This window comes from Arsenicitalea aurantiaca, assembly GCF_003994485.1.
Lineage (GTDB): Bacteria > Pseudomonadota > Alphaproteobacteria > Rhizobiales > Devosiaceae > Arsenicitalea > Arsenicitalea aurantiaca.
The window spans coordinates 623,712-677,477 of the sequence record NZ_RZNJ01000002.1 but is presented as its reverse complement, the minus strand read 5'-3'; the positions used below and the strand labels follow the sequence as shown (position 1 = coordinate 677,477).

Here is a 53,766-nt window from a genome sequence, read left to right as displayed (position 1 = left end):
CGAATTCTCCCGCAAGCGGATCGCCGGCCCCGTCCGGAAGACGCTCGAGAGCGCCATCGCCAATGCCGAGAACAATCATGGGCTCGACACCGATGCCCTCGTTGTTTCCGAGGCCTATGTCGGCAACTCGCTCGTCATGAAGCGTTTCATGGCCCGTGGCCGCGGCCGGTCCTCGCGGATCGAGAAGCCTTTTGCGCATCTGACGATCGTCGTGCGTCAAGTTGAGGAGACCGCATAATGGGTCAGAAGATCAATCCAATCGGGCTCCGCCTCGGCGTCAATCGCACCTGGGATTCCCGCTGGTTCGCCAACAAGGGCGAGTATGGCTCGCTCCTGCAGGAGGACCTGAAGATCCGCGAGCAGCTGCTCAAGGACCTGAAGCAGGCGGCGGTTTCCAAGATCGTCATCGAGCGTCCGCACCGCAAGTGCCGCGTGTCGATCCACACCGCCCGTCCGGGCATCGTGATCGGCAAGAAGGGCGCTGACATCGACAAGATCCGCGCCAAGGTGAAGAAGTTCACCGACAGCGAGGTCCACATCAACATCGTCGAGGTCCGCAAGCCCGAGACCGATGCGACACTGGTGGCCCAGGGCATCGCCCAGCAGCTCGAGCGCCGCGTGGCGTTCCGTCGTGCGATGAAGCGTGCCGTGCAGACCGCGATCCGCATGGGTGCCGGTGGCATCCGCGTTAACGTCGGCGGCCGTCTCGGCGGCGCGGACATCGCTCGGACCGAATGGTACCGCGAAGGTCGCGTTCCGCTGCACACGCTGCGTGCGGACATCGATTACGGCACCGCCGAAGCCGAGACCACTTACGGGATCATCGGCATCAAGGTCTGGATCTTCAAGGGCGAAGTGCTCGAGCACGATCCGTCGGCGCATGAGCGCCGTGCGACCGAGGGCGGCGAGGGCGGTGGCCATCGTCGTACCCAGGCTGCCGGCTAGGAAGGTTAGTTCACCATGCTGCAACCAAAACGTACAAAGTTCCGCAAGGCCCACAAGGGCCGCATCCATGGCGTTGCCAAGGGTGGCACGGACCTGAACTTCGGCCAGTTCGGCCTCAAGGCCCAGGAACCCGAGCGCGTCACTGCACGGCAGATCGAGGCGGCCCGCCGCGCGATCACCCGCGAGATGAAGCGCCAGGGCCGCGTCTGGATCCGTATCTTCCCGGACCTGCCGGTTTCCAAGAAGCCGACCGAAGTCCGCATGGGTAAGGGCAAGGGTTCGGTCGAGTACTGGACCGCGCGCGTCAAGCCGGGCCGCATCCTGTTCGAGATCGACGGTGTGCCCGAGGACGTCGCTAAGGAAGCACTGCGCCTGGGCGCGATGAAGCTTCCGATCACCACGCGGGTCATCACCCGCATTGCGGATTGAGGATCATGGCTACCAAGACTTCCGATGTGCGGGCCAAGACCCCCGACGAGCTGAAGGACCAGCTCCTCAGCCTCAAGAAGGAACAGTTCAACCTGCGCTTCCAGCGCGCCACCCAGCAGCTGGAATCTCCGGCACGGGTTCGTCAGGTCCGCCGCGAGATCGCGCGGATCAAGACGATCCTTGCCGAGAAGAGCGCTGCGAAGTAAGGAGCGACCCAGATGCCAAAGCGTATGTTGCTGGGGACCGTCGTCTCCGATGTGAATGAGAAGACGGTCGTGGTGCGCGTCGAGCGGCGCTTCACCCACCCCGTGATGAAGAAGACGGTTCGCCGTTCCAAGAAGTACCACGCCCATGACGAGGCCAACAGCGCCAAGGTCGGGGATACCGTGTGGATCGAGGAATGCGCGCCCATCTCCAAGAACAAGCGTTGGACGCTGGTCCAAAACGCATAAACCAGACTTAGTGCGGCAGGCCGGGCAGGGCGGGTCGCAGGATAACCAAGAAGGCATCCAGTCATGATTCAGATGCAGTCCAACCTCGACGTCGCCGACAATTCCGGCGCCCGTCGTGTCATGTGCATCAAGGTGCTGGGCGGCTCGCATCGCAAGTATGCGTCGGTGGGCGACATCATCGTGGTGTCGGTCAAGGACGCCATCCCGCGCGGCCGTGTCAAGAAGGGCCAGGTGATGAAGGCCGTCGTCGTGCGCACCGCCAACGACATCCGTCGTCCCGACGGCACCGTCATCCGGTTCGACCGGAACGCTGCGGTTCTGATCAACAACAACAAGGAGCCGATCGGCACCCGTATCTTCGGGCCGGTTCCGCGTGAGTTGCGGTCCAGGAACCACATGAAGATCATCTCGCTGGCGCCGGAGGTGCTGTAATGGCCGCCAAGATCAAGAAGGGCGACAAGGTCGTCGTGCTCGCAGGCAAGGACAAGGGCAAGACCGGCCAGGTCCTGCGCGTCATCCCGAGCGAAACGCGTGCTCTGGTGCAGGGGATCAACCTCGTGCGCCGTCACACCAAGCAGAGCGCGAGCCAGGATGCGGGCATCTACACCAAGGAAGCGCCGATCCACCTGTCCAACATCGCGCTGGCCGATGCCAATGGCAAGCCGAGCCGCGTCGGTTTCCAGATCAAAGACGGCGTGAAATCGCGCGTCGCCAAGACCACCGGAGATGTGATCGATGGCTGAGCTCTACATTCCGCGCCTTCGCACGCAGTATGACGATGCGATCCGCGCGAGCCTCGTGAAGGATTTCGGGTACAAGAACCCGATGGAAGTGCCCAAGCTCGACAAGATCGTGCTGAACATGGGCGTGGGCGAAGCCGTGGCCGACACCAAGAAGGTGAAGACCGCAGCTGCCGACCTCGAGCGCATCGCCGGCCAGAAGCCCGTGATCACGCATGCCCGCAAGTCGATCGCCGGCTTCAAGGTGCGTGAGCAGATGCCGCTCGGCGTGAAGGTGACGCTGCGCAAGACGCGCATGTACGAGTTTCTCGACCGGCTGGTGAACATCGCCCTGCCGCGCGTCCGCGACTTCCGCGGGCTCAACCCGAACTCGTTCGACGGCGCGGGCAACTATGCGATGGGGATCAAGGAACACATCATTTTCCCCGAGATCAACTATGACCAGGTCGACCAGATCTGGGGCATGGACATCGTGATCTGCACCACCGCGAAGTCGGACGACGAGGCGCGCGCGCTTCTGAAGGCTTTCAATTTCCCCTTCCGGCAGTAATCCGGAAGAGCGAGAGGAAGAGACATGGCAAAGACCAGCTCAATCGAAAAGAACAAGCGCCGCCGCAAGCTCGCCAAGCAGTATGCGCCCAAGCGCGCCGCACTCAAGGCGCTGACCAAGGATCAGTCGGCTTCGCTCGAAGAGCGCTTTGCCGCACAGCTCAAGCTCGCCGAGCTTCCGCGCAATTCGGCTCCCGTGCGGATCCGCAATCGCTGCGAAGTGTCGGGCCGTCCGCGCGGTTTCTACCGCAAGCTCCGCATGAGCCGCATTGCCCTGCGTGAGCTGGGCAATCTCGGGCAGGTGCCCGGCATGGTCAAGTCGAGCTGGTAGGAGAACAGAGAAGATGTCCTTTACCGATCCCATCGGAGACATGCTGACCCGCATCCGCAATGCGCAGATGCGTCGCCGCACTTCGGTCTCCACCCCTGCCTCGACGCTCCGTGGTCGTGTGCTCGACGTGCTGAAGTCGGAAGGCTTCATCCGCGGCTACACCGAGACGCGCAACGAGAACGGTTCGGGTGAGTTCGAGATCGAACTGAAGTATTCCGAGAACGTGCCGGTGATCCGCACGATCGAGCGCGTTTCGCGCCCGGGTCGTCGCGTTTACGCTTCGGCCAAGAACATTCCCTCTGTGGCCAATGGCCTCGGTGTTTCGGTGCTCTCGACCCCCAAGGGCGTGATGGCCGACCACGAGGCGCGCTCGCAGAACGTTGGTGGTGAGGTACTCTGCCGCGTGTTCTAAGGCGCGATCGCACGATCGCTCCGGGACATCGGCATGACGATGACTCAAAGGTAGATTAGATATGTCCCGTACTGGTAAGAAGCCGGTCGAACCGGTAAGCGGCGTGACCGTTTCGGTCGACGGCCGCACCGTGAAGGCCAAGGGCCCCAAGGGTGAACTGAGCGTCGCGCTCATGGATAACGTCAATGTCGAGCAGACCGAGCAGGGTCTCGTCGTCTCGCCGACCGACGACAGCGCAGAGGCCCGTGCGGCCTGGGGTACGACCCGCGCGCTGATCCAGAACATCGTCACCGGGGTGAGCACCGGCTTCGAAAAGAAGCTCCAGATCCAGGGCGTGGGTTACCGCGCCGCCATGCAGGGCAAGGATCTGAAGCTTTCGCTCGGTTTCAGCCACGAAGTGGTCTATGAGACCCCTGCGGGAATCACGCTTGCCACCACGACGCCGACCGAAATCACGGTGTCGGGTACCGACAAGCAGCTGGTCGGCCAGGTGGCCGCCAACATTCGCGACTACCGTCGCCCCGAGCCCTACAAGGGCAAAGGCGTTCGGTACCTGGGCGAGTTCGTCGCCCGCAAAGAAGGCAAGAAGAAGTAAGGAGCGCCGTCATGGCAACCAGCTTGAAGGGTACGGCACGCCGCAAGGCCCGCGTCAGGCGCGCTCTCAAGGCGCGTGCCTTTGGCCGCCCGCGTCTGAGCGTGTTCCGCTCGGACAAGAACATCTACGCGCAGATCATCGACGACAGCTCGGGCCGCACGCTCGCCGCCGCCTCGACCCTGGACAAGGACGTCCGCGACCAGGTCAAGAACGGCGCGACCGCAGAAGCGGCTGCCACGATCGGCAAGCTGATCGCGGAGCGCGGCACCAAGGCCGGTGTGGCCGAAGTCATCTTCGACCGTGGCGCCTACCTCTATCACGGCCGTGTAAAGGCCCTTGCAGACGCTGCCCGTGAGGGCGGTCTGCAGTTCTAACCACGGCGAGGAAGAAGAATTATGAGCAGAGACGTTCAAGAGCGCGACAGCGAATTCGTCGATCGCCTGGTCCACATCAACCGTGTGGCCAAGGTGGTGAAGGGCGGCCGTCGCTTCGGCTTCGCAGCACTCGTGGTTGTCGGCGACCAGAAGGGCCGCGTCGGCTTTGGTCACGGCAAGGCCCGTGAAGTGCCCGAAGCGATCCGCAAGGCGACCGAGCAGGCCAAGCGCCAGATGATCCGTGTGCCGCTGCGTGAGGCGCGTACGCTCCATCACGACGTGAACGGGCGTCACGGCGCCGGCAAGGTCGTGCTGCGCGCGGCTCCGGCCGGTACTGGCATCATCGCCGGCGGGCCGATGCGCGCCGTGTTCGAGACGCTTGGCATCAACGACATCGTTGCCAAGTCGACCGGCACAGCGAACCCCTACAACATGGTGCGCGCCACCTTTGATGCGCTCGCACGCGTCGACAGCCCCCGTTCGGTGGCGTCGCGTCGCGGCCTCAAGGTCTCGGAGCTGCAGGCTCGTCGCGGCGAAGCCGCCGTCGAAGCCTGATCGAGCGGACCAGGAGAAGATCAATGGCTGACAAGACCGTTACCGTCGAGCAGATCGGCAGCCCGATCCGCCGCGAGAAGAGCCAGCGCGCGACCCTGATCGGGCTCGGGCTGAACAAGATGCGCAAGCAGTCGACGCTGAAGGACACGCCCGAAGTTCGCGGCATGATCCGCAAGCTTCCGCACCTGGTGCGCGTCGTCGGCGAGAAGCAGGAATAGGGTAGTCAAATGACGCGTTTGAACGATTTGCGGGACAATCCCGGCGCCAACAAGACCCGTGTCCGCATCGGCCGCGGCATCGGTTCGGGCGTGGGCAAGACCGGCGGACGCGGCGGTAAGGGCCAGACGGCCCGTTCCGGCGTCGCGATCAACGGCTTCGAGGGCGGCCAGATGCCGCTCCACATGCGCATGCCGAAGCGCGGCTTCAACGTGCCCAACGTCAAGACGTACAACCAGGTGCGGCTCGACCGCATCCAGCAGTACATCGATGCGGGCAAGCTGGACGTCTCGGGTGTCGTGGACGGGGCTGCACTGGTCAAGGCCGGTGTCATCCGTCGCGAGCGTGATGGCGTGCGCCTGATCAATGGCAGCGGTGAATTCACCGCCAAGAACGTGACCTTCAATGTGGTGCACGCTTCGAAAGGTGCCGTAGCAGCCATTGAAGCTGCCGGCGGCAAGGTCGATATGCCTGAGGCAAAGTCGACGGCTGAAGAGTAGGCCCAACTGGCCGCGATCGCTTCGGTACGCCGAAGCGATCGTCGATGGGTCTTTCCCAAGGAGCGAATATGGCGTCCGCAGCCGAGCAACTGGCCAGGAACCTCAATTTCGGGACCTTCGCCAAGGCCAAGGCCCTACAGCAGCGTATCCTGTTCACCCTGGGTGTGCTGCTCGTCTACCGCCTCGGGACGTTCATTCCCGTACCCGGCATCGATCCAGACGCCTACCGCGCCACTTTCGAGCAGGCGCAGCAGGGCATCGTGGGCATGTTCAACATGTTCGCGGGCGGTGCCGTCGAGCGCATGGCGATTTTCGCGCTCAACCTCATTCCCTACATCACCGCTTCCATCGTCATTCAGGTCGTATCCTCGGCGTCTCCGCGCCTCGAGGCCCTGAAGAAGGAAGGCGAGGCGGGCCGCCGCAAGCTCAACCAGTATACGCGCTATCTTGCCGTCGTGTTCTGCGCCGTGCAGGCCTATGGCATTGCCGTCGGGCTTGAGGCGAGCCAGGGCGTCGTCATCAATCCGGGCTGGTTCTTCCGCATCTCGACGGTCATCACGCTCGTAGGCGGCACGATGTTCCTGATGTGGCTTGGCGAGCAGGTGACTGCGCGCGGCGTCGGCAACGGCATCTCGCTCATCATTTTCGCCGGCATCGTCGCGAACCTTCCTCCGACGATCGTCCAGACGCTCGAGCTCAGCCGTACCGGCGCGCTGCCGACGCTTGCCGTCGTCGGGCTGCTGATCCTCGCGATCGTCGTCATCGCCGTCATCGTCTTCTTCGAGCGTGCCCAGCGCCGGCTGCTGATCCAGTATCCAAAGCGCCAGGTCGGCAACAAGATGTTCCAGGGCGATACCTCGCACCTGCCGCTGAAGCTCAACACCGCAGGCGTGATCCCGGTGATCTTCGGGTCCTCGCTCCTGCTGCTTCCGGCGACGCTGGTCGGGTTCGGGGCGTCGGGCGATGCGCCGCAGTGGCTGCAGGTGACCTCGGCGCTGCTCGGTCGCGGACAGCCGCTCTATCTCGGACTCTTCGCCGCGCTGATCATCTTCTTCTCGTTCTTTTACACCTCGATCGTCTTCAACCCGACCGACACCGCCGATAATCTGAAGCGCTCCGGCGGCTTCATTCCGGGCATTCGTCCCGGCGAGCGGACCGCCCAGCACATCGATTACGTGCTGACGCGCATCACTGTGGTCGGTGCGGCCTATCTGACGGTCGTGGCGCTGATACCCGAAGTGCTGCTCAGCCAGCTGACGGTCAGCCAATTCATCGGCGGTACTTCGCTGCTGATCATGGTGACGGTGACCCTCGATACGGTCAGCCAGATCCAGAGCCACCTCATCGCTCAACAATATGAGGGGCTGGTCAAGAAATCGCGACTCGGAGGAAAGCGCCGATGAGACTGATTCTCCTGGGCCCCCCGGGGGCGGGCAAGGGGACGCAGGCCAATAAACTGGTCGAGACCTTCTCCATTCCACACCTGTCCACCGGCGACATCCTGCGCGCCGCAATTGCGGCCAAGACCCCGATGGGGCTCGAAGCGAAGTCGATCATGGATGCTGGGGGCCTCGTCTCGGACGATGTGGTGAACGGCATCGTGTCCGAGCGGCTCGATGCCGAGGACTGCCGCAGGGGCTTCGTGCTCGACGGCTTCCCGCGCACCATCGTGCAGGCGGACGCCCTCGGGCAGATGCTTGAGGAAAAGGACATGGCGCTCGATGCCGTCGTCCAGATCACTGCGGAGCCGGACGAACTGGTCAAGCGGATCGCGAACCGCGCTCGCGAGAGCGGCGTGGCGCGGGGGGACGACAATGAAGACGTGCTGCGCAAGCGGCTCGACGTCTACAACCAGCAGACTGCTCCGCTCGTGGACTATTATCGCGAGCGCGGTCTGTTGCGGACGGTCGACGGCATGAAGCCGGTCGGCGAAGTCACCGCCGACATCTCTGCGGCGATCGGGCAAAAGTAACAGCGTCAGCCCAAACAGGATGAAGACGGGGAGGGGCGTTGCTCCACCCCGGGGGATTTGGCGGGGGCAGTTGACTCCGGATCGCCGACCCCTTAAGAACCGCGCCAGTCTCATGGATTATTGGGCTGGATTCGGTTCCCCGATTGAGTGGGGGTCGGAGTCCGGTCCCTTATTGTTGTTGAACGGCGCGCCAAGGCGGTGCCGATTGAAGGAGAGCGGACGTGGCCCGTATTGCTGGCGTCAATATCCCGACGAACAAGCGCGTAGTCATCGCGCTTCAGTACATTCACGGGATCGGCGACAAGTTTGCCGTCGATATCTGCGAGAAGGTGGGGATCCCCGCCGAGCGTCGTGTCAATGAACTGACCGACGCCGAAGTCATCCAGATCCGTGAGACGATCGACCGCGACTACGTCGTGGAAGGCGATCTTCGTCGCAATGTCGCGATGAACATCAAGCGTCTTATGGATCTCGGCAATTATCGTGGGCTGCGCCATCGTCGCGGCCTGCCGGTTCGTGGCCAGCGCACGCATACCAATGCGCGCACCCGCAAGGGTCCGGCCAAGCCGATCGCCGGCAAGAAGAAATAAGGATCCTCGCGGATCCTCGGTGGAGCTGCCGGGGCATAGAGGCTGCCGGCAGCGACGATATCGACAAAGGGAAGTAAATGGCAAAGACTGATACGGCACGCGTTCGTCGTCGCGAGCGCAAGAACATCACCAATGGCGTTGCTCATGTGAACGCCTCCTTCAACAACACCATGGTGACCATCACCGACGTTCAGGGGAACACGATTTCCTGGTCGTCTTCGGGCGTGATGGGTTTCAAGGGCTCGCGCAAGTCGACCCCTTATGCGGCGCAGGTCGCTGCCGAAGATGCGGCCAAGAAGGCCCAGGAACACGGCATGAAGACCCTCGAGGTCGAGGTGCGCGGCCCCGGTTCGGGTCGTGAGTCTGCGCTGCGTGCGCTGCAGGCGGCCGGGTTCAACGTCACCAGCATCCGCGATGTCACCTCGATCCCCCATAACGGGTGCCGGCCGCGCAAGCGTCGTCGCGTCTGATCAGGACGGGCTCCCCACGCCGAGTGGGGAGCGACATTGTGTTTGCGGCTGAGCGGCCGACGGGCCGCGAAATTGAAAGGACGTTACCGTGACCATCCAGAGGAACTGGCAGGAACTTATCAAGCCGACCAAGCTGGACATCGTTTCGGGCAGCGACAACGCACGCCTCGCCTCGGTCGTCGCCGAGCCGCTTGAGCGTGGCTATGGTCTCACGCTTGGCAATGCGCTGCGCCGCGTATTGCTCTCTTCGCTCCAGGGCGCTGCCGTCACTGCGGTGCAGATCGAGGGCGTTCTGCACGAATTCTCGTCGGTCCCCGGCGTTCGCGAGGACATTACCGACCTCGTTCTGAACGTCAAGGAGATCGCGGTCAAAATGCAGGCCGAGGGCCCGAAGCGCCTGACGCTGTCCAAGCAGGGTCCTGGTGCGGTTACCGCGGGCGACATTCGCGTGACCGGCGACATCGAGATCCTCAACCCCGATCTCGTCATCTGCCATCTCGACGACGGGGCCGAGATCAACATCGAGTTCACCGTCAACACGGGCAAGGGCTATGTTCCGGCTGACCGGAACCGTCCCGACGATGCGCCGATCGGCTACATCCCGGTCGATGCGCTGTTCTCGCCGGTGCGGCGCGTGTCTTACAAGGTCGACCCGACCCGCGAGGGCCAGGTGCTGGACTACGACAAGCTCACGCTGCAGATCGAGACCAATGGCGCAATCTCGCCGGATGACGCGGTGGCTTTCGCCGCGCGCATCCTGCAGGATCAGCTGACGGTGTTCGTGAACTTCGAGGAGCCCAGCAAGGAGAAGGCGCAGGACGCCGTTCCCGAGCTGGCCTTCAACCCGGCGCTGCTCAAGAAGGTGGACGAACTCGAGCTCTCCGTGCGCTCGGCGAACTGCCTCAAGAACGACAACATCGTCTATATCGGCGACCTCATCCAGAAGACCGAAGCCGAGATGCTTCGCACTCCCAATTTCGGGCGCAAGTCGCTCAACGAGATCAAGGAAGTGCTCGCCCAGATGGGGCTGCATCTGGGTATGGATGTCGCCAATTGGCCGCCCGAAAACATTGACGACCTCGCCAAGCGCTACGAAGATCATTATTGATCGCGCGCGGTATTGAGTTTCAGGAGACAGAACAATGCGCCACGGTAACGCGAACCGTAAGCTCAACCGGACTTCGGCCCATCGCAAGGCCATGTTCGCCAACATGTCCGCCGCGCTGATCAAGCACGAGCAGATCGTCACCACCCTGCCCAAGGCCAAGGAGCTTCGTCCGATCGTGGAGAAGCTCATCACGCTGGGCAAGCGCGGTGATCTCCATGCGCGCCGTCAGGCCATCGCCCAGATGCGCGACGAGACGCAGGTCAAGAAGCTCTTCGACGTGCTCGGCCCGCGCTATCAGGACCGTCAGGGCGGCTATATCCGCATCCTGAAGGCCGGCTTCCGCTATGGCGACAATGCACCGGTCGCAGTGATCGAGTTCGTCGATCGCGACGTCAATGCCAAGGGTCTCGACAGCGGCCCGACCCAGGACCAGGCGAACCGCGACGAAGACGAGTCCGTCGCAGCCTGATTGAGGGCTTTCGAACTTCGAGGGCGGTGCCGACGCAGGTCGGCGCCGCCCTTTTCGTTTGGGCTCCGAAATGCTTGACTGGGTGGGTCAGCCGGGTGGAGGAGCGTGGGCTATGGATGGCAAAGGCTTGGTGCTGGTCACCGGCGCAACCGGGTTCGTCGGCAAGTGGACCGTGATTTCCCTGCTGAGGGCAGGGTATGCCGTTCGTGGCTCGGTGCGCGATGCCGGCAAGGCGGAGATGGTCCGCGCGGCGGTCCGGCAGGAGGTTGGCGCAGAAGCAGTCGACCGGCTCGATTTCGTGGTGCTCGACCTTCTCGATGACGCCGGTTGGGCAGAAGCCATGTCCGGCGTCTCGTCCGTCATGCACGTGGCAACGGTCATCAGGGGCGATGAGCCGAAGGATCCCCAGATCGTCGTGCGACCCGCGATGGAGGGTACGGCGCGGGTCATGCGTTTTGCTCATGAGGCGGGCGTCAACCGCGTGATCATCACCTCTTCGATCGCGACGGTCGGCTATGGGCACGGTCAGGTATCGGGTCGCCGAACCTATACCGAGGAGGATTTCACCAATCTTGCAGGGATGCGCTGGACCTGGGCCTATTGCATCGGCAAGACGCGGGCCGAGCAGGCTGCCTGGGCCTTTGCGCGAGAGCACGGCATGGCGCTGACGACGATCCATCCGGGGATGATCCTCGGACCCGCGCTCGATGCAGATGCGTCGATCTCGCTAGGCGCCGTGACGGGCCTGCTCGATGGGACGACGCCGGCCATGCCCAATATCGGGTTCTCGGTGAGCGATGTGCGGGACGTCGCCGATCTTCACGTCGCGGCTCTCGAAAGGCCCGAGGCGGCCGGGGAGCGATACCTCGCCACCGGGCGCTATCTGTGGTTTCGCGAGATTGCGGACATCCTGCGCGCCGCTTACCCAGATCGAACGATCACCCAGAAGATCGTGCCGGACTGGATCATGCGGGCGCTCGCCTATATGGGCGGTCCGGTGCGCCAGATCATCAACGACATCGGCAATGAGAAGCACTTCGACGGGGCGAAGGGCGAAGCGCTGCTGGGGCGCCCGTTCAGGAGTGCAGAGGACGCGGTGCTGGGGGCCGCCGAAAGCGCGATCCGGCTCGGGCTGCTGAAGGCGCCGCAGGGCAAGAAAGCGGCAGCATAGGGAGGCGGCAACGCCGCCCCCCGAAGGTCGTGGTTACTCCGGCCGCTGGTCGCGGCCGGTGTAGATGTCGTCGACCCAGTACTGCTCGCGCCGATCGAAGCCGTTGAACGGGGTGAGGGACGCCTGGGTATAGGCGCCCATCAGGCCGAACTCGATCCAATCGTCCTCGTCGATGTCCGCGGGAAGCTCGAACGTCTGGGGCAGGACGTCATAGCTGTCGCAGGTCGGGCCGAAGATGGTGAAGCCACTGGACTGGCCGTCATTGTCGTGGAGCCGCGCACCGCGCCAGACGCGGACGGGCGGGGTAAAGTCCATGAACTTCACTTCCATCAACGCACCATACGCCCCGTCGTTGAGATAGACCGAGAGACCGCCGCGCTGATGCTTGACGCGCAGGAGCAGCGAGGTCGAGGGCGTGACGAGCGCGCGGCCCGGCTCGATGATGAGTTCAGGAGCGGATCCGGCGAAGTTGTCTTCGACCGCCTGTCGGATAGTGTCGAAATAGACATCCATCGGGGGCGCCGAGCTCGTCGGGTAGGGAGCGGGGAAACCGCCGCCGATATTGAGGCGCTTGAGCTCGATGCCCGCTTCGGTGGCGATACGCGCTGCCGCCGCGATGTGGCGCTCGTAGGCGTAGGAATCCTCGCACTGCGAGCCAACGTGGAAGCAGAGGCTGGGCGAATAGCCCATCTGTTCCACCATGGCCGCGATCTCGACTGCGCCGGCTTCGAGAACGCCGAACTTGGTGCCGAAATCATAGGATTTCAGCGCCTTGCCGGCTTTGAAGCGCGTGGTGACCTCGACATCGCGGCTCGGCGAGATGATCGCGGCGAGCTGATCGAGCTGCGCGATATGGTCGATGGTGAAGGAGCGGACGCCGAACTCTTCATAAGCCCGCTCGATCTCGCGGCGGCTCTTGATCGGGTTGTTGTAGTGCATGGCTGCGCCGGGCGCATGCTTCTGGATGAGCGCCATCTCGCTGTTCGAGGCGACGTCGAACGCCTTCATCCCCTCGCGGTGCAGCACCTCGATGATGTGTGGGGAGGGGTTGGCCTTGACCGCATAGGTCAGGAGGCCGTCAAAGCCCTTCTTGAAGACCTTGCGCGCCTTGATCAGCTCGCGCTCGGAAAACAGGAAGCTGGGATAATCCGGAGCCTCGGCCGCGATCAGCGCCAGGGTGCTGGGATAGGTGGTGGCCGGCTCGGACGTCATTGGGGACCTGCCCTTCAAAAGGAGTGGAGTTGGCTGCATATAGGAAGCATTGCCCCTCTGGGCAATGCACAATCCGCGGCGTATCCAAGCGGCTTCCCGCGACACCTTAATGGCGACAGATTCGCGGCGGAAACGACAATTGGCCGGGGCGGCCCCGCGGTGCTGCCCCAAGCAACCGGAGCCTTGCCATGTCCATCCGACTTCCCGTCCTGATCGCCGGTGGCGTACTGGTCGTCGTGCTCGGCGGTATCGCGGCAATATCGGCGCAGCAGGACGCCGCTCCACCTCCCGCGCCGCAGGCCCAGGTGTCGGTGCCGGCCCCTGTAGAGCGCGTGGTGCCGCGGTCGGAAGGGGAGATGCAGCTGAGCTTTGCCCCTGTCGTCCGGATGGTGGCGCCCGCGGTGGTGAACGTTTATGCGACCCGCATCCAGCAGCGGGCCCGCTCGCCGTTTGAGAATGATCCCTTCTTTCAGCGCTTCTTCGGCGGGCGGTCACCATTTTCCGAGAGCCGCCCCCGCGAGTCGCGGTCGCTCGGTTCCGGCGTCATCGTCGACCCGAGCGGGCTCATCCTCACCAACAGCCATGTGGTGAGCGGCGCGACCGATATCCGGATCGCGCTGTCGGACCGGCGGGAGCTTCACGTCGACCTCGTGCTCGATGATCCCCAGACCGATCTTGCGGTGTTGCAGGTGCGAGAGCTGGGCGATGAGCAGCTGCCCGCGCTCGACTTCGCCAATTCCGATGCGCTCGAAGTGGGCGACCTCGTTCTCGCCATCGGCAATCCCTTCGGGGTGGGGCAGACGGTGACGAGCGGAATCGTCTCGGCACTCGCTCGCACGGGCGTCGAAGCCAGCGACTATGAATTCTTCATCCAGACCGATGCGGCCATCAATCCGGGGAATTCGGGCGGCGCGCTCGTCGATCTCGAGGGGCGCGTCGTGGGGATCAACACTGCCATCTATTCCTCCAGCGGCGGATCGGTCGGCATCGGCTTTGCCATACCCTCATCAATGGCGCAGGTGGTCGCCGATGCGGCGATGGCCGGCGGCGGCATAGTGCGCCCGTGGCTCGGTGCGATGACGCAGGCAGTCAACGCCGACATCGCGAACAGCATCGGGATGGGCGCCGCCTATGGGGCGATCGTGACTGCGGTGGCGCCGGAAGGACCGGCCGAGCGCGCGGGGCTCCGGGCCGGGGACGTCGTCCTGTCGATCGACGGCATCAGCATCGACGATCCGAGTGCGCTCAACTTTCGGCTCGCGACCAAGCCACTGGGATCGACCGCGGAGATCGGGATTTTGCGCAACGGCACGACGATCGCCGCGAATCTGTCGGTCGAGGCGCCACCGGCACCCGATGAGGACGAGATCGCCGAGATCGATGGCAATACCCGCTTTGCTGGCGTTCGGGCGCAGGCGCTGGGCCCGGCGCTCGCCCAGCAGAAGGGGCTACCCTATGACGCGCGCGGCATGCTGGTGCTGGATGTCGTGGCGGGCTCGCCTGCGGCGGCGCTCGGTCTGCGGCCGGACGACGTGATCGTCGCGCTCAACGCGGTGGAAACCGCAGATGCCGAAACCTTCCGCATGCTGGCCTCGCAGCGCCCCGATCGCTGGCAGATCGTGCTGCGCCGCAATGGCCGGCTCGTGCGCTCGACGGTGTCCGGCTGATGGCCGACCTATTTTCCAGCGATGCACCTGCCGATCCCGAGGACGCGGCCGATGATGCGGGCCGGCCCCTGGCCGACCGGCTGCGGCCCGAAGCGCTCGATGATGTCATCGGGCAGACCCATCTGCTTGGGCCCGATGGCACGCTGCGCAGGATGATCGCGGCGGGGCGGCTCGGTTCGCTCATCCTCTGGGGACCGCCGGGAACGGGCAAGACGACCGTGGCGCGGCTTCTGGCCAGCCAGATCGGCTACAGCTTCGAGCAGATCTCGGCGGTCTTTTCGGGCGTCGCCGATCTCAAGAAGGTTTTCGAGAAGGCGCGCTTCACCCGGCAGTCCGGCAAGCGGACGCTGCTGTTCGTGGATGAGATCCACCGGTTCAACCGGGCGCAGCAGGACGGGTTCCTCCCGGTGATGGAGGACGGCACGGTCGTGCTGGTGGGGGCCACCACCGAGAACCCTTCTTTCGAGCTCAACGCCGCGCTTCTCTCGCGCGCACAGGTCCTGCGTTTCCAGCCGCTTTCACGCGATGATCTCCAGGCGCTTGCCGGGCGCGCCGAGGCCATGCTCGGCCGTCCCCTGCCACTCGCTGCGGAGGCGCGGGAAGCGCTTTACGGGCTCGCCGATGGCGATGGGCGCGCAATGCTCGGGCTGATCGAAGAGGTGATGGCGGCAGCACGCCCCGACGAAGTGCTGGATCCGGCGGGCCTCCTGACCGTGGTGCAGCGGCGGGCACCGATCTACGACAAGGCGCAGGATGGGCACTACAATCTGATTTCGGCGCTCCACAAGACGATCCGGGGATCGGACCCCGATGCTGCGCTCTACTATTTTGCGCGCATGATCGACGCGGGCGAGGATCCGCTCTACCTGGCGCGTCGCCTCATCCGGATGGCGGTCGAGGATATCGGGCTTGCCGATCCTGCGGCGCTGCCGCAGGCCGTCGCCGCGCGGGATGCCTACCAGATGCTGGGGTCCCCCGAGGGTGAACTGGCGCTGGCGCAGGCCGTGGTCTATCTCGCCTCCGCGCCGAAATCGAACGCGGTCTACACGGCCTTCAAGGCCGCGATGGCGGTTGCCAAGAAGACGGGCTCGCCCACACCCCCAATGGTGATCCTCAACGCGCCCACGAAACTGATGAAGTCCGAGGGCTATGGCGAGGGCTATGTTTACGACCACGATACGCCCGAGGGGTTCTCGGGGCAGCAATATTTTCCCGAAGCGATCGGTCGGCAGGATTTCTACGCGCCGGTGGAGCGCGGGTTCGAGCGGGAAATCAAGAAACGGCTCGACTATTTTTCTCGTCTGCGGTCAAAGAAGGCCGAAGATCAGGGCTGAGGGCCCGCGGAGTTGACGATGGTGCGAGCGAACCGAGAATTTTGTGTGCGCGGGACAAGGCCCCGGGGAGGGGCTCGATGAGCGGGGTGCGCCAGCAGGTCGTCGCGCGGGACGAGGACGGCATGCGGCTCGACCGCTGGTTCGCGACGCACTTTCCCGACATCGGCTTCGGGCGCCTGCAGAAACTGATCCGCACCGGTCAGGTGCGCGTCGACAGCGGCCGGGTGAAGACCAATACCCGCCTGGAATCGGGTCAGGTGGTGCGCGTTCCACCGCGCGAGGACGTGCCCGAGCGCCCCGATGCGCCCAAGCCCATGCCGGCGGACGCATCCTTCCTGCGCTCGATCATTCTTTACGAAGACGACGACCTCTACGTCTTCAACAAGCCCCATGGCCTTGCTTCGCAGGGCGGATCGGGAACGACGCGGCACATGGACGGTCTGCTCAAGAGCCTGCCCAACAAGAAGGGCGAAACGCCTCGGCTGGTGCATCGGCTCGACCGTGACACGTCGGGCTGCCTCGTCGTTGCAAAGACGCGGCAGGCGGCCAGCCATTTCGGAGAGGTGTTTCGCTCCCGATCGGCGCGCAAGATCTACTGGGCGGTGGTCGCAGGCAATCCGCAACCCAAGCAGGGCCGGATCTCGTGCTTCCTTGCCAAGCAGCCGACGCGCGATGGCGAACAGATGGTGGTCGTCGAGAACGGCGCTCCCGATGCGGTGCATTCGATGAGCTATTATTCGGTGACCGACATAGCGAGCCGGCGGTTCGCCTGGGTGACGCTGAAGCCTGTGACCGGGCGGACCCACCAGTTGCGCGTCCACATGGCGCAACTGGGAACGCCGATCATCGGCGATCCACGCTATTTCAACATCGAGAACTGGGAACCTGCAGAGGGGCTGGGAGAGGGGCTGCACTTGCACGCGCGGCGGATCAGCCTGCCCCTCCGTTCGGGTGGCCGGCTCGACGTCTCCGCTCCGCTGCCACCCCATATCGCGCAGACTTTCGAAGCACTCGGCTTCGACGCGGAACGCTACGACGCTCAGGACGAGGACCCCGAAGAGGCATGAAGCTGATCGTATTCGACGTCGATGGCACGCTGATCGACACGCACACGCTGATTGCCGAGCACATGGCCTCGGCGTTCACGGGCGCCGGGCTGGTGGCGCCGACACCGTCGGAAGTCCGCCGGATCATCGGCCTTTCCCTCCCGGTCGCGATTGCCGAACTCGCCCGCTCTGAAGACCAGGTGCTGGTTGCGGCCCTGGTCGAGGCCTACAAGGGTCATTACCGCGCGGCAGTGGCGATCGCGAATGACCGCGAGCCGCTCTTTCCGGGCACGCGAGAAGCGTTGGACCGGCTTCGGCTGCTCGAGGAGACCCTGCTCGGCGTCGCCACGGGCAAGGCGCTGGCCGGGCTCGAGCGCATCCTCGCTCTGCACGGGCTCCGGGACCATTTCGTGACTTTGCAAACCCCCGACCACAACCCCTCGAAGCCGCATCCCGGCATGCTCCTTCGTGCGATGGCCGAAACCGGCGTGGCCCCCGAGGACACGGTGATGATTGGGGATACGGTTTTTGACATGCAGCTCGCAAAATCGGCCGGAGCCAAGGCGATTGGAGTTGGCTGGGGGTATCACGAGCGTCATGAACTCGAGCAGGCGGGAGCCGATGTCCTGATCGAGAGTTTCGAGGACCTCGACGCAGCGCTGCTGCAACTGGAGGGTTGAGATGGGCAATCTGCTCGACGACGCGGGCACGCCACGTGACGATGGATATTCCCGCGCCCAGAAGCACGTGACCCCCGAGCTGCCGAAGCGATTCTACAAGGCAAGCGGCGTGGGCGTCGTCGAGGGCGGGTTCGTCGTGACGCTGGATGGCAAGGCGACGCGCACTCCCGGCAAGGTGCCGGTGATCGTGCCCGCGGCCGGCATTGCAACGCTGATGGCCGAGGAGTGGGGCGCTCAGGGGGAGCGCATCGACCCCAGGACCATGCCGGTGGTCCGGCTCGTCAACTCGGCAATGGAGAGCGGGGAAGCCATGATCCCGGCTTTCCGCGACGAGATCATCCGCTATGCCGGCAATGACCTGCTGCTCTATCGCGCCGACAGCCCGCGAGAACTGGTGGCAGACCAGGAAGCGATCTGGGACGCGGCGCTGGTCAAGCTCGCCCGGCACTTCTCGATCAGCTTCCAGCCGACGATCGGCATCGTCCATCAGCCGCAACCGGCTGCGACGCTGACCCATTTGCGCGAGGCCATCGAAGGCGAGGGGCTGCTCGTGCTCACGGCCCTCGTTTCGATCACCGGGCTGACCGGGTCGGGGCTGCTCGCCATCGGCCTCTGGCACAGGCTCTTCACGGCCGACCACGTCTGGCAGGCGGCCCATGTGGACGAGGACTACCAGGCGCGTCTCTGGGGCGAGGTGGAAGAAGCGACCGCAAAGCGGGCGGAGCGCCGCCGCGAGTTCGATGCGGCAATTGCCGTGCTCGACATGCTGCGGGCCGACTAGGCGGTCGCTCTGCCGACGATCCAGTCGGCCATGTCCGGCGCGATCTCGCGGAGGGGTCCGAGCACGAAATCGCGTTCGTGGGCATAGGGATGGGGCAGGGTGAGCGTCGGGCTTTTCAACTCAATACGCTCATAGGCGATGACGTCGATGTCGATGAGGCGCGGACCCCAGTGCATGGTCCGGACGCGGCCCATCTCTTGCTCGATGCCGAGGCAGAGGGCGAGGAGCCCTTCAGGCGTCGATTCGGTTTCTACCTCCAACACCATGTTCCTGAATGGATTCTGGTCCGTCACGCCCCATGGCGCGCTCTCGATGATGCTTGAGCGTTTGACAATCTGCAGCCCTGGCGAACCGGCAAGAAGGAGGACTGCCTGCTCGAGTTGCGCAGTGGGTTCGCCGAGATTGGCGCCGAGCCCGAGCCAGGCCCGAGCCATCAGCGCGTGGACCGATGGCGGTGGAGTTCGATGGCCGCTTCGCCCATGACCATGGCGATCGGCGCTTCGGGCTTGCGGACGCGAACGATGATCCATTCGATCGCGCGAAAGCGGGTGAATACCGCGTCAGCGATGTTTTCGCCCACCGCCTCGATCAGCTTGCAGCGCTTTTCGAAGGCCCGCTGTACCACCTCGTAGATCTCGGCATAGGAAATCGTCTCGCCGACGAGGTCTGTCCGTCCGGGGGCGGAGAGATCGACCCCGCAGGTGAGATCGATGAAGAAACGCTGGCCGAGCCGATTCTCTTCGCTCATCAGCCCGTGATAGCCGTAAAAGCCCAGGTCGCGCAGAATGATGCGGTCGCCCGAATAGGTCTCGGTCATGTCAGCTCCCGGCTGGTGGGCCGTATAAGGTCGCCTCGCTCACGCGGAGCGCGTCGCGATTTGCCCCCACGTCATGAACGCGGAAGATATGCGCGCCGGCACAATAGGCAAGAACCGATGTGGCGATGGTGCCCGGAAGCCGCTCCCCGGCAGTCTTGTCCAGCAGGCGGCCGATCATCGACTTGCGCGACGTGCCGACGAGCAGGGGGCAGCCAAGGACATGAAGTTCACCGAGCCGGCGCAGCAAAGCGTAGTTCTCATCGAGCGTCTTGGCAAAGCCGAAGCCGGGATCGATGATCACTCTCTGCCGGGAAAGTCCTGCGCGTTCAGCGATCTGCAGCGATTGTTCGAGAAATCGAATCATCTCCGAAACGAGGTCCCGGTCGCGGTCCCTGGCTTCGTCCCAATGCATGATGATGACCGGGACGCCGTGAAGGGCGGCGACATCGGCGATCTCGGGTTCGCGCTGTAGGCCCCGGACATCATTGATGATACGTGCCCCCGCCTGAACGGCCTGGTCTGCGACGAGAGCCTTGTAGGTGTCGATCGAAACGGGTGCGGCGATGCCATCGGCAGCAAGGGCGTCGAGAACGGGCATGACCCGATCGAGTTCAGCCTGTACCCCGACGGGCTCGGCACCAGGCCTCGTACTCTCGCCGCCGACATCGATGAGATCGGCGCCTTCGCCAATAAGCAGGCGCGCATGGGCCACGGCGCGGGCAGCATCGTCATGACTGCCGCCATCGGAGAAACTGTCCGGGGTGACGTTCAATATTCCCATCACCAGCGCGCGCCGGCCCAGTTCGAGGTGATCGCCACCGGGCAGGTCAAGTCTGTGCGCGCCGTGCACCATCATCGGCGGGTCCTAACGTGTCGCCGGCACCGCAAACAGATCGTATTCATCGGAAGCGGTGACCGTGACGTCGAGCTTGTCGCCGACCTTGATGCCGGCTGCATCATCGATGATGACGGTGCCGTCGATCTCCGGGGCATCCCATTTCGAGCGGGCGATGGCACGGTTCTCTTCTGGACGGACGTCGTCGACCAGCACTTCGATCGTCCGCCCAACCTTCTTGGCGAGTTGGGCAACCGATACGTCCTGCGCCACCTCCATCAGGCGCTCGAAGCGCTCGCGTTTCACTTCCGCGGGGACTTCATTGCCGATGTCGTTGGCGGGTGCACCGGTAACGGGCTCGTATTCAAAGCATCCCGCCCGATCGATCTCGGCCTCTTCGATCCAATCGAGGAGGAACTCGAAATCCTCCTCCGTCTCGCCGGGGAAGCCAACGATGAAGTTGGAGCGGATGGTTAGGTCGGGGCAGATGTCCCGCCAGGCCTTGATCCGGTCGAGCGTCTTGACCTGGTTGGCCGGGCGCCGCATCGACTTGAGGACCTGCGGGGAGGCATGCTGGAACGGGATGTCCAGATAGGGCAGGACCTTGCCCTCTGCCATCAGCGGGATCACCGCGTCCACATGCGGGTAGGGATACACGTAGTGGAGGCGGATCCAGGCATCGAGTTCGCCGAGCTCACGCGCAAGGTCAACGAAGCGCGCCGAGACCTGGCGTCCGTGATAGGGCGAAGTCGCGTATTTCAGGTCGACGCCATAGGCGCTCGTGTCCTGGGAGATTACGAGGATCTCCTTGACGCCGTTCTTGACGAGCCGCTCGGCCTCGTAGAGTACGCTTGCTGCCGGACGCGAGGCGAGATCGCCGCGGATTTGCGGGATGATGCAGAACGAGCAGCGATTGTTGCAGCCCTCGGAAATCTTCAGATAGGCATAGTGGCGCGGCGTGAGGCGCAGGCCTTGTTCGGGGACGAGATCTACGAACTTGTTGGGCACGGGCGGAAGGTGCGAATGCACCGCTTCGACCACGGCCTCGTACTGGTGGGGGCCGGTGACGGCGAGGACGCTCGGATGCGTCTCGCGGATCAGGCTCTCCTCGACGCCGAGGCAGCCGGTAACGATGACCCGGCCGTTCTCGTTCAGCGCTTCGCCGATGGCCTCGAGGCTTTCGGCCTTGGCGCTGTCGAGAAAGCCGCAGGTGTTGACGATCACCATGTCCGCTCCCTCATAGTCGCGCGAGAAGGAATAGCCTTGCGCGCGCAGCGTGGTGAGAATGCGTTCGGAATCGACGAGCGCCTTGGGACAGCCGAGGCTGACAAGGCCGATTTTCGGTGCTTGGGTCATTGTGCCGCGGTCATAGCTGAACGCGCGCAAAAAGCAATGAAAAGCGCCGTGAGCCCGCCGTATGGCAGGGTTGCGCCAAACATGGGATCAGCTTTCGCCCGAAGTGCCGGATTTCGGCTTGGGCGTGCGCTTGGCGGTGCGCCGGATGGGCGTCTTTCTCGGGGTCGGTTCGGGTGCGGCGACCGGGGCAGGTTTTGCCGCAGGCGGCGCCGGTGGGATGGGTGTTGCCGGGGCAGTCGGCGTCACCGGGCGTGCCGGCGGCATTGCTGCGGCTGGCGGCGGGGGAGGCATGGTGGGCGAGGGGGTGGAACTGGGCACGAAATACCCGTCTTCCTCATCCTCCTCCTCATCGGCGAGATCACGAATGGCTTCGCGCACTTCTTCGAGGAGGCTCGTGGGGACGCGACCCCGCAGCGGATCCTCGACGGGCTCTTCATGTCCGCGGAAATAGATGAGCAGCGCCTCGCAGGCGACTCGGAGGGCGACGACGCCGAGCAGGCCGAACACCGCGATTTCGAGGATCCCCCAGAGCCCGTCGTCGAACCCCAGGGCAAAGCTCGAAAAGAAGTGGCGCACCGCCCAGAGCAGCAAGCCTGCGAGACCGAGGGCGTAGAGAATGGGCATGAGCCGACGCGCGATGCGGATGTCGAGCCTGAACAGGGTCGTGCCGGTAAAGAGCTTGCGCAGGTCGTTGATCGTCATGATGAGGTCCTCAGCCGCGGGGGTCGGAATCGGGCTTTGCCAAACTGTCGCAACCGGGGCCCGCTGTCCACCGGGCGCGGGTCACGGAAGGGACCGACCTGCGCTCGGGGCAACCGGGCCGAAATGGCGCTCGAAGCTGGCCTTGAGGACGCTGTCGACTTCGGCAAGCGAAACAATGTGTCCCAAAGCCTCGAGGCTGGTTACGCCCCGGTCGCTGATCCCGCAGGGCACGATGCCGGAGAAGTGGTCCAACTCGGGTGAAACGTTGAGCGCGACGCCATGAAAGCTGACCCAGCGCGATATGCGCACCCCGATCGCCGCGATCTTGCTTTCGCCACCCAGGCGCGACGAATCGGGCACCCAGACGCCGATCCGCCCCTGTCGCGTCTCCGCAAAGACATTGAATTGGGCCAGCGTGTCGATGAGCCAGGCCTCGAGCGTCTGGACGTAGGCCCGAACGTCACGCCCGCGCTCGCGCAGGTCCAGCATGGCGTAGACCACCCGCTGCCCCGGCCCATGATAGGTGAACTCGCCGCCCCGACCGGCCTCGTAAACCGGAAAGCGGTTGGGTGCGAGAAGATCGCCGGATATGGCCGACGTGCCGCGGGTATAGAGCGGCGGGTGCTCCAGAAGCCAGACAAGCTCGCCGGCCTCGCCGGCCGCAATCGCGCTCGCACGTGCCTTCATGGCTTCAAGGGCATCCGGATAGGGCACGAGATCGGTTGAAATCATCCACTCGGCGGCGCGACCGTCGGCGCGCAGAAGGGCCTGCGATTGCCCGGCCTGCTTCCGCGGTTCGCCCGTTAACGGTTCAGTAAGCATGCTTAACCAATTCTGTCTCCAGCTCCGCCAGCCCGGTGGAGCGCTCGGGACATATCTATGAACTCTCTAAACGAGATTGAAGTCGACATCACAGTCGAGCTCGGTGCGGCGAGCCTGCCGATCCATCATCTGCTGCGCATGGGCCGCGGTGCCGTGATCGAACTCGATACCACGCAGGGCGATCCGCTGCGCATCTTCGCCAACAAGACGCTGGTGGCCCATGGCGAGGTTCGTGTCGAGCACGGGCAGCTTGGGGTGGCGGTCACCGAGAAGCTGCTGCGCACGGTTTGAGGCGGCGCGGTAATCGGTTTTGCGGAAATGCGATTATATCGCTTGAGCCCGCGAAAATGATTTGCTACACGCACACTCGCTTCGTCGGACACGGTGAAGCTCTACCAAGAGTGCGGTCGTGGCGGAATTGGTAGACGCGCAGCGTTGAGGTCGCTGTGTCGCAAGACGTGGAAGTTCGAGTCTTCTCGACCGCACCAATCTCTCTTCATTGAGAGCTGAAAAAGCGCCCTTACCCGGGCGCTTTTTTCGTTTATGACGATTTCATGAATGCAGGAATTGAATCGGCCCTGAGTGGCTTTTCCATTGACCTAAATGGGGGCTGGCGGCGGTTCTTGAACCGCCGCCGCTGGCGCGGCTAGATGCCGAAGGTGCGCTTGTAGATGGCGCGGCGCTGGGCTTCCTCGCCGGCGAGGGCATCGCGGTAGCGGGCCATTTCTTCGGTCTCGACCGGAGTGGCGCTGTCTTGGGGCACATAGCCGATGGCGTCGCGAGTGGGTCCGAGCGCCCAACGCATCCCCTCATTGTCCGACATCAGATTTAGGACGGTAAATTTCAGCGAGTCGGGTGCTGTCACGGCCTTCTCGTAGGCCTGCAGGAGATCGCGATAGGAAAGCCACATCTGCTGGCCCCATATGCCCCAACCCATATGCGGGCCGGGGGCGTTGGGCTCCTCGTGCTGGCAATAGCCGATCCGGAAGCACACCACCGAGAGATCATGCTTTTCGGCATAGTTCTTCCCCAGCCGCTCGCCGATCCATTTCGACACACCGTAAGCGTTTACGGGCGAGACTTCGCCGGTCGGGGAGAGTGGCCCGCTCTCGAAGCGATGGCCGGCCATGGTCCAGTTTGAGCTGGCGAAGATCAGCCGGCGCACCTTATGACGGACCGCCGCCTCGTAGACGTTGAGCGTCAGGTCGATATTGTCGCGCTCGATCGAGGACCAGCTGGCTTCCGGATCCGGGTTGGCCGCCAGATGCACCACTGTGTCCACCCCGGCGAAGCGATCCACCCAGCCGCCGTCCCAATCCGCGAAATCTGCGATCTCGACCGAATCGTCTCCGCCATTGCGGATGTCGAGCCGTCGAACCGGCCAGCCGAGCGTATCGAAATGAGCGGCAAGCTTGCGCCCGATCATGCCGGCGCCGCCGGTAATGAGAATTTCAGGCATGACGCCCCTCCTTTGTCGCTGCGCGATCACATCATGACCTAACATGCTTGAAGCGCGACATAAAAGCGCATTAACCTGCGACTCGAACTCCTTTCTACAAAAGGCATGTCACCCCGCGCGCCTCGCCGCCGGTCGTGGTGCCTCTACCTGTCTGGACATTCCGTGACGACCGAAGCGGCTACAGAAACAGCGCGTGCGAACGATGCGGTCGCGCGCGCAAACTCCGCCCATTGGGGGCAGGGGGTGGGCACGCTCCTGCGCATCACGCGGATGACGCTGCGGCACCCTGTGCAGGTCGCGATCGCGGTGATCGCAACGTTCCTCGCGGCCGGGCTGCAGCTCTGGATTCCCCGCCTGCTGGGCGAGGCGGTCGACCAGGCGCAGGGCATAGTTGGTGGCGGGATCGCCGCCGAACAGGCAGAGGCCACGCTCTGGACCACGGCGATCATCCTGCTCCTGGTGAGCATCGGGCGCGGGCTGGCGACCATGCTGCAGAACTACTTCGCCGAGGCCGTCGGCCACACGGTGGGCTATGCTCTGCGCCTCGCCGTCTACGAGAAGCTGCAGCGATTGAGCTTCTCGTTCCACGACCGGGTCCACACCGGTGATCTCATCACGCTGGGCATGCTGGATCTCGAAGGGGTCCGGATGTTCTTTTCGACCGGGCTCATCCGCATGCTGCTGCTGGCGGTGCTGATCGGTGTCGGCGCCTACATGCTGATCTCGACGGATTTGGTGCCCGGACTTCTGGCGCTGAGCTTCGTGCCGTTCGTTGCGTGGCGTTCGTCGGTCACGCAATTGCGCCTCCGGGCGACATGGCTGACGCTCCAGGAGCGGCTGTCCATCCTCACGCGGGTTATGGAAGAAAATCTGGGCGGTATCCGCGTGGTCCGGGCGTTCGCTGCGCAGTTGTATGAATTGAGCAAGTTCGACCGGGCGTCGCGAAGCGCGCTGGAGCTGGCTCATGAGCGTGTCGGGATCCGCGTGCGCAACACGAGCACCATGACCTTTTCCTTCTTCGCGGCCATGGGGCTCGTCCTGTGGGTTGGCGGAAACAAGGTGATCGATGGTGAGATGAGCGTCGGCACGCTGGCGAGCTTCCTGACCTTCATGACGATATTGCAGATGCCCGTGCGCCAGCTTGGGCTCATGGTGAATTCGTTCGCGAGAGCCTCGACCTGCGGTTCGCGGCTCTTCGCGCTGCTCGATCTAGAGCTTGCGGTACGGGACGCGCCCGGAGCCGAGGACCTCGTCGTGACCGAGGGCGTGCTCACCTTCGAAGATGTGAGGTTCGCCTATCCGGGCGGGGGCGGACAGGAGGCCATCGGCGGCGTCAGCTTCTCGGCACGGCGCGGCGAGACGATCGGTATTGTGGGAGCGCCCGGCAGCGGGAAGACGACGCTCGCCCATCTCATTCCACGGTTCTACGACCTGAGCGGTGGGAGGATCCTGATCGACGGGCAGGACATCGCGCAGGTGACGCTCGATTCCCTGCGCCGGGCAGTGGCGGTGGTGCAGCAGGATTCATTCCTGTTCACCACGACGATCGAGAACAACATCGCCTATGCCGATCCCTGGGCCAAGGAGACGCGGATCGAGCGCGCCAGCGAGTTCGCGCAGCTGCACAATTACGTCCTCGGTCTGCCAATGGGCTATGACACGATCGTGGGCGAACGTGGCGTCTCGCTTTCGGGCGGGCAGCGCCAGCGACTTTCGATTGCGCGGGCGCTGATGCTGAAGCCGGCGGTGATGGTGTTCGACGATTCCACCGCGGCGATCGATGCGGGGACCGAGCAGCGCATCCGAAGCGCCCTGAAGCGCTTTGCGCGCGACCGGGTGACCCTCATCATCTCGCATCGGCTGAGTTCCCTGATGCATGCGGACAAGATCCTTTTCCTCGAGGCGGGCCGGGTGGTCGAAGAGGGAACGCATGCCGAGCTGCTGGCGCTCAACGGGCGCTATCGGGCGCTTTACGAATTGCAGGTCCGCCCCGGCGACGATGTGCTTGCCGATGTCGGGGAGGGGCGCTGATGGCCGAGATAGCCGACATGGCCGAGGCCGAGAGGGACGAGGGCCGGGGCACGGGGCGGCCGCCGAAAGCGGTGGTCGGATCGCACCTCGAGAAAGAAGAGGAGATGTTCGGGCGTGCCTTCGATGGCCGCATCATCTCGCGGATCTGGGCCTTCGTTTCTCCCTATAGGGCACGCGTAGTCATCGCAGTGCTGGCCGTACTCGCCTTCACCGGCAGCCAGTTGCTGATCCCGCTGATCATCGGCCGTGCGATCGATAATGGCATCGTCGCAGGCGGCCTCGATCGCTCAGGTCTCGTCTCCGCGCTGGTCGCCTTCGGCGTGGTGATCGTGGTCAATTTCGGGGCAAGCTATGTTCAGGAGACGGTCGTCGGCCGCCTTGCCGAAGACGTCCTCTTCGACATGCGGCGGGCGATGTTCGCGCATCTGCAGAAGGTCTCGCTGTCCTTCATGGACCGCACGGAAGTGGGGCGCCTGATGTCGCGACTGCAGGGCGACGTCAATTCCATGCAGGAATTTCTCGAGACCTCGGTGCTTTCGGTCGGGGACATCGTGCTGCTCTTCGGCATTGTCGGGGTCATGCTGTGGCTCGATTTCCGGCTCGGCCTGCTGACGCTGTCGGTGATGCCCATTCTCTTCATCGTGCGTATCGTCTGGCTGCCGCGCGCCAAGCTCGCCTTCATGGCCGCCCACCAGGCGAACTCGACGACGAACGGGGCGCTTGCCGAGGGCATCCATGGCGTGCGCGCGGTGCAGGCGATGGGGCGGCAGAAAGTCAATTTCGAACTCTACGATGACAAGGCGAGAGCCAATCTGCGCGCACATCTGCTCGCTGCGAAATATGCGCAGGTCATGGTGCCGATCGTCGATACGCTGACGGGCATGGCGATGGCGGTCGTGATCGTCGTGGGGGGCTCGATGGTGCTGAACCAGTCGCTCGAGATCGGGGTGATGGTCGCCTTCCTGTTCTACATCCAGCGTTTCTTCGATCCGATCCGCTCGCTCACCATGCAGTATTCAGTGATGCAGCGTGCCATGGCGTCCGGGCAGCGGATCACCGAGGTGCTCGACGTCCCCGTCGATATCGAGGATCGGCCCGGCGCGATGGTGCTGCCTGACGACATGGATGGGTCGGTGCGCTTCGAGAATGTCACCTTCGGCTATCGCAAGGGCCAGCCGGTGCTAAAGGGGGTGAGTTTCTCGGTCAAACCGGGGGAGACGGTTGCACTGGTGGGGCCGACCGGCTCCGGCAAGACGAGCGCGATGGCTCTGGTGCACCGGTTCTACGATGTGTGGGAGGGCAGGGTCACCGTCGGAGGGCACGACGTCCGGGACCTGACACAGGACTCCCTCGGACGGCAGGTTGCCATGGTGCTGCAGGAGCCCTTCCTGTTCACCGGCACCGTGCTTGAAAACATCCGCTATCACAAGCAGGAGGCCAGCCTTGCAGAAGTGATGGATGCGGCGCGGGCGGTGGGCGCGCATGAGTTCATCACGGCATTGCCCAAGGGCTACGAGACCGAACTCGAGCAGCGCGGCGGCAATTTGTCGTTGGGGCAGCGCCAGTTGATCAGCTTTGCCCGGGCGCTGGTTGCGGACGCCAAGATTCTCGTCCTTGATGAAGCGACGGCCAATATCGACAGCTATACCGAGATGCAGATTCAGAAGGCGCTGCTGCGGCTGCTCGAAGGGCGCACAGGCCTCGTCATTGCGCACCGGCTGGCGACGATCCGCGGCGCGGACCGGATCATCGTGCTGCAAAACGGCGAAGTCGTCGAAAACGGCAACCACGACGCGTTGATGGCACAGCGGGGCCTTTATGCTCGGCTCTATTCCATGAACTACGCCTCCTTCGACGACATGCCCGATGAACTGCTTCCCGATGTTCCACCCGTGGGGGGAGCAACGTGATCTCGAGGCGACGGCGAATACACGCGTAAAGCGCTGATTGTGATCCCGTGCCCCGTTTCAGCCATGTTATTTTCAAGGTGCGGCTTTGATTCGACTTCGGCCGCGAAAATCGAACCGGCGCAATCGGGGGAGCGCGGCGTGGCCAAAGCACTTTACATCGTCCTGCAGAGCCGGGGGCAATGGTGGATAGACCTCGAGGGGCGTGCGTTCGGCCCCTTCGCGAATAGGGAAGCAGCGCGCCGCGAAGCGATCGATCTGGCGAAGTTCCTGTCGCACACCGGTCGATCGAGCGAGGTGATGGTGCCTGACGAGGAGGGCGCCTATCGGCTGGTCTGGGAAAGTGCCCGGGAATCATCGCTGGCGCGCAGCGTTCAGCCGCCGATGCCGAGCAGCCTTCGCGATGGACCGGTCCTTCCGCGCATTCGCCCCATCGGATCGCCGGCGCCGGCGAGCGCCACCGTGCGTATGCCGGTGCTGTCGAACCTCGTGGGCCTGGATATGTCTGCGCGCGTGGCGGCAAGTGCCGCGCCTGCCAACAGGGTAGACGTCACTGCCGGGTCGCAGCACGCGCCGATGCAGGCTGCGCAGTAGGGTTGGCGCTCAAATTAATCCTGCGCATCCCAGGGCAGCGCGTTGCGGCTGAGGCCGAGCCTGTGCGAGAGGGCCAGCATCGCGGCCTTCAGGCGAGGCGCGTCGTCAAGCCAGTCCTCGCGTACGTGGACGAGATAGTCGGAGACGATATCGGCTGACCGGAACACGAGGCGTGCTCCGCTCGCGTCCTCCACATAAGCGATTTCGCTGCGGAAGCGGTCCAGCAGGCGAGGCCACATTTCAAGCAGCAACGCGCGAAGCTGCGCGTCGCTGGCACCACTGAGGCCCAGGGCGTCCGTCACCTCGAGGCCCATTGCCGCGACAGCTTCGCTCGGCCACTGCCCTTTGCCATCGTAGAGGACGAGCAAGCCGTCTACGGCGGCCATGGGCAGGTAGCGGGCGAGGCCGCCAGCACTGGTCTGATACTGGACGAGGTCGAGAGGTCCGCCGTCGAACGTAGTGGTACGGATGACCGCCATTGGCGAGCGTGTGTCGAGATAAGCGCTTTGCTCCTCATCCCATGACAGTTCGCGGCACTGGTTGACCCCCAAGGCATTGCTCAGCACGAGGGTTCCACCAATCGCCGGCGGCTCGGAGGCGGCCTCGACATGGCAATAGGTTCCGTCATCGACACCGACGACGGCAAAGCTGTTCGTCTGTCCGAGCAGGATCGTGTCGCTCGGATAGCAGGCCGAAAGCGAGATGAAGGCGCAGAGCAATAGCGTGCTGCGAGCAAAACCGCCTATGATGTGGTCCCCCGTCCGATCCGCGCCCCGCAAGCGACAGCTTAGGCAGATTCATCTGGCGAGGGAACCTTAGATGGTGGTGCAAGATCATCGGGCGCCATGAAGCGCCAGCCATCGGCCAGGCGAAGTGACAGTTCCTCATCGCTGATGGCCGGCAGCCGGATGAGGAGGGTCGGCCAGCCGACGTGATGGTCGGTCTGGAAGTAAATGTCGGGATCGATCTCGAGCAGCAGCTCCTTCTGCTCGATCGGGCATTTCAGCACCAGCGTCTCGGGGTCGCTGACGCGGGCAAAGGTCTTGCCTGCAACAATGAGCGCCGGCGTGCCATGGCTGGTGCCCAGGTCGACCTCGGGCAGTTCCAGGGCCCCGATGAGACGGATCAGCCTCGAAAAGGCATCTTCGAGCGTATCGACCATGGCGCGTCCTCCGCTAGACAAAAACTGGCCACAGGCAGACACCAAGTCTGGCGTATTACAGACCATTTGGCTACACCTGCGACCGTACCCAAACGCGAAGGGCCCGACCTCATGAGCCAGGACGATTTCGAGGCTTCCGAGGAAGCCCACCGCAACGATCCGGGCGTCCTTCGCGACGCAGAGGATCATCTGAACCCGCTCTGGGTCGAGCGCCTGCGGATGCTGATCGCCGCGGCCGAAACGGAAACGATCGCCGAATTGGTCGAGCCGCTGCACGCCTCCGACATGGGCGACGTGCTCGAAGCGCTCGACAAGGAAGATCGGCTCCGGCTGATCGCGCTCCTGGGCGAGCGGTTCGACTTTTCCGCGCTCACCGAAGTCGACGAGACCGTCCGCGACGAAGTGATGGACAATCTCTCGAACGCAGAGATTGCCCGGGGCGTGTCCGGGCTCGATAGCGACGACGCCGTCTATATTCTGGAAGATATCGAAGGCGCCGATCGCGAGGAAATTCTCGCTCAAATGCCGGCATTCGAGCGGCTGTCGCTCAAGAGAAGCCTCGACTTTCCAGAGGAATCTGCCGGTCGCCGGATGCAGACCGATTTTATCGCAATCCCCCCGTTCTGGACGGTGGGGCAGACGATCGACTATCTGCGCTCCGAAAAGGACCTGCCCGACGAGTTCTACCAGATCTATGTGGTGGATCCGAGCTACACGGTTCTGGGCATCCTTCCGCTAGACAAATTGCTCAGAAGCCAGCGCACCGTTCGCGTCGAGACGCTGATGAATACCAATTTCATCCAGGTCTCGGCAGAGGAGGACCAGGAAGAAGCGGCCCGCGACTTCGAGCGGTATGACCTCGTCGAAGTGCCTGTGGTGGACGCCAACAAGCGCCTAGTCGGCGTGCTCACCATCGACGACATCGTCGATGTGATTCAGGAAGAGGCGAGCGAGGACATTCGCCGGATGGCGGGCGTCGGTGACGAGGAGATATCGGACAAGGTGACCGGAGCCGTGCGCAGCCGCGCGACATGGCTCTTCATCAATATGATCACCGCGACACTGGCATCGGTCGTCATCGGCTTTTTCGACGCGACCATCGAGCAGATGGTGGCGCTTGCCGTGCTGATGCCGATCGTGGCGGCGATGGGCGGGAATGCCGGCACGCAGACCATGACGATCACGGTGCGCGCGCTCGCCATGCGCGAGCTCGACAGCTTCAAGCTCCGGCGCCTGATCACGCGCGAAATCGTGGTGGGGTTGATCAACGGGCTGATCTTCGCGGTGCTAATCGGCATCATTACGGCGGTCCGCTTCGCCAATCCGAGCCTCGGCGTGGTGATCGCTCTGGCGATCGTGGTAAATTTTCTGTTCGCGGGCAGTGCCGGCGTGCTCATTCCGATCGCCTTCAACAAGGCCAAGATCGACCCTGCCGTGGCGTCCTCGACTTTCGTGATGACGATCACCGATGTCGTTGGATTCTTTGCCTTTCTCCTGCTCGCGGGGCTCTGGTTCGGCCTCTTCTAAGAGGCGGCTATGCGCGTCGTTAGGCTAGCCGAGAGTGTTGCAGTTTGGCCACGTTGCCAAGCGCCAGTGCGACGCGTAACGATCAGAGGCTGTCTTCGATTTGCCATCTTCCGGCCTCGAAGGCGGCGGACAACGGCGAACAAGGAGCATCGATGCGAAGCCACTTCAAGGCAGGAGCATGGTGGCGGGCCGCCTCCGCGACTTTCGTATGCGTAATGGCGATGGGGCTCGTTCTTTCAGTCGTCGCCGGTGCCTAGTGCGCTATTGACCCTCCGGTCATGACGACACGACATAGTTCAGACGGGGGGCGCCGGGGCCACACGGCGCCCCTTTGTTCGTGCGGGATTGCTGATGATGAAACTGCTGATCGCCAACAAGAACTACTCCAGCTGGTCGATGCGGCCATGGCTGGTCCTCACCCATTTCGAGATACCGTTCCAAGAAGAGCTGCTGCTGCTCAATGGCGAGGGGTGGAAAGAGGCCATGCTGGCCCGCTCGCCGAGTGGAAAGGTGCCGGTGCTGATCGATGGCGAGCTCGCCATCGTGGAGACGCTGGCGATCATCGAATACCTGGCAGAGCGCTTCGCCCACAAGCCGATCTGGCCGGTGGACCGGGAGGCGAGGGCGCTTGCCCGCGCTGCCAGCGCGGAGATGCATGCGGGTTTCATGAAGTTGCGCGGGGCCGCGCCGATGAACCTGCGCGCATCCCATCCCGGCCGCGTGGCGCTCGACGACGTGGCTGACGATCTGGCGCGGGTCGAGGCGCTGTGGGGCGGCTTGCTGGAAAGATCCGGCGGGCCCTATCTCTGCGGCGCGTTCAGTGCGGTCGACGCGATGTTCGCCCCCCTCGCGACCCGCCTGCGCACTTATGACCTGCCGGTGTCGGACATGGCCGCCGAGTACGTCGAGGCGATCTATGCGCTGCCGGCGTTTCAAAGCTGGCTTGCCGACGCGCTCAAGGAGCCATGGATCGTCGCCGATGACGAGATCGACGTCATCCAGGGACGCGGCGAACCGGAAACGCTCTGACCATGATGCATATGATCAAGCTCTGCGTCGGCATATCGACGCTGGAGGAGCTCGAGAGCTATCGCGCCGAGCGCGCTCATTGGTGGGGGGCCGACTACGGCGCCGACGTGCATGTGCATCGCACGCGCATGATGCCGAAGCGCGCCGAGGAGATCGAGGGGAGCGGATCGATCTACTGGGTGATCTCGGGCGTGATCCGGTGTCGCCAGCCGATCATCCGGCTCGCTGCGGCGACTGATGGAGAGGGCAAGGCCTGCTGCGACATCATCATGGCGCCTGATCTCATCCGGGTGTCGCCGCGCCCCAAGCGCCCGTTTCAAGGCTGGCGCTATCTGGCACCGAAGGACGCCCCGCGCGATGTTGGCGCCGGAGAGCTTGACGAGGGCGGATCGGCGGAGCTGGCCGAGGAATTGGCGCGGCTCGGCCTACTCTAGCGAGCCTGTTGAAGGGTCTTGCGCAAGGGCCTTCGTCACGAAATTTTTGAGTTTTGCGACACCTATTTCCGCTTGCCGGTTCGTGGGGAAGCGCTCAAACTCACCTTCAGGTCACCAGCAGGATCCCCGATTTTCACCGCTTTCGCGGGCGGGCTCGTGCGCGCATATGTACGGAGTTCGCCCATGTCCCGCACCGGTACCCACGTCATCGTCGTTGGCAACGAGAAGGGCGGATCGGGCAAATCCACCACGGCAGTGCATCTGGCTATCTATCTGCTCTATCAGGGCTTTCGGGTGGCCAGCATTGATGTGGACAGCCGCCAGCAGACCTTCACCAACTATATCCGAAACCGCCGCCAATGGTGTCAGGCCCGTGGGCTGAGCCTGCCGCACACGACCCATTTCCACCTGCCGCAGACCCGCGCGGATTCGATCAAGGAGAACCAGCGGCGCGAGTTTGACCTGTTCCGCCAGGCGGTGGTCGAAGTGGAAGGCCACGCTGACTATCTGATCGTGGATACGCCCGGTTTCGATACACATCTGGCGCGGCTCGCCCATTCGCTTGCGGATACGCTCGTGCCCCCGCTCAACGACAGTGTCGTCGATCTCGACGTGATTGCGCGTTTCGATCCCGTGACCGGCGAGCCGCGCGAGATCAGCCATTATTCTCGACTGGTCCAGAAAGCGCGCAACGAGCGGCTCTCCATAGACGGCAAGACCATCGACTGGGTGCTGGTGCGCAACCGGATCTCGATGCTTTCCTCACGCAATATGCGGCTCGTCCAGAACGGTCTCGAAAAGCTTTCGGTCCGGCTCGGCTGCCGGGTGGCGGAGGGTATTGCGGAACGGGTGATCTTCCGGTCGCTCTTTCCCACCGGGATGACTGTGTTCGACCCGATCGACGAAAGCGTGCTTGGCGGCCTCCTTTCCATGTCGCATGTGACGGCGCGCGAAGAGTATCGGCAACTGGTCGAGGCGCTGCATCTGCCGGTGAGCGCGAGGGCGACGGCAAGGCGTGCGGCGGCCATTGAAGCGGCGTCCGGTGCCGAGCACCATTCGGCGTTCGTACATATGGCGCCGCAGGCTTATGGGCCGCCGCATCCTGGCCGGACCGGCGGCCTCATGGAATCACACCAGTAGCGATTGGCCGCCGTCGATCCAGACCGGCGTGCCGGTAATGTGACGCGAGCGATCCGAGGCGAAGAATGCGACGAGGTTCGCGACGTCCTCGCTCGTCCCGGGCGTGCCGGCGGTCAGCGGAATCTCCCCATCCGGGTATTCGGCAGCGACCGCAGCCTTCTCCACATTGCGCTGATCGGTGTTGTCCGAAATCTCGGTGCCGATGGCGCCAGGACAGATGACGTTGACGCGGATCTTGTACTTGGCGAGCTCGATCGCGGCCATCTGACCGAGTGCCAGCTGACCTGCCTTCGTCGTCGCGTAGGCCGAAGCACCAGCCGTGGTGAAGGTGCGCGTGCCGTTTATCGAGGAGGTGATCAGGATCGAGCCGCCATGCTTCATCATCAGGGGGAGGGCGGTGTGTATGGTCAGGAACGTTCCGCCGAGATTGATCGACATGGTGCGGTTCCACTCTTCATAGGGCAGCTCGTCGAGCGGGGCCCAGACGCCATTCACTCCGGCGTTGGCAAAGAGGAAATCGATGCGCCCGAACTCATCGGAGATCGCCTTGAGGCCTGAGCGCATCGCCTTTTCATCGGCAACGTCCGCAGTGACGACCAATGCCCGCCGTCCCATGGCTTCGATCCGTTCGGCGACCTGACGAAGTTCCTTTTCGGTGCGTCCGATCAACGCGATGTCGGCGCCCTGCTGCGCGAGCTTGACCGCCGCTGCTTCTCCGAGCCCCGAACCGGCGCCGGTTATCGCCGCAAATTTGCCGTCCATTTCCATGAGGTCACTCCAAGGTTGATCGTGGGACCGAACGGCAGGGCGGCAAGCCGGTTCCGTTGCGTGCCATGGTCATGAGCGGTTAACGCCAAGGATCATTTTGCCGTCGGCGTACCGACTATTGGATTGATTGACAGGGGCTCCTCGAGTCATCTGTCGGTGGCGTCGCCTGGGGGGAGAATCGCCAGTGTTCGATGCTTTCACGATCCTCGTCATCCTGAGCGCAGTCCCGCTGCTGCTCGGTCTGCAGTTTCTCTATTTCTGGCTTCGGGACCGGCATGCCCACTGGCTGGGCGGCATGGCGGCGCTTTTCCTGCTCGGCGCGGTCAGCATGGTGCTGTTTGCAGTGCGCGGCAGGATCTCGGACTTCGTCTCGATCGGGATATCGAACTGCCTGCTGTTCGCTGCTTTCGGCCTCGCCTGGCAAGCGATGAGGAGCTTTGTGGGAAGGCCCGTGATCCTCTGGCCGGTCGTGGGTGCCGTCATCCTTTGGCTCGCCCTCTGCACGCAGCCGGTCTTTCTGTCGGACCTCACCCTGCGTGTGATGGTTTCTTCTGTCATCGTGGGTGCTTTCTCCCTGCTCTGCGCCTTCGAGTTGTGGCGCGGACGTGAGGAAGGGCTGCCCTCGCTTGTCCCGGCGGTGATCGTGCTGACCAGCTATGGCGTTCTGACACTAGCGCGCATCCCGATGGCACCGTTCGTGCCGTTTCCCTTCGGCGCACAGCCGATGGAGCCGGGCTGGCTTGCCGCGGCGACATTGCTGGTGCTTGCCCATCTGAGTTTCCTCACCCTCCTCGTTGTGTCCATGACCAAGGAGCGCAAGGAAGTGAAACAGCGGGATGCGGCGCTCTCCGATCCGTTAACCGGCGTGCTCAACCGCCGGGCCTTCGCATTGCGGAACCTGGAAGAGCAGGCGCTACGACCCGCGGGGGCACGCGCGCTCAGCCTGCTGATGCTCGATCTGGACCACTTCAAGTCGATCAACGACCGCTTCGGGCATGGTGTCGGCGACAAGGTTCTCACCAAGTTCGCCGAAATCGCCGAGCGCACGATCAGGCCGACCGACCGAATCTATCGCGTGGGTGGCGAGGAGTTCTGCTGTCTGCTGCCCGGTGCCGGCGTGAACGAGGCGAGCATCGTCGCCGAACGCCTGCGCAAGGCGTTTGCGACCGTCGAGTTCATCGTGGACGGTGAGTTACTGCGCAGCACGGTCAGCATCGGCATTTCGAGCGCGCGCAACGGGGAGGTGTCGCTCGACAGGCTACAGGCCGAAGCGGATGCAGCGCTTTACCGCGCGAAGGCCAGCGGACGAAACTGCGTCATCATTGCCGAGGGCGCCGAGCTTGCCGAAGATCAGACGGCTACCCCCGGGCCCGCAGTCCCACAGCGCAGGCATACGCTCAGGATTGGCGCGGCAAGGCGATCCTGACGGCGCGGCCGCCGCCTGGGGCGAACACGTCGAGCTCGATCTCGACATGCGGCATGACCATGCGCCGCGTCCGCGCCGAAAGCGCAAGGACGGCGCCGAGCAGCTCGCTGACACCGCGGGTGCGGGCGCGGGGCTGCAGGCGGGTGGTGATTGCAGCGACGGCGCGACGACGGATCGCTGGATCCTCCGCCGAGAGGGCCGACTGCCCAACGAAGCGGGCGAGGTCGGATAGTGCGGACATTTCGCTCATTTGGGCTACTCCTAACACAGGCCACAAACGCGCTTCCCTGTTGGGAATGACAGGCGCTTACGGCAGTGCCGGTGCGCCTTTGTCTTGGCTGCCTAGCTCTGCATGGCGAGGCAGTTGAGGTCGGCTTTCTTAAGTTCGTTGCACATGTTGGCCGCGGAATCCCGGTCATCGAAGCCCGAGAAGCGCGCACGGTAGAAGATCTGCCCGTTCCGCTCGAAACGCTCGACATAGGGCCGGAAGGTCTCGAGACCCGAAATGCGGCTCGTTGCGTCGGTAATGAGGGAGCTTGCGCCGGTTTCCGTCGGGGTCGCGCCCACCTGGACGATCCAGCCAGTCACGGACATTGGGGCGGTTTCGGCGGCGCTGGCAGAGGCGGCCTTGAGGGCTGCCGCCTGCATTTCGGGCGTGGCAGTAGCCTGGGCGATGCTGCCGCTCGTCATCGGGTCGACCTCGGCGCCATCGGGGCCGATGCTGACCGGCGGAACGAGAGGGGCGGAGGGTCGCGTCTGCCCAAGGGGAACAGGCGCTGCGCCAAGCGCGAGGGTTTCGCTGATCCAGGCGCCGATCACGTCAGCCGGCGGTGCGGCGGGAACCGGCGCAGAGGATGGCGCGCCGAGGGCGTTCGCTGCGTCAACGGCCTGGTTGCTGCCGCCGATGCTTGCGACCGCGATCTCGGCCTGCACCGGAGGTGCGGCGGGGACCGGCGCGGGCTGCACCGAGGCGAGCTGGATGTCCTGCTGAGCGTTGCGGAAGCTCGGATAGGGCATGGGGGTGACCGGACGCGGCTGGGCCACCAGTACCGGACCGCTGCCACGGCGGCCGGGCTCGGGGATCATCGCGGTGCGGACGTAGTCGCCCTGGCGACCGCGCGGCAGATAGGTGCGGACCAGTTCACGGACCTTAGTGTCGCGCGCGGCGCTCGAATTGAAGCCGAGGGCAGTGATCACGATATGCCGGTTGCTCTGGCGGGCTGCGGTGAGGAGGTTGGACCCTGCAGCGTTGATGTAGCCGGTCTTGATCCCGTCGACGCCGTTCGACCCGAGCAGGCGGTTGTGGTTGCCATAGGTCCGGCCGTTATAGGTGAAGCTCTTGGTCTGGAAGAACTCGTAGTATTTCGGGAAGTGCTGGTAGACCGCGATGCCGAGGATCGCCTGATCGCGTGCGGTGGTGATCTGCGCACCATCGGGTAGGCCTGAGGCATTGCGATAGGTGGTGCGGTTCATGCCGAGGGCGCGGGCGGTTGCGGTCATGCGTTCGGCAAACCGGCTCTCGCTGCCCGAGATATGCTCGGCGACGACGCGGGCCATATCGTTTGCCGAAAGGGTGACGAGGGACTTGATGGCGTTCTCGACGGTGATGGTCGAGCCGGCACGCAGACCCAGCTTGGTCGGAACCGCAGCGGCAGCATGGCGGGAAACCGTCATCTTGGTATCGAGACGAAGATTTCCGGCGTTCAGCTCCTGGAAAACGATGTAGAGCGTCATTACCTTGGAGAGCGAGGCAGGATAGCGCCGAGCATCCGCATTCTCTTCGTACAGCACCTTGCCGGATTTGGCATCGACCACGATGCCTGCGTATTTACGCAGGTTTTCGATGCCCTGAGCATTGGCCGCAGTTGCGCCCAGCAGGGTCACGGCGGTGATGATGGCGAAGAGGATGCGCGAGAGATATTGGCGCGTTGGGGTCTTTGCCGCTGAGGAAGCCACCCTGAACTCCGATTTTTTCGGGCGGTCTACGCGCCCGTACACAATTACTTGACATCGGATGGCGCCGCCTTCCCCCAAAGGCCTTTCCGCATCCGCATTACTGAACCCGAGGTTACCGGTGCCCCGTTACCATTCCGTAAAATGTGAAGTTCTGCCGGGTCGAATAGCTGCCGGTTGTGGCATCGATGCGGCGAGAGGCGAGAAACGGCGTCGCTCTTCAACTCAGCACGATCGGCGCGCAGGCCCCTTAACACCGGCTCGGTTTTCCCTACATAATGGTGCCGACATGCTGCTTCGATTTTCCCAGTGAGAGTATGACCATGCCGCTGCCAGAGCGATCATTCGACCGCGTCCGGCACACCCGCCTCGGGCCCGATGAGGGCGACGGACGCGGTGGAGACGGGGACAAGTCGAAAAACGAAACCGGGACGGTTACCAAGACCCGCCCGAAAACCAAGCGCCCGAGCCTCTATCGGGTGCTTCTGCTGAACGACGACTACACCCCGATGGAGTTCGTCGTTCTGGTCCTGCAGGACGTCTTCAACAAGTCACGCGAAGACGCCATGCGCATCATGCTGCACGTCCATCACAAGGGGGTAGGGGAGTGCGGCGTATATCCATTCGAGGTGGCCGAAACCAAGGTCACGCGCGTGATGGACAGTGCACGCAAGAACCAGCACCCGCTGCAATGCGTGATGGAAAAGCAATAGGATTTCACAATGCCCTCATTCTCGCGCGGACTAGAAAAGGCCCTGCATCAGGCGATGAATCTCGCCCGTGAGCGGGCGCATGAATTCGCAACGCTCGAGCATCTATTGCTCGCGCTCACCGACGATCGCGAGACGATTTCGGTGCTCAACGGGTGCGATGTGGACATCGAGGCGCTCAAGGGCGACCTCGAGGATTTCATCAACGAAGAGCTCGACAGCCTCGTCGTGCCCAACGGCCAGGATGCCCGCCCGACGGCCGCCTTCCAGCGCGTCATCCAGCGTGCGGTGATCCATGTGCAATCCTCCGGCAAGGAGGAGGTGACGGGCGCCAACGTGCTCGTTGCGATCTTTGCCGAGCGGGAGAGCCACGCCGCCTATTTCCTCGAGCAGCAGGACATGAGCCGGCTCGACGCGGTGAACTTCATTTCGCACGGGATCACCAAGTCCGGGCCGAACGAAGAACGCCGGGTGCGTGGAGCGGACACGCCTGCCGGAAGCGAGGAAGGGGAGCGGTCCGGCGGACAAAGTTCGGCGCTGGCCGATTTCTGCGTTAACCTCAACGACAAGGCCCGAGCCGGCAAGATCGATCCGCTGATCGGACGAGACGCCGAGCTGCGCCGGACCATCCAGGTGCTTTGCCGACGCTCCAAGAACAACCCGATCTATGTGGGTGACGCCGGGGTCGGCAAGACCGCGATTGCGGAAGGTCTGGCCCGGAAGATCGTCGAAGGCGACGTTCCCGAAGTGCTGCGCGACGCGGTGGTCTACGCCCTCGACATTGGCTCGCTGCTCGCCGGGACGCGGTATCGCGGTGATTTCGAGGAGCGGCTGAAGGCCGTGATGAAGGAGCTCGAGAAAAAGGATGATGCGATCCTCTTCATCGACGAGATTCACACCATCATCGGGGCTGGTGCGACTTCCGGTGGCGCGCTCGATGCGAGCAATCTGCTGAAGCCTGCGCTCGCATCCGGGGCCATCCGCTGCATCGGCTCGACGACCTACAAGGAATACCGGCAGTTCTTCGAGAAGGATCGCGCACTTGTCCGCCGCTTCCAGAAGATCGACGTCGTCGAACCCTCGATCCCGGACGCGATCGAGATCGTGAAGGGGCTACGAACGTATTTCGAAGATTACCACAAGCTCAAATACACCGACGATGCACTGCAGGCGGCGGTGGAGCTTTCGGCCCGCTACATCAACGACAGGAAGCTCCCGGACAAGGCGATCGACGTGATCGACGAGACGGGTGCGAGCCAGATGCTGCTGACCCCTGATCAGCGCAAGGCGGTGATCGACGTCGAGGACATCGAGACGACGATCGCTTCGATGGCACGCATCCCGCCGAAATCGGTCAGCAAGTCCGATGCCGAGCTGCTCTCCGGGCTCGAGACCAACCTCAAGCGTGTGGTCTTCGGGCAGGATGCGGCGATCACGGCGCTCTCTTCGGCGATCAAGCTGGCGCGTGCCGGCCTGCGCGAGCCGGAAAAGCCGATCGGCTCCTACCTCTTCACCGGCCCGACGGGTGTCGGCAAGACCGAGGTCGCCAAGCAGCTGGCCGACACGCTTGGGGTGGAACTGCTGCGCTTCGACATGTCGGAATACATGGAGCGGCACACCGTCAGTCGGCTGATCGGCGCTCCCCCGGGCTATGTCGGGTTCGACCAGGGCGGTCTTCTGACCGATGGCGTCGACCAGCATCCGCACTGCGTGGTGCTGCTCGACGAGATCGAGAAGGCCCATCCGGACCTGTTCAACATCCTGTTGCAGGTGATGGATCACGGCAAGCTCACCGATCACAACGGCAAGTCGGTCGACTTCCGCAACGTCATCCTGATCATGACCTCCAATGTCGGGGCCATGGAATTGCAGAAGAGCCCGATCGGGTTCGGCCGCAAGCGCGAGCAGGGCGACGACGAGGAAGCGATCAACCGGATGTTCACGCCGGAGTTCCGCAACAGGCTCGACGCGATCATCTCGTTCGGCCCGTTGCCCCCGCAGGTGGTGCGGCGCGTCGTCGAGAAGTTCGTGCTGCAGCTCGAGGGTCAGCTTGCCGAGCGTGGCGTGACGATCGAGCTCACGCCGGAGGCGGCTGAATGGCTTGCCCTGCGTGGCTATGACGAACGGATGGGTGCGCGGCCACTTGGCCGTGTCATCCAGGAGCATGTCAAGAAGCCGCTTGCGGACCAGGTGCTGTTCGGCGAGCTGGTCAATGGCGGATCAGTCACCGTCGCCGTCGTCGGCGTCGGGCCGGACTCCAAGCTCGAACTGATCGCGATGCCGCCGCGCCCGGCGCGGCCCAAGGCGATCACAGGTCCGAAGTCGGGCAAGAAGAGCTCGACCAAGACGGCCGACGAAAAGAACTAGCCGTTCTCATTCAAGACGAAAAAGGCCGGGAGCGATCCCGGCCTTTCTTTTTGACCGGCCGATAGGCCGATCGCCTTGGCGATCTTAGTATTCCGACAGCATGCGCTGGATTTCGGCCGGATCGTCCGTGGTCGCGAGGGCGAGCTGGAGGAGGATGCGGGCCTTCTTGGGCTGCAGATTGTCGGCATGGAGCACGAGGCGCTCGAAATTCCCGGCGCGGTCAAGGACGCGGCCATTGCCGGTATGGTTGGAGCGGACGACGATCATCTCGTTGCCGGCCTCACGCAGCTCATCGATTGCCGTGGTCTGTGCAGGCGAATTGCCGCCGGCACCATGCCCGGCGATCACGAGACCCTCGACGCCAGCTTCGGCGAACGCCGTGATCGGGAGGCCGCTGGCTTCGACATAGGAGTAGACAATCTCGACCTGGGGCAGCTCGTCGATCGTGGAGATATCGAACTCGCTATTGATCGTGTGACGCTGCAGGGGCTCGCGATAGAAGGTGATCTTGTCGGTGTCGATATACCCGAGGAACCCCAGATCGCCGGAGCGGAAGGCTTCGACGCGATAGGTGTCGGACTTGAACACGTCGCGGGCCGAGTTGATTTCCTCGTTCATCGCGACCATCACGCCGCGGCCGACGGCAACCGGGTCGGCAGCCAGGCGAACGGCGGTATAGAGGTTGTAGGGACCATCTGCGCTGAGCGCGGTGGCCGGACGCTGCGCGCCGATCACGACCACGGGCTTTTCGGACTTCACGGTCAGGTTGAGGAAGTATGCGGTTTCCTCGAGCGTGTTGGTGCCGTGCGTGACGACGATGCCCGCGACGTTCTCTTCTTCGGAGTTGAGCAGCCGATTGGCTTCTTCTGCGAGCGCCTTCCATTCGACGAAAGTCATGGACGGGCTGCCGACATTGGAGATCTGCACGACGCGGGTGTCTGCAAGCTGGGCGAGCTCGGGGATGGCGTCGACTAGCTCGTTTCCGGAAAGCTGAGCGCCCTGATATTCGGCCGGGCGAACGGCGGACGCGCCCTGGCCAGCGATGGTGCCGCCCGTAGCGAGCACATAGACGATGGGGAGGTCTGCGCTGTCTTCGGTCGCTTCCTGAGCGGTGACGGCAAAGCTCATGCCGGCGGTGACGGCAAGCGCTGCCACCGTGGGTACGACCCGCCGCAGCGCGGCATCGAGAGCGAAATGTTTCATCGGGTTTGCATCCTGTGATGGTCTCAACGCGGCTCAAGGCCGCGCCATCACAAGTGCAAGGGGTATGCCATCTTGAAAATACAGGGACCTCAAGGCTTTAGCAGGTATACCGGAATCTCGTTCGCCTATGAGAACAGCACTGTGCTGCCCGAAAATTAAGCGAAACAATCTATTGGCTAGAATTTGCGCTCATTTGTGTGCGGATCTGACCAGCTAGATCCTCAAGTTCCTCGGCCTCAGCTTTGCCGCCGCCATGGCGCCCCAACTGCTCTCCCTGGTAAATCGGGATGACATGGAAATGCAGGTGGAAAACGGTCTGCCCGGCCGCTGCTTCGTTGAACTGGGCGATCCGGATACCGCTCGGCGACAGCGCAGCCTGCACCGCCTGCGCGACCCGCTGCACGAGAGGCATGACACGTCCAAGCGTCGCGGCATCGGCGTCGAGAAGATTGCGTGACGGTGCCTTCGGAACGATGAGGGTGTGTCCCCGGGACTGGGGGAAGAGGTCCATCATGACCAGCGCCGTATCGTCTTCGAACACCTTATGAGAGGGGATCTCGCCTCTCAGGATCTTCGCGAAGATGTTCTGGGGATCATAGGGCTCGGTCATAGGCCTCCCTCATTCTGGTTTGCGGTATGTCGGGCTGGAAGGGATAGGCGGCGATGGTGCGCTCGATCATGTCGACGGCGCGGGCCGTCCCGTCTTCCTCGTGAAGCTTCTGCTGCAATTGCGTAGTGTTGCGCTGATAGGCGGGCGTGCCGACGAGGTTGGCGAGCGCGTTCGCAAGAATATTTGCCGTCAGCTTGCGCAGGCGGACCGGCGCAGGGCCGCAGCCGAGTTCATGAACCCGCCGGCCCCAATAGGGCTGGTCGAAGAACTGGGGCACGATGAACGTCGGACGGCCAGCATAGAGGCCGGCATAGGTGGTGCCGGCGCCGCCATGATGGACGACCGCCTTAACGTACTTGAAGAGTTCAGTGTGGGGTGCCTTAGCGATCGAGAAGATCGTCCGTGGCAGATCCTCCGAACTCAGGCCCCCCCAGCCCTGAGCGATCACGGCGCGACCACCCCAGCGATTGAGCGCCTGGGTGATGATCTCCGTATTCCTGCGCGCGCCGAACGGCATCGACCCAAAGCCAAGATAGACCGGCGGCTCGCCCTCATCGAGGAACGCCCGGAATTCGGGTGAAGGGCTCCAGTCCGAATCGTCCTCGAGCCGCCAGAAGCCGGTGATCTTGGCCGAGGGTGGCCAGTCGCGCGGGCGCGGCGAGATGGAGGGCGAGTAGGCATGGAGCGTCGGGATGTTCTTGCCCCGATTGTCCTTGCCAAAGCCGGTGAGGCGACGGCGCTTCAGCCCGAGGAGCTTGGAGCGGATGCGGTCGCGCGGGAGGTCGTAATAGGTCTGCTGGGCGCTCTGGACCACATAGCTCAGCCTGTTGAAGATCGGGTCGAGCGGCGGGCCGTCATAAGCGAAGTAGGGGAATTCCCCAGTCGGGTTCAGCGGCTGGAACGCCGTCATGATCGCGGGAATGTCGAGAGCTTCGGCGATGTCGATCGCGAAGGTCGTATTCATATGAAAGACAATAGCGTCGGCATCCTGGCTCATCGCCCAGACTTGCCTGCCGGCCTCGCGTAGGATGCGCTGGCCCTGGCGCAGGAGAGCGGGGGCATAGAGCAGCATGGATTTCGACATGGCCTTGTCGAACTGGCTCTGGCGCAGGAAGGCCTGGATGTCGCTGCCGAGATTGTAGAAGTCGATGCCGCGGCCAGTGACGAAATCCTCGAAATCCCCCGTCGTGCCGATCACGACGCTGTAGCCCCGTTCCTGGAGCCGAAGGGCCAGGGCAACGAAGGGCTGGACATCTCCCATGGTGCCAATCGTGGCAATCGCTATGCGCTTGCCCATGCCAACCTCATCTACGCAACCGCCGTGCTGGGCGCGGGGGCGGCCCCTGGCCCGCCTGCGACGTTTCAAGACCTTCAATTCGTCGGTAAATCAGGCGCAGTCAAGGTTTAAGCAAAAAGAGTTGGGCGTAACGGCGCAGCTTCACGCGCGCCATCATGACCCTTGGGGACGTTGTTCAGGCTGCAGGAACAGCGGAGTCCGTCGAGGGAGGCGTCGCGCTCGGCTTCTGGAAGAGGAAGCGGAAATAATTCCAGTAGGCGAGGGTGGTCAGCGTCACCGGGACGTAGGTGAAGCCGCGCTTGATGAAGAACATAGCGATGGACACGGCCGTTTCCGCCGACATCATCCCCTTGCCCATGGCAGAGGTGAAGGCCGAAGGCACGATGTGCCGATAGTGCAGGGCGTCGCTCTTGTAATAACCGAGGGCGTGCGCGGCAAAGGCGCGCTTGGTGACGCAATAGTCCTTGAGTTCATCCTGGCCGAAATCGCCGTGAAGCTCGATCTCGGACCCAAGAGCCCAGACTTCAGGCGCGGTGAGCCGGCCCTTGCCGATTTCGGTGAACATGTCGATCATCGCGATGAAGGAATGATAGTTGGCGTTCCAGCAGTCCTCGGACTTTGCCCCGTGTGCCAGCACCAGCACATCGGTACGCTCGAGCTTCTCGCGCATCCGCTCGTAATCGTCCGGCCCGTAGTCGACGCCTGACTTAGCGGTCTCGACGATCGCGCCCATCTTCTCGAGCCGCTTGACCATCGCCGAACCGAAGGCGCCATTGGCGCCGGTGACGAGGAAACGGCGCTTCTTGATCTTGCAGTTCGTGCCGAAGACGAGGTCGAACACGTTCACATAGGAGGAATAGTACTGGTCGGGATGGATGTGGTGCAGCGCGTGATAGTTGGGATCGACCCCGAAGAAGCCACGCTGTCCGCCGACCCGGTCCATGGCCATGTGGTTGTAGTCGATACCCTCTTCCTTGATGCGCCCGATGAACATCCAGACATGGATCACGAGGATCACGGTCACCGGAAGCCAGTGGAAGAAGGCGTAGAAGATGACTGTGCCGAAGACGGACGTTCCGAACTCCGGCACGAGATGCGCCCAGAAATTGGCCTTCACCCATTGCGGGTTGATGTTCATCTTCTCGTCGAGGAACTTATGATGGACGTTGTGCCATCCCGAGAACATGCGCAGCATCGGGTTGGAGGACTTCGCCCATTTGTGCAGCGCCCAATGCACGACATCGAAGATGAAGGTCGAGATGACGAAAACCACCGCGCCCTGCAGCAGCCAGGACAGAATCGTCCAAACCGTAAGATCTTGCAGAATGTCCATCATGGGTACCTCCGGGCCGGCGTCATGGGTGAGCGTTCACCTCAATCGTGATCTAGCCGCTCACCTTTGCGAAAAGGGGTGAGTCCGTCCAGCATTTCCTGCTGTCGGACGACCGCAGCCCGCTCATGGTCCAGAAAATTGTCCACAGCGTGGCGCAGGCCCTCATGGCCGATCCAGTGAATGGAATGCGTGGTTGCCGGCGCGTAGCCTCGCGCTAGCTTGTGTTCGCCCTGCGCCCCCGCCTCGACGCGGGCAAGCCCATGGGCGATCGCGTAGTCTATCGACTGGTAGTAGCAGAGCTCGAAATGCAGGAACGGTACGTCGCGCGTCGCGCCCCAGTACCGGCCATAGAGCGTGTCGCGACCCAGGAGGTTCAACGTGCCTGCGATCGGCTCGTCGCCATCATAGGCGAACATCAGAACGACCCGGTCGGCCATCGCTTCGGAAAGGAGCGAGAAAAACTTGCGGTTGAGGTAGGGCCGCCCCCACTTCCTGCTGCCGGTATCCATGTAGAAGGCGTAGAAGGCGTCCCAGACGGCTTCGGTCAGATCGCTGCCGGTGAGCCATTTGACCTCCAGCCCGTCTTCGAGTGCATCGCGCCGTTCGCGTCGCAGCATTTTGCGCTTGCGGGAAGCGAGTGTGTCGAGAAAGCCCTCGAAGCTCGAAAACCCGTCATTATGCCAATGGAACTGCGTATCGGTCCGATGCAGCCATCCCGTTGCCGATGCGAGCGCAGCTTCGTCCTCCGGCACGAAGGTCGCGTGGACGGTTGCGATCCCATGGCGTCCGGCAAGGGCCTCCGCGGCCTGCAAGAGGGCGCGGCGCTCAGCGGGGTTTCCCGACGGCACGAGAAGTTTTGGTGCGGTCACCGGGGTGAACGGAACGGCTGATTGCAACTTGGGATAGTAGGCGCCGCCGGCGCGCTCATACGCATCCGCCCAGGCATAGTCGAAGACGTATTCGCCCTGCGAGTGTGACTTGGCATAGAGCGGCATCAGTCCGACGGCACTGCCATCGTCCTTGGTGAGGAGAATGTGCTGGGGCTGCCATCCGGTCCGCGCCGTGGCGCTGCCGGAGCGCTCAAGGGCCAGGAGGAAGCGATGGTCGAGGAACGGATTGTCCGGGACACCCGATCTGCCGGGGACGAGGCCGTTCCACGTCTCCTCAGGAATCGATGCGGTGGACTCGTGGACAGTTGCGGTGAGCACGGGCTCGGTCAATTGGGCCTTTCGGGCGTGAAGCCTTCGAACACGATCTGGTCGACATGCGGGCGAGCCGCCAACGCATCCTCCCGCGACCTTATTGTCCAAGTTGTGACCGGCTTGCCCAGACGCCGCATGATCCGCACCATCGGCAACGTCAAGGCTTCGTGATGGACGGAAAGGAAATCGAAGCGTGAGAACGGCAGATGCAGCATGTGCCGCAGGAAGAACCGCTGAGGGGCGCTGAAGTCCGCGTTCTCGTCCTCGTAGCGATAGGTGATGATGCCGGTCGGTCCCAGATAGCCGAACTTGCGCACGAGCATGATCTGAGCAGGATCGAAGCTCTCGAAGACGAGCGGACCCGGATAGGTCGAGGCGATCTCGGCCGCTTCGCGCGCCAGCTTCGGTGTTGCAGGTCCCTGCTGCCGCTTGAGCTCCACCTGCAGAAGCGTCCGCCCATCGATGCGCGCGAGGAAATCGGCGAACGTCATCGGGCAGTCGCCGGCGCTGCTCTCAAGAAGCGGCAGGCGTGTCATCTCCTCAGCAGTGATGTCCGAGACTTTGCCGGTCCGGCCCGTCAGGCGCGCCAAATCGTCATCATGGAAGACGACAGGCACGCCATCGGAGGTGAGCTGGAGGTCGCATTCGATGTCATACCCCGCAGCAATTGCCGCTTCGAAGGCAGATGCGGAGTTCTCGATCACGCCATTGGCGCGATCATGCAGGCCCCGATGCGCGATCGGGCGGGGAAAGAGCGGCTTTCCAGACACTTGGGCAGCCTCAGTCAGCCAGTTCGACGACGGCGTCGATTTCAACTGCGGCCCCCAGCGGCAGCGCGGCGACGCCGAAAGCTGCGCGGGCGTGCTTCCCCTTGTCCCCCAGCACGCCAATGATGAGATTGGACGCACCATTGGCCACCAGATGCTGCTCGGTGAATTCGGCCGTCGAGGCAACGAGCACGGTCAGCTTCAGCACTCGGGCCACCTGCTCGAGGCTGACGCCGCCGCTGTGGACGATCTGCGCGAGGACGTTGAGCGCTGCGAGCTCGGCGGCGTTTCCACCCTGGACGACATTCATCGTATCCCCCAGCCGGCCGCCGACGACGCCCTCGGCGCTCGCCGAAATCTGGCCGGACACGTAGAGGATATTGCCCGAGCGCGTAACGGGCACGTAGCTGGCAACCGGCGCCTTGGCCAGCGGAAGCTCGTAGCCGTATTCGCGCAGTCGATCGAGGGCGGTGGTCATCGGGATTTGCTTTCTTCGTTATCGTCCTGAGGAGAGGGCGGCTGCGCTGGCGCGCGCCTCCCGTAGAGCTTGCCGCGGATGACCGCATCGCGCCCGAAGCGGGTTCGCACGCGGTCCATAGCGCGTTCGGCTGCCGCCTTGCGTGCAATAGCCGGTTCGAGAAGATCCACCGGATCGTCGCCGCCGGCCGGCGCCAGCCCGGAAATGCCGATGCCGATCAGCCGGAACGCCGTCCCGTCAATTTCACGAGCGAGCAATTGCATGCCCGTCTCGTATAGCACATTGGCCAACTGGGTCGGAAACATCAAATGGCGCGCACGCGTCCTGATCCGGAAGCCGGCGGATTTCAGTTTCAGCGTCACGGTGTCGCCGACGAGGCCTTTCTGCTTGAGCCTTTCGGACAACCGTTCCGAGAGCGCGAGAAGTTCGGTCGAGAGCGCCTCGAAGTCGCGCAGATCGCTGTTGAATGTCGTCTCCGAGGAGACCGACTTCATCTCGCCGTCGCGGCTGATCGTGCGCGCGTCCTGGCCGCGCGAAAGCCTGGCCAGGCGGGCTCCGGTTTCCCCGAAGCGGCGGATGAGATCGTCCTCGGGATGGGTCTGGAGCTGGCCGATCGTGTGGAAACCCTGTCGAGCAAGCGTCTCGGTAAAGACCTTCCCGACGCCGTAGATGAGGGAAATCGGGCGAGGGGCGAGGAATGCGAGCGTCTCAGCCTTGCCGATCACGGCAAATCCGCGCGGCTTGTCGAGGTCGGACGCGATCTTGGCGAGGAATTTGTTATGGCTCAGCCCCACAGAGATGGTGACGCCGATCTCGGCCTCGACGCGGCGGGCGAAGCGGGCAAGCACTTCCGCGGGGCTCGCCTTATGGAGGGCCGCCGTACCGGAGAGATCGAGGAAAGCCTCGTCGATCGAGAGCGGCTCGACCAGTGGCGTCAGCATGTCCATCAAAGCCCGGATCTCGCGGCTCACGGCAACGTACTTGGCCATGTTCGGCTTGATGATGACGGCGTCCGGGCAGAGCTTGGTCGCCTTGAACATCGGCATTGCGGAGCGCACGCCGCTCTGGCGGGCGATGTAGCAGCAGGTCGAGACAACGCCCCGGACGCCGCCTCCGATGATCAACGGCTTGTCGAGGAGACTCGGATCGTCCCGCTTTTCGATCGTGGCGTAGAAGGCGTCGCAATCGACGTGAGCAATCGAGAGCCCGAGGAGCTCCTCATGGCGCACGAGCCGGGGCGAGCCGCAGCGAGGGCAGCGCGAAGTGGGAGCGTCCACCTGTTCGGTGTGGAGGCAGTCCCGGCAGAGGAGTGGCGCCCGCTCCATCCCTCATTCACCCCATGGACGGGTTGAGCTCGTGCCAGACCCGCATGAAGGTCTCGGGCGCGAGATCGGCATTGGCGCAGAAGGCGAGCAGAAGCCCTTCGTTGGACGCAAAATAGTCGATGAGCGCAAGCTGGAGCTCGGCGCTGCCAAGTGCGGCCCGGAGGGATTGCGGGTCGTAGCCGGTTGCGCCCAGGAAGTCCGCAAGCTGGGCAGGATCCTCGGCGAGATGGCCAAGGCAGAGATCGGCAAGGGCACCGGGTCTGGGCACGAGGGTCTGGGTACGGGGCAAGGTCGGTCTCGGTGGAGGTCTGATAGAGATTGATGTTACAGCACAAGTGTTGCAGAACGAAGCGCCGCCGCCACATGCCCCGGGCGGGCGCGAGCGAGGACCTATGCCCAAGACCGTGATGATCGTCGAAGACAACGAGCTGAACATGAAGCTCTTCAACGATCTGCTCGAATCGCGCGGCTACGCGATCATACAGACGCGCAACGGCATGGAGGCGCTCGATCTGGCGCGCGCGCATCACCCCGACCTGATCCTGATGGACATCCAGCTCCCCGAAGTTTCGGGACTGGTGGTCACCAAATGGCTCAAGGAAGACGACGACCTGCAATCCATCCCGGTCATCGCCGTCACTGCCTTTGCAATGAAGGGCGACGAGGAGCGGATACTGCAGGGCGGTTGCGAGGGTTACATCTCCAAGCCCATATCGGTGCCTCACTTTTTGGAAACGATTGCCCGCTATATTGGCCCGGCCAACTAGGTCCTGGACCTCGTTTATCACCGGGCACTTTCCCGAAGCATTGGGGGCACAGGGCTTTGACAGCGCGCGTGCTGATCGTCGACGATATTCCGACGAATGTGCGGCTGCTCGAGGCGCGCCTGTCGGCCGAGTATTTCGAGACCCTATCGGCGAGTTCCGGACCGGAAGCGCTGGCGATCTGCGCCGCGACCGAAATCGATATCATCCTGCTCGATGTGATGATGCCGGGCATGGATGGCTTCGAAGTCTGCCGCCGCCTTAAGGCCGATGCGCGGTTTCACCACATCCCGGTGCTGATGATCACCGCCCTCGATCAGATCTCGGACCGGGTGCGGGGCCTTGAGGCCGGTGCCGACGACTTCCTGTCAAAGCCTGTCGACGATGTGCAGCTTATCGCAAGGGTGAGGAGCCTCGCGCGGCTCAAGGCGCTCACGGACGAATTGCGGGCACGGGCCCTCACCGGGCAAGAGATCGCGATGGACGACCTCGTCCCCTTTGGCGAGAGGGCTTCGGGCGGGGACGGAACGATCCTGCTGGTCGAGCCAGAGCCGGTGCATGCCGAGCGCATTCGCTCGGCGCTGGAGCCGGTGCATCGGGTCACGGTTCTCTCGACCCCGCAGGACATCGTGCAGGCGCTGTCGGAAACCCGCTATGAACTCGTGCTGGTCAGCATGGCGCTGGGGAATTTCGACCCCTTGCGCGTCTGTTCGCAGATCCGCACCTTCGACCAGAGCCGAACGCTGCCCATCATCCTCATCGCGCAGCAGAGCGATCGGGCGCGGGTGGTGCGCGGGCTCGACATCGGCGTCAACGATTTCATCACGAGGCCGGTGGAGCGCAACGAGCTTGCCGCGCGGGTGCGCACGCAGCTGCGCCGCCATCGCTATGCCTGCCAGCTGCGCGACAGCGTCACCCAGACCATGGCGCTGGCGGTTACCGACGAGCTGACCGGCCTCTACAACAGGCGCTATTTCGACCGGCACCTCAATATCATGCTGGCCAAGGCGCGCGAACAGCGTCGGCACATGGCCGTGATGCTGATCGACATGGATTTCTTCAAGGCCATCAACGATTCCTACGGGCATGATTGCGGCGATGCGGTGCTGAAGGAATTCGCGCAGCGCCTCCGCCGCAACATCCGCGGCATCGATCTGGCCTGCAGGTTCGGCGGCGAGGAGTTCGGCGTGCTGATGCCGAACACCGATTCCCGCCAGGCCGAGGCCATTGCGGAGCGCATCAGGATCGCCATCGCCGAACGCGGCTTTGACGTCTCGGCCTCGGCGCGTCCGATCCCGGTGACGGTTTCTGTAGGCATGGCGCTCAACGAATGCGTGTCCGACACGGCAGACCTGATCCTGAAGCGGGCCGACATCGCGCTCTACCGCGCCAAGCGGGAAGGGCGGAACCGCGTCGTCTTCGACGCCGCCTGATCTGCCGGGCCGGCCAATCGTTAAGCGGTAAGGTTAAGCGTTTATTATGCTGGGGGTGTTTGCTTGTGGTTGCGACGCTTTTCTCTAGTGTCGCAAGAAATCGAGGCGGCAAGCATTGTCGCTTCGAGCAAACCCTACGGCCACCTCAGGTCCGCCGCAACTCCTGAGGCCGTAGGGGGCTGGTCCGGCCGCGCGAAGTGGCCTCTTCGACATGCCGGCTGGACCAGCCACCCAATCCCTCCCACGACAAACAAAAAGCCCCGCTCAAGAGCGGGGCTTTTTCAACTGCATCGGAGGCCGATCCTACTTGATCTTGGCTTCCTTGAATTCGACGTGCTTGCGCGCAACCGGGTCGTACTTGCGGAAGGCGAGCTTCTCGGTCTGGGTGCGGGCGTTCTTCTTGGTCACGTAGTAGAAACCGGTGTCGGCCGTGGACACGAGCTTGATCTTGATGGTGTTGGCTTTGGCCATGGTCGCGGTCCTTCAAACAGCGAGCCGCGCGGAAGGCCGCGCGGCTGGGAAATTTTGCCGCAAACTAGTCATTGCGACCGGAAAGTCAAGCGCTCAGCGCGGGTCCGGGAGTGCGGGATCGCGATGGTCGGGGTCGAACCCGTGCATGCGGTTGGCCCATTGCAGCCCGACGAGGAACCCCTTGATCGACGGCAGCATGGCGAGCGGCATGACGACGGCGAGAGGCACGAGAGTGTAGAGGTAGACGAGCGGGTTCACCTGCATCACGAGCTCCAAATGGAGCATGATGAAAATCAGGATGTGCCCGACGATCATGATCGCGATGTATGGGGGGCCATCATCGGCGCGGTGATGGTGAAGTTCCTCACCGCATTCAGGGCAGGCGTCATTGACCTTCAGATAGGCCCTGAACATCTTGCCTTCCCCGCAATTGGGGCATTTGCAAAGCGTCCCGCGCCACATCGCCTGCCCGAGGGGGCGCTCTTCGAGAGTCTTGACCTGATATCCCATCGCCTACTTCTTTCTGCGTCCCATCCTTGCCTGGCCCGAAGATGGTCGGCGTGATCCGCGTTTGACAGATGACGGTTTGACGCGGGTGCCTTCGGACAATAGCTCGAAACGCAACGCGCCGGCTACCGGGGCAACCTCGAGGAGGCGAACCATCACGTCGTCGCCGAGCCGGAAGCGTTCGCCGGTACGGTCCCCGATCAGCGCCTGCTGTTCTTCCATGAAGCGATAAAAATCCCCGCCGATCGAGGAAGCGGGAATGAATCCGTCGGCGCCTGTTTCGGCCAATCTCACGAAGAGGCCGGACTTGATGACGCCCGATATCCTGCCTTCGAAACGCGCCCCGACCTGTCCGGCGAGGTATTGCGCGAGAAGCCGGTCGGCGGTCTCGCGCTCGGCAGCCATCGCCCGGCGTTCGGTCGAGGAGATGTGCTGAGCTACGCCCGGAAGGCCTGCGATGTCCTGCTCGCGCAGCCCGTCCTCGCCGAGCCCCAGCGCCCGGATCAAGGCGCGGTGCACGACGAGGTCGGCATAGCGTCTGATGGGCGAGGTGAAGTGGGCATAGCGATCGAGGTTGAGGCCGAAATGTCCGTAATTCTCGCTCGCATATTCGGCCTGCGCCTGGCTGCGCAGCACCATTTCGCTGACCTGCTCGATCTTGTTCTCGCTGCGTGCGCGGGCGAGAATCCGGTTGAAGTCGACCGGGCGGACGGCCTCGGACTTGGCAAACGGCAGATCG

At 63.5% G+C, this 53,766-nt stretch carries 65 protein-coding genes and 1 tRNA gene (2 of these 66 running past the window's edge); 41 read left to right on the top strand and 25 right to left on the bottom strand.

The features are described 5' to 3' along the window. The 22 genes from rplV to EMQ25_RS07570 form a co-directional block, all read left to right on the top strand. Positions 1 to 238: the 3' portion of a 50S ribosomal protein L22 gene (gene rplV / locus EMQ25_RS07675; RefSeq protein ID WP_127187954.1), read on the top strand. Its footprint begins 143 nt before the window's first position; 238 of the gene's 381 nt are visible here — the last part of the coding sequence; its start codon lies off the left edge, out of view; its stop codon occupies positions 236 to 238. Then, entirely contained in the window at positions 238 to 945 is a 708-nt protein-coding gene (rpsC, locus tag EMQ25_RS07670; RefSeq protein WP_127187953.1) for a 30S ribosomal protein S3, read from the top strand. The genes rplV and rpsC overlap by 1 nt, the downstream gene beginning before the upstream one ends. A 15-nt stretch (positions 946 to 960) precedes the next feature. Continuing rightward, the gene (gene rplP, locus EMQ25_RS07665) at positions 961 to 1,374 is read left to right on the top strand and encodes a 50S ribosomal protein L16 (protein ID WP_127187952.1); all 414 of its coding nucleotides are present in this window, start codon (positions 961 to 963) and stop codon (positions 1,372 to 1,374) included. A 5-nt stretch (positions 1,375 to 1,379) separates the two neighbouring features. Continuing rightward, positions 1,380 to 1,580 (top strand): 50S ribosomal protein L29, encoded by a 201-nt coding sequence (rpmC, locus tag EMQ25_RS07660; protein WP_127187951.1) that lies wholly within the window; start codon positions 1,380 to 1,382, stop codon positions 1,578 to 1,580. A gap of 12 nt (positions 1,581 to 1,592) precedes the next feature. Next, positions 1,593 to 1,826 (top strand): 30S ribosomal protein S17, encoded by a 234-nt coding sequence (gene rpsQ, locus EMQ25_RS07655; RefSeq protein ID WP_127187950.1) that lies wholly within the window; start codon positions 1,593 to 1,595, stop codon positions 1,824 to 1,826. A 63-nt stretch (positions 1,827 to 1,889) separates the two neighbouring features. Further along, the gene (rplN, locus tag EMQ25_RS07650; RefSeq protein WP_127187949.1) at positions 1,890 to 2,258 is read left to right on the top strand and encodes a 50S ribosomal protein L14; all 369 of its coding nucleotides are present in this window, start codon (positions 1,890 to 1,892) and stop codon (positions 2,256 to 2,258) included. After that, positions 2,258 to 2,569, top strand: coding sequence for a 50S ribosomal protein L24 (rplX, locus tag EMQ25_RS07645; RefSeq protein WP_127187948.1), 312 nt, complete (start codon positions 2,258 to 2,260; stop codon positions 2,567 to 2,569). Before rplN ends, rplX begins: the two co-directional genes overlap by 1 nt. Then, positions 2,562 to 3,116 carry a 50S ribosomal protein L5 gene (gene rplE / locus EMQ25_RS07640; RefSeq protein ID WP_127187947.1) on the top strand — a complete coding sequence of 185 codons (555 nt, stop codon included), beginning with the start codon at positions 2,562 to 2,564 and terminating at the stop codon, positions 3,114 to 3,116. The genes rplX and rplE overlap by 8 nt, the downstream gene beginning before the upstream one ends. Positions 3,117 to 3,140: 24 nt before the next feature. Beyond that, positions 3,141 to 3,446: a 30S ribosomal protein S14 gene (gene rpsN, locus EMQ25_RS07635; RefSeq protein WP_127187946.1), complete on the top strand. Its 306-nt coding sequence runs from the start codon at positions 3,141 to 3,143 to the stop codon at positions 3,444 to 3,446. Between the two features lie 13 nt (positions 3,447 to 3,459). After that, complete coding sequence (gene rpsH, locus EMQ25_RS07630) at positions 3,460 to 3,858, top strand: 30S ribosomal protein S8 (RefSeq protein ID WP_127187945.1); 399 nt, start codon at positions 3,460 to 3,462, stop codon at positions 3,856 to 3,858. Positions 3,859 to 3,919: 61 nt separating this feature from the next. Then, positions 3,920 to 4,453, top strand: a complete 534-nt coding sequence (gene rplF, locus EMQ25_RS07625) for a 50S ribosomal protein L6 (protein WP_127187944.1) — start codon at positions 3,920 to 3,922, stop codon at positions 4,451 to 4,453. An 11-nt stretch (positions 4,454 to 4,464) separates the two neighbouring features. Further along, entirely contained in the window at positions 4,465 to 4,827 is a 363-nt protein-coding gene (gene rplR / locus EMQ25_RS07620; protein ID WP_127187943.1) for a 50S ribosomal protein L18, read from the top strand. A 21-nt stretch (positions 4,828 to 4,848) separates the two neighbouring features. Beyond that, a complete protein-coding gene (gene rpsE, locus EMQ25_RS07615) occupies positions 4,849 to 5,382 on the top strand; it encodes a 30S ribosomal protein S5 (protein ID WP_127187942.1) in 534 nt (177 codons plus the stop codon). 23 nt (positions 5,383 to 5,405) lie between these two features. Next, positions 5,406 to 5,600: a 50S ribosomal protein L30 gene (gene rpmD, locus EMQ25_RS07610; protein ID WP_127187941.1), complete on the top strand. Its 195-nt coding sequence runs from the start codon at positions 5,406 to 5,408 to the stop codon at positions 5,598 to 5,600. Positions 5,601 to 5,609: 9 nt separating this feature from the next. Beyond that, entirely contained in the window at positions 5,610 to 6,098 is a 489-nt protein-coding gene (gene rplO / locus EMQ25_RS07605; RefSeq protein WP_127187940.1) for a 50S ribosomal protein L15, read from the top strand. Between the two features lie 68 nt (positions 6,099 to 6,166). Beyond that, a complete protein-coding gene (gene secY / locus EMQ25_RS07600) occupies positions 6,167 to 7,501 on the top strand; it encodes a preprotein translocase subunit SecY (protein ID WP_127187939.1) in 1,335 nt (444 codons plus the stop codon). Continuing rightward, entirely contained in the window at positions 7,498 to 8,070 is a 573-nt protein-coding gene (locus EMQ25_RS07595) for an adenylate kinase (RefSeq protein WP_127187938.1), read from the top strand. The genes secY and EMQ25_RS07595 overlap by 4 nt, the downstream gene beginning before the upstream one ends. A gap of 221 nt (positions 8,071 to 8,291) precedes the next feature. Further along, positions 8,292 to 8,660 carry a 30S ribosomal protein S13 gene (rpsM, locus tag EMQ25_RS07590; RefSeq protein WP_127187937.1) on the top strand — a complete coding sequence of 123 codons (369 nt, stop codon included), beginning with the start codon at positions 8,292 to 8,294 and terminating at the stop codon, positions 8,658 to 8,660. Between the two features lie 77 nt (positions 8,661 to 8,737). Continuing rightward, a complete protein-coding gene (rpsK, locus tag EMQ25_RS07585; RefSeq protein WP_127187936.1) occupies positions 8,738 to 9,130 on the top strand; it encodes a 30S ribosomal protein S11 in 393 nt (130 codons plus the stop codon). Positions 9,131 to 9,218: 88 nt separating this feature from the next. Further along, on the top strand, positions 9,219 to 10,238 hold the full coding sequence (locus EMQ25_RS07580; RefSeq protein WP_127187935.1) for a DNA-directed RNA polymerase subunit alpha: 1,020 nt from the start codon (positions 9,219 to 9,221) through the stop codon (positions 10,236 to 10,238). Positions 10,239 to 10,272: 34 nt separating this feature from the next. After that, on the top strand, positions 10,273 to 10,707 hold the full coding sequence (rplQ, locus tag EMQ25_RS07575) for a 50S ribosomal protein L17 (RefSeq protein ID WP_127187934.1): 435 nt from the start codon (positions 10,273 to 10,275) through the stop codon (positions 10,705 to 10,707). Positions 10,708 to 10,819: 112 nt separating this feature from the next. Further along, positions 10,820 to 11,878 carry an NAD-dependent epimerase/dehydratase family protein gene (locus EMQ25_RS07570; RefSeq protein WP_158625998.1) on the top strand — a complete coding sequence of 353 codons (1,059 nt, stop codon included), beginning with the start codon at positions 10,820 to 10,822 and terminating at the stop codon, positions 11,876 to 11,878. Between the two features lie 33 nt (positions 11,879 to 11,911). Here EMQ25_RS07570 and EMQ25_RS07565 read toward each other — a convergent pair whose 3' ends face one another. Further along, positions 11,912 to 13,090, bottom strand: a complete 1,179-nt coding sequence (locus EMQ25_RS07565) for a type III PLP-dependent enzyme domain-containing protein (RefSeq protein WP_158625997.1) — start codon at positions 13,088 to 13,090, stop codon at positions 11,912 to 11,914. Positions 13,091 to 13,278: 188 nt separating this feature from the next. On the opposite strand from EMQ25_RS07565, the gene EMQ25_RS07560 reads away from it, so the two are divergent. The 5 genes from EMQ25_RS07560 (at position 13,279) to EMQ25_RS07540 (ending at position 18,598) form a co-directional block, all read left to right on the top strand. After that, a complete protein-coding gene (locus EMQ25_RS07560) occupies positions 13,279 to 14,757 on the top strand; it encodes a Do family serine endopeptidase (RefSeq protein WP_127187931.1) in 1,479 nt (492 codons plus the stop codon). After that, positions 14,757 to 16,091, top strand: coding sequence for a replication-associated recombination protein A (locus EMQ25_RS07555; protein WP_127187930.1), 1,335 nt, complete (start codon positions 14,757 to 14,759; stop codon positions 16,089 to 16,091). The genes EMQ25_RS07560 and EMQ25_RS07555 overlap by 1 nt, the downstream gene beginning before the upstream one ends. Before the next feature lie 77 nt (positions 16,092 to 16,168). After that, positions 16,169 to 17,158, top strand: coding sequence for an RluA family pseudouridine synthase (locus EMQ25_RS07550; RefSeq protein ID WP_127187929.1), 990 nt, complete (start codon positions 16,169 to 16,171; stop codon positions 17,156 to 17,158). After that, complete coding sequence (locus EMQ25_RS07545; RefSeq protein WP_127187928.1) at positions 17,155 to 17,817, top strand: HAD-IA family hydrolase; 663 nt, start codon at positions 17,155 to 17,157, stop codon at positions 17,815 to 17,817. Before EMQ25_RS07550 ends, EMQ25_RS07545 begins: the two co-directional genes overlap by 4 nt. Before the next feature lies 1 nt (position 17,818). Beyond that, positions 17,819 to 18,598: an ATP12 family chaperone protein gene (locus EMQ25_RS07540; protein ID WP_127187927.1), complete on the top strand. Its 780-nt coding sequence runs from the start codon at positions 17,819 to 17,821 to the stop codon at positions 18,596 to 18,598. Here EMQ25_RS07540 and folK read toward each other — a convergent pair. From folK to lipB, 6 genes are all read right to left on the bottom strand, one after another. Then, positions 18,595 to 19,032 (bottom strand): 2-amino-4-hydroxy-6-hydroxymethyldihydropteridine diphosphokinase, encoded by a 438-nt coding sequence (gene folK, locus EMQ25_RS07535; RefSeq protein ID WP_127187926.1) that lies wholly within the window; start codon positions 19,030 to 19,032, stop codon positions 18,595 to 18,597. The genes EMQ25_RS07540 and folK overlap by 4 nt on opposite strands. Then, positions 19,032 to 19,415 (bottom strand): dihydroneopterin aldolase, encoded by a 384-nt coding sequence (gene folB, locus EMQ25_RS07530; protein WP_127187925.1) that lies wholly within the window; start codon positions 19,413 to 19,415, stop codon positions 19,032 to 19,034. Before folB ends, folK begins: the two co-directional genes overlap by 1 nt. Position 19,416: 1 nt before the next feature. Next, positions 19,417 to 20,271, bottom strand: coding sequence for a dihydropteroate synthase (folP, locus tag EMQ25_RS07525; RefSeq protein WP_342210639.1), 855 nt, complete (start codon positions 20,269 to 20,271; stop codon positions 19,417 to 19,419). Positions 20,272 to 20,280: 9 nt separating this feature from the next. Further along, positions 20,281 to 21,606, bottom strand: a complete 1,326-nt coding sequence (gene rimO / locus EMQ25_RS07520) for a 30S ribosomal protein S12 methylthiotransferase RimO (RefSeq protein ID WP_127187924.1) — start codon at positions 21,604 to 21,606, stop codon at positions 20,281 to 20,283. A gap of 87 nt (positions 21,607 to 21,693) precedes the next feature. After that, a complete protein-coding gene (locus tag EMQ25_RS07515) occupies positions 21,694 to 22,308 on the bottom strand; it encodes a DUF4282 domain-containing protein (RefSeq protein ID WP_127187923.1) in 615 nt (204 codons plus the stop codon). 81 nt (positions 22,309 to 22,389) lie between these two features. After that, the gene (gene lipB / locus EMQ25_RS07510; protein WP_127187922.1) at positions 22,390 to 23,130 is read right to left on the bottom strand and encodes a lipoyl(octanoyl) transferase LipB; all 741 of its coding nucleotides are present in this window, start codon (positions 23,128 to 23,130) and stop codon (positions 22,390 to 22,392) included. 57 nt (positions 23,131 to 23,187) lie between these two features. Here lipB and EMQ25_RS07505 point away from each other — a divergent pair, with 57 nt between their 5' ends. After that, positions 23,188 to 23,421, top strand: a complete 234-nt coding sequence (locus tag EMQ25_RS07505; RefSeq protein WP_127187921.1) for a FliM/FliN family flagellar motor switch protein — start codon at positions 23,188 to 23,190, stop codon at positions 23,419 to 23,421. Positions 23,422 to 23,533: 112 nt separating this feature from the next. Beyond that, a tRNA-Leu gene (locus EMQ25_RS07500) sits at positions 23,534 to 23,618 on the top strand. A gap of 158 nt (positions 23,619 to 23,776) precedes the next feature. Here the strand turns inward: EMQ25_RS07500 and EMQ25_RS07495 are convergent. Next, positions 23,777 to 24,589: an NAD-dependent epimerase/dehydratase family protein gene (locus EMQ25_RS07495; protein WP_158625996.1), complete on the bottom strand. Its 813-nt coding sequence runs from the start codon at positions 24,587 to 24,589 to the stop codon at positions 23,777 to 23,779. A gap of 105 nt (positions 24,590 to 24,694) precedes the next feature. Here EMQ25_RS07495 and EMQ25_RS07490 point away from each other — a divergent pair, with 105 nt between their 5' ends. From EMQ25_RS07490 to EMQ25_RS07480, 3 genes are all read left to right on the top strand, one after another. Next, the gene (locus tag EMQ25_RS07490; RefSeq protein WP_192895641.1) at positions 24,695 to 26,620 is read left to right on the top strand and encodes an ABC transporter transmembrane domain-containing protein; all 1,926 of its coding nucleotides are present in this window, start codon (positions 24,695 to 24,697) and stop codon (positions 26,618 to 26,620) included. Further along, the gene (locus EMQ25_RS07485) at positions 26,620 to 28,530 is read left to right on the top strand and encodes an ABC transporter ATP-binding protein (RefSeq protein ID WP_244606516.1); all 1,911 of its coding nucleotides are present in this window, start codon (positions 26,620 to 26,622) and stop codon (positions 28,528 to 28,530) included. Before EMQ25_RS07490 ends, EMQ25_RS07485 begins: the two co-directional genes overlap by 1 nt. A 138-nt stretch (positions 28,531 to 28,668) precedes the next feature. Continuing rightward, positions 28,669 to 29,121 (top strand): hypothetical protein, encoded by a 453-nt coding sequence (locus tag EMQ25_RS07480; protein ID WP_127187918.1) that lies wholly within the window; start codon positions 28,669 to 28,671, stop codon positions 29,119 to 29,121. A 14-nt stretch (positions 29,122 to 29,135) separates the two neighbouring features. Here the strand turns inward: EMQ25_RS07480 and EMQ25_RS07475 are convergent, their stop codons facing one another. Further along, positions 29,136 to 29,840: a hypothetical protein gene (locus EMQ25_RS07475; RefSeq protein WP_127187917.1), complete on the bottom strand. Its 705-nt coding sequence runs from the start codon at positions 29,838 to 29,840 to the stop codon at positions 29,136 to 29,138. Between the two features lie 68 nt (positions 29,841 to 29,908). Further along, the gene (locus tag EMQ25_RS07470) at positions 29,909 to 30,283 is read right to left on the bottom strand and encodes an MmcQ/YjbR family DNA-binding protein (protein ID WP_127187916.1); all 375 of its coding nucleotides are present in this window, start codon (positions 30,281 to 30,283) and stop codon (positions 29,909 to 29,911) included. Between the two features lie 111 nt (positions 30,284 to 30,394). On the opposite strand from EMQ25_RS07470, the gene mgtE reads away from it, so the two are divergent. From mgtE to EMQ25_RS07450, 4 genes are all read left to right on the top strand, one after another. Then, complete coding sequence (mgtE, locus tag EMQ25_RS07465; protein ID WP_127187915.1) at positions 30,395 to 31,810, top strand: magnesium transporter; 1,416 nt, start codon at positions 30,395 to 30,397, stop codon at positions 31,808 to 31,810. A gap of 351 nt (positions 31,811 to 32,161) precedes the next feature. Then, positions 32,162 to 32,839, top strand: coding sequence for a glutathione S-transferase family protein (locus EMQ25_RS07460; RefSeq protein ID WP_127187914.1), 678 nt, complete (start codon positions 32,162 to 32,164; stop codon positions 32,837 to 32,839). Positions 32,840 to 32,841: 2 nt separating this feature from the next. Next, positions 32,842 to 33,273, top strand: a complete 432-nt coding sequence (locus EMQ25_RS07455) for a DUF1489 family protein (RefSeq protein WP_244606515.1) — start codon at positions 32,842 to 32,844, stop codon at positions 33,271 to 33,273. A gap of 183 nt (positions 33,274 to 33,456) precedes the next feature. Beyond that, the gene (locus EMQ25_RS07450; protein ID WP_127187913.1) at positions 33,457 to 34,413 is read left to right on the top strand and encodes a division plane positioning ATPase MipZ; all 957 of its coding nucleotides are present in this window, start codon (positions 33,457 to 33,459) and stop codon (positions 34,411 to 34,413) included. On the opposite strand, the gene EMQ25_RS07445 is transcribed toward EMQ25_RS07450, so the two are convergent. Then, entirely contained in the window at positions 34,402 to 35,181 is a 780-nt protein-coding gene (locus EMQ25_RS07445) for an SDR family oxidoreductase (RefSeq protein WP_127187912.1), read from the bottom strand. The two genes, EMQ25_RS07450 and EMQ25_RS07445, sit on opposite strands and share 12 nt — an antisense overlap. A 184-nt stretch (positions 35,182 to 35,365) precedes the next feature. Between EMQ25_RS07445 and EMQ25_RS07440 the strand changes: the two genes are divergently transcribed. Continuing rightward, complete coding sequence (locus EMQ25_RS07440; RefSeq protein ID WP_127187911.1) at positions 35,366 to 36,607, top strand: GGDEF domain-containing protein; 1,242 nt, start codon at positions 35,366 to 35,368, stop codon at positions 36,605 to 36,607. Here EMQ25_RS07440 and EMQ25_RS07435 read toward each other — a convergent pair. Further along, entirely contained in the window at positions 36,579 to 36,857 is a 279-nt protein-coding gene (locus EMQ25_RS07435; protein ID WP_127187910.1) for a hypothetical protein, read from the bottom strand. The genes EMQ25_RS07440 and EMQ25_RS07435 overlap by 29 nt on opposite strands. Before the next feature lie 92 nt (positions 36,858 to 36,949). After that, the gene (locus EMQ25_RS18035) at positions 36,950 to 38,563 is read right to left on the bottom strand and encodes a D-alanyl-D-alanine carboxypeptidase (protein ID WP_158625995.1); all 1,614 of its coding nucleotides are present in this window, start codon (positions 38,561 to 38,563) and stop codon (positions 36,950 to 36,952) included. A 320-nt stretch (positions 38,564 to 38,883) separates the two neighbouring features. On the opposite strand from EMQ25_RS18035, the gene clpS reads away from it, so the two are divergent. Further along, positions 38,884 to 39,273, top strand: coding sequence for an ATP-dependent Clp protease adapter ClpS (clpS, locus tag EMQ25_RS07415; protein WP_192895640.1), 390 nt, complete (start codon positions 38,884 to 38,886; stop codon positions 39,271 to 39,273). 9 nt (positions 39,274 to 39,282) lie between these two features. Then, on the top strand, positions 39,283 to 41,637 hold the full coding sequence (clpA, locus tag EMQ25_RS07410) for an ATP-dependent Clp protease ATP-binding subunit ClpA (RefSeq protein ID WP_127187908.1): 2,355 nt from the start codon (positions 39,283 to 39,285) through the stop codon (positions 41,635 to 41,637). 84 nt (positions 41,638 to 41,721) lie between these two features. On the opposite strand, the gene EMQ25_RS07405 is transcribed toward clpA, so the two are convergent. The 9 genes from EMQ25_RS07405 to EMQ25_RS07365 all read right to left on the bottom strand — a co-directional run bounded on the left by EMQ25_RS07405 (position 41,722) and on the right by EMQ25_RS07365 (position 50,141). After that, a complete protein-coding gene (locus tag EMQ25_RS07405; RefSeq protein ID WP_244606514.1) occupies positions 41,722 to 42,840 on the bottom strand; it encodes an asparaginase in 1,119 nt (372 codons plus the stop codon). Positions 42,841 to 43,009: 169 nt separating this feature from the next. Beyond that, the gene (locus EMQ25_RS07400) at positions 43,010 to 43,450 is read right to left on the bottom strand and encodes an HIT family protein (RefSeq protein WP_127187907.1); all 441 of its coding nucleotides are present in this window, start codon (positions 43,448 to 43,450) and stop codon (positions 43,010 to 43,012) included. Further along, positions 43,434 to 44,747, bottom strand: a complete 1,314-nt coding sequence (locus EMQ25_RS07395; RefSeq protein ID WP_127187906.1) for a glycosyltransferase — start codon at positions 44,745 to 44,747, stop codon at positions 43,434 to 43,436. Before EMQ25_RS07395 ends, EMQ25_RS07400 begins: the two co-directional genes overlap by 17 nt. Before the next feature lie 175 nt (positions 44,748 to 44,922). Then, positions 44,923 to 46,083: a sterol desaturase family protein gene (locus EMQ25_RS07390; RefSeq protein ID WP_127187905.1), complete on the bottom strand. Its 1,161-nt coding sequence runs from the start codon at positions 46,081 to 46,083 to the stop codon at positions 44,923 to 44,925. A 38-nt stretch (positions 46,084 to 46,121) separates the two neighbouring features. Beyond that, complete coding sequence (locus tag EMQ25_RS07385; RefSeq protein WP_127187904.1) at positions 46,122 to 47,300, bottom strand: GNAT family N-acetyltransferase; 1,179 nt, start codon at positions 47,298 to 47,300, stop codon at positions 46,122 to 46,124. Next, the gene (locus EMQ25_RS07380; protein WP_127187903.1) at positions 47,297 to 48,052 is read right to left on the bottom strand and encodes a glycerophosphodiester phosphodiesterase family protein; all 756 of its coding nucleotides are present in this window, start codon (positions 48,050 to 48,052) and stop codon (positions 47,297 to 47,299) included. The genes EMQ25_RS07385 and EMQ25_RS07380 overlap by 4 nt, the downstream gene beginning before the upstream one ends. A gap of 10 nt (positions 48,053 to 48,062) precedes the next feature. Then, positions 48,063 to 48,527, bottom strand: a complete 465-nt coding sequence (locus EMQ25_RS07375) for a RidA family protein (protein WP_127187902.1) — start codon at positions 48,525 to 48,527, stop codon at positions 48,063 to 48,065. Beyond that, on the bottom strand, positions 48,524 to 49,852 hold the full coding sequence (locus tag EMQ25_RS07370) for a DNA polymerase IV (RefSeq protein ID WP_127187901.1): 1,329 nt from the start codon (positions 49,850 to 49,852) through the stop codon (positions 48,524 to 48,526). The genes EMQ25_RS07375 and EMQ25_RS07370 overlap by 4 nt, the downstream gene beginning before the upstream one ends. Before the next feature lie 7 nt (positions 49,853 to 49,859). After that, positions 49,860 to 50,141, bottom strand: coding sequence for a DUF3572 family protein (locus EMQ25_RS07365; protein WP_158625994.1), 282 nt, complete (start codon positions 50,139 to 50,141; stop codon positions 49,860 to 49,862). Between the two features lie 103 nt (positions 50,142 to 50,244). On the opposite strand from EMQ25_RS07365, the gene EMQ25_RS07360 reads away from it, so the two are divergent. After that, positions 50,245 to 50,619 (top strand): response regulator, encoded by a 375-nt coding sequence (locus EMQ25_RS07360; protein ID WP_127187899.1) that lies wholly within the window; start codon positions 50,245 to 50,247, stop codon positions 50,617 to 50,619. A 56-nt stretch (positions 50,620 to 50,675) separates the two neighbouring features. Further along, positions 50,676 to 52,049 carry a PleD family two-component system response regulator gene (locus tag EMQ25_RS07355; protein WP_127187898.1) on the top strand — a complete coding sequence of 458 codons (1,374 nt, stop codon included), beginning with the start codon at positions 50,676 to 50,678 and terminating at the stop codon, positions 52,047 to 52,049. A 303-nt stretch (positions 52,050 to 52,352) separates the two neighbouring features. Here EMQ25_RS07355 and rpmG read toward each other — a convergent pair whose 3' ends face one another. From rpmG to rnr, 3 genes are all read right to left on the bottom strand, one after another. Then, entirely contained in the window at positions 52,353 to 52,520 is a 168-nt protein-coding gene (gene rpmG / locus EMQ25_RS07350; RefSeq protein ID WP_127187897.1) for a 50S ribosomal protein L33, read from the bottom strand. Positions 52,521 to 52,613: 93 nt separating this feature from the next. Further along, a complete protein-coding gene (locus tag EMQ25_RS07345) occupies positions 52,614 to 53,030 on the bottom strand; it encodes a DUF983 domain-containing protein (RefSeq protein WP_127187896.1) in 417 nt (138 codons plus the stop codon). A 3-nt stretch (positions 53,031 to 53,033) separates the two neighbouring features. Beyond that, positions 53,034 to 53,766, bottom strand: partial view of a ribonuclease R gene (gene rnr / locus EMQ25_RS07340; RefSeq protein ID WP_127187895.1) — the end only. Its footprint extends 1,544 nt past the window's final position; the window shows 733 of its 2,277 coding nt (coding positions 1,545-2,277); its start codon lies off the right edge, out of view; the stop codon is at positions 53,034 to 53,036.

Coding starts and splice junctions, on each gene's coding strand:
- rpsC (WP_127187953.1), top strand. CDS start 238: ATGGGTCAGAAGATCAATCCAATCGGGCTCCGCCTCGGCGTCAATCGC.
- rplP (WP_127187952.1), top strand. CDS start 961: ATGCTGCAACCAAAACGTACAAAGTTCCGCAAGGCCCACAAGGGCCGC.
- rpmC (WP_127187951.1), top strand. CDS start 1,380: ATGGCTACCAAGACTTCCGATGTGCGGGCCAAGACCCCCGACGAGCTG.
- rpsQ (WP_127187950.1), top strand. CDS start 1,593: ATGCCAAAGCGTATGTTGCTGGGGACCGTCGTCTCCGATGTGAATGAG.
- rplN (WP_127187949.1), top strand. CDS start 1,890: ATGATTCAGATGCAGTCCAACCTCGACGTCGCCGACAATTCCGGCGCC.
- rplX (WP_127187948.1), top strand. CDS start 2,258: ATGGCCGCCAAGATCAAGAAGGGCGACAAGGTCGTCGTGCTCGCAGGC.
- rplE (WP_127187947.1), top strand. CDS start 2,562: ATGGCTGAGCTCTACATTCCGCGCCTTCGCACGCAGTATGACGATGCG.
- rpsN (WP_127187946.1), top strand. CDS start 3,141: ATGGCAAAGACCAGCTCAATCGAAAAGAACAAGCGCCGCCGCAAGCTC.
- rpsH (WP_127187945.1), top strand. CDS start 3,460: ATGTCCTTTACCGATCCCATCGGAGACATGCTGACCCGCATCCGCAAT.
- rplF (WP_127187944.1), top strand. CDS start 3,920: ATGTCCCGTACTGGTAAGAAGCCGGTCGAACCGGTAAGCGGCGTGACC.
- rplR (WP_127187943.1), top strand. CDS start 4,465: ATGGCAACCAGCTTGAAGGGTACGGCACGCCGCAAGGCCCGCGTCAGG.
- rpsE (WP_127187942.1), top strand. CDS start 4,849: ATGAGCAGAGACGTTCAAGAGCGCGACAGCGAATTCGTCGATCGCCTG.
- rpmD (WP_127187941.1), top strand. CDS start 5,406: ATGGCTGACAAGACCGTTACCGTCGAGCAGATCGGCAGCCCGATCCGC.
- rplO (WP_127187940.1), top strand. CDS start 5,610: ATGACGCGTTTGAACGATTTGCGGGACAATCCCGGCGCCAACAAGACC.
- secY (WP_127187939.1), top strand. CDS start 6,167: ATGGCGTCCGCAGCCGAGCAACTGGCCAGGAACCTCAATTTCGGGACC.
- EMQ25_RS07595 (WP_127187938.1), top strand. CDS start 7,498: ATGAGACTGATTCTCCTGGGCCCCCCGGGGGCGGGCAAGGGGACGCAG.
- rpsK (WP_127187936.1), top strand. CDS start 8,738: ATGGCAAAGACTGATACGGCACGCGTTCGTCGTCGCGAGCGCAAGAAC.
- rplQ (WP_127187934.1), top strand. CDS start 10,273: ATGCGCCACGGTAACGCGAACCGTAAGCTCAACCGGACTTCGGCCCAT.
- EMQ25_RS07570 (WP_158625998.1), top strand. CDS start 10,820: ATGGATGGCAAAGGCTTGGTGCTGGTCACCGGCGCAACCGGGTTCGTC.
- EMQ25_RS07565 (WP_158625997.1), bottom strand. CDS start 13,090: ATGACGTCCGAGCCGGCCACCACCTATCCCAGCACCCTGGCGCTGATC.
- EMQ25_RS07560 (WP_127187931.1), top strand. CDS start 13,279: ATGTCCATCCGACTTCCCGTCCTGATCGCCGGTGGCGTACTGGTCGTC.
- EMQ25_RS07555 (WP_127187930.1), top strand. CDS start 14,757: ATGGCCGACCTATTTTCCAGCGATGCACCTGCCGATCCCGAGGACGCG.
- EMQ25_RS07550 (WP_127187929.1), top strand. CDS start 16,169: ATGAGCGGGGTGCGCCAGCAGGTCGTCGCGCGGGACGAGGACGGCATG.
- EMQ25_RS07545 (WP_127187928.1), top strand. CDS start 17,155: ATGAAGCTGATCGTATTCGACGTCGATGGCACGCTGATCGACACGCAC.
- EMQ25_RS07540 (WP_127187927.1), top strand. CDS start 17,819: ATGGGCAATCTGCTCGACGACGCGGGCACGCCACGTGACGATGGATAT.
- folK (WP_127187926.1), bottom strand. CDS start 19,032: ATGGCTCGGGCCTGGCTCGGGCTCGGCGCCAATCTCGGCGAACCCACT.
- folB (WP_127187925.1), bottom strand. CDS start 19,415: ATGACCGAGACCTATTCGGGCGACCGCATCATTCTGCGCGACCTGGGC.
- folP (WP_342210639.1), bottom strand. CDS start 20,271: ATGATGGTGCACGGCGCGCACAGACTTGACCTGCCCGGTGGCGATCAC.
- rimO (WP_127187924.1), bottom strand. CDS start 21,606: ATGACCCAAGCACCGAAAATCGGCCTTGTCAGCCTCGGCTGTCCCAAG.
- EMQ25_RS07515 (WP_127187923.1), bottom strand. CDS start 22,308: ATGACGATCAACGACCTGCGCAAGCTCTTTACCGGCACGACCCTGTTC.
- lipB (WP_127187922.1), bottom strand. CDS start 23,130: ATGCTTACTGAACCGTTAACGGGCGAACCGCGGAAGCAGGCCGGGCAA.
- EMQ25_RS07505 (WP_127187921.1), top strand. CDS start 23,188: ATGAACTCTCTAAACGAGATTGAAGTCGACATCACAGTCGAGCTCGGT.
- EMQ25_RS07495 (WP_158625996.1), bottom strand. CDS start 24,589: ATGCCTGAAATTCTCATTACCGGCGGCGCCGGCATGATCGGGCGCAAG.
- EMQ25_RS07490 (WP_192895641.1), top strand. CDS start 24,695: ATGTCACCCCGCGCGCCTCGCCGCCGGTCGTGGTGCCTCTACCTGTCT.
- EMQ25_RS07485 (WP_244606516.1), top strand. CDS start 26,620: ATGGCCGAGATAGCCGACATGGCCGAGGCCGAGAGGGACGAGGGCCGG.
- EMQ25_RS07470 (WP_127187916.1), bottom strand. CDS start 30,283: ATGGTCGATACGCTCGAAGATGCCTTTTCGAGGCTGATCCGTCTCATC.
- mgtE (WP_127187915.1), top strand. CDS start 30,395: ATGAGCCAGGACGATTTCGAGGCTTCCGAGGAAGCCCACCGCAACGAT.
- EMQ25_RS07460 (WP_127187914.1), top strand. CDS start 32,162: ATGATGAAACTGCTGATCGCCAACAAGAACTACTCCAGCTGGTCGATG.
- EMQ25_RS07455 (WP_244606515.1), top strand. CDS start 32,842: ATGATGCATATGATCAAGCTCTGCGTCGGCATATCGACGCTGGAGGAG.
- EMQ25_RS07450 (WP_127187913.1), top strand. CDS start 33,457: ATGTCCCGCACCGGTACCCACGTCATCGTCGTTGGCAACGAGAAGGGC.
- EMQ25_RS07445 (WP_127187912.1), bottom strand. CDS start 35,181: ATGGAAATGGACGGCAAATTTGCGGCGATAACCGGCGCCGGTTCGGGG.
- EMQ25_RS07435 (WP_127187910.1), bottom strand. CDS start 36,857: ATGAGCGAAATGTCCGCACTATCCGACCTCGCCCGCTTCGTTGGGCAG.
- clpS (WP_192895640.1), top strand. CDS start 38,884: ATGCCGCTGCCAGAGCGATCATTCGACCGCGTCCGGCACACCCGCCTC.
- clpA (WP_127187908.1), top strand. CDS start 39,283: ATGCCCTCATTCTCGCGCGGACTAGAAAAGGCCCTGCATCAGGCGATG.
- EMQ25_RS07405 (WP_244606514.1), bottom strand. CDS start 42,840: ATGAAACATTTCGCTCTCGATGCCGCGCTGCGGCGGGTCGTACCCACG.
- EMQ25_RS07400 (WP_127187907.1), bottom strand. CDS start 43,450: ATGACCGAGCCCTATGATCCCCAGAACATCTTCGCGAAGATCCTGAGA.
- EMQ25_RS07395 (WP_127187906.1), bottom strand. CDS start 44,747: ATGGGCAAGCGCATAGCGATTGCCACGATTGGCACCATGGGAGATGTC.
- EMQ25_RS07390 (WP_127187905.1), bottom strand. CDS start 46,083: ATGATGGACATTCTGCAAGATCTTACGGTTTGGACGATTCTGTCCTGG.
- EMQ25_RS07375 (WP_127187902.1), bottom strand. CDS start 48,527: ATGACCACCGCCCTCGATCGACTGCGCGAATACGGCTACGAGCTTCCG.
- EMQ25_RS07370 (WP_127187901.1), bottom strand. CDS start 49,852: ATGGAGCGGGCGCCACTCCTCTGCCGGGACTGCCTCCACACCGAACAG.
- EMQ25_RS07360 (WP_127187899.1), top strand. CDS start 50,245: ATGCCCAAGACCGTGATGATCGTCGAAGACAACGAGCTGAACATGAAG.
- rpmG (WP_127187897.1), bottom strand. CDS start 52,520: ATGGCCAAAGCCAACACCATCAAGATCAAGCTCGTGTCCACGGCCGAC.
- EMQ25_RS07345 (WP_127187896.1), bottom strand. CDS start 53,030: ATGGGATATCAGGTCAAGACTCTCGAAGAGCGCCCCCTCGGGCAGGCG.